We start from the raw sequence: 56,142 nt of genomic DNA, 5'->3' as shown, positions 1-56,142 counted from the left end.
GAGCAAAACTGGCGCCGGAGCTTTGGAATTCAGCCCGTTGCGGCGAAGCCCTATTTCGAAAGAATCGTAAAGCCTTGCCCGAGCAGGATCTTGGTCGCCGCTTGCGACGACAAATAAGCGAGGAACGCGGCCGCGTCGGGATTTTTCGACGTCGCGACCAGGGCCACCGGATAGACAATAGGGCTATGGCTCGCCTCGGGAAAAATGCCGACCACTTTCACTTTTGGATCGGCCTTGGCGTCGGTCGCATAAACGATGCCGAACCTTGCTTCTCCCCGCGAGACAAGTGTCAGCGCATTGCGGATATTGTCCGCTTGGGCGAGTTTTGGTTCGACATTGGCGAAGACGCCGAGACTTTCCAGCGCCTGCTTGGCGTAGATGCCGCCAGGGCAAGACGCAATGGTGCAAACCGCGATCTTGCCGTCGCCGGTCGCGCCCGCGAGATCGAAGTTGGGGGCGATCTTGAGATCCGTGCTGGCGTCCGCGGGCTGAATGAGAACGAGAGCGTTGCCAAGCAAATTGCGGCGGGTGCCGGGCTTGATGAGCTTCGCCTTGTCGAGATAGTCCATCCAGGTCAGGTCCGCGGAAATGAATATATCGGCGGGGGCGCCCTGCTCGATCTGCTTCGCCAGAACAGCGGAAGACGCATAGACGGCCGACGCGCTCTTGCCGGTATCCGCCTTCCAAGCCGCCGCGACGGCGTCGAGCGCGTTCTTCATGCTGGCGGCGGCGAAGACGACCGTGCCGGTTGATGCGGCCGGCGCCGCCGCAGGCGGGGCGGCGGTCTGCTCGGCGAGCCCCGGGCGCGGAAGCGCGGCGCCCGCCATGACAAGGGCTAGAGCAAGGGCTTGGAGCCGGCGGCGGGTAAATTCGATCATGCAACTCTCCTTCTTTGGCGCCAGCGCTTCGGCTTTGACTTCAACCGCGCAGCGGATTTTCGCTCTGCCCGATCCTACCCGCGAAGGACGCGTCGCTAGATCGATCGAGCCTCCGCCGAGGCTGCTGGAAGATCGCATTCTTATATTTTAGTTTATATAGGATTCGCAAGCTCCCCCAACCAATTTTGAGGGCGTCGATTTAATCTGCGAGCTCTTGCGGTTTGAACAAGCGCGCGAGCGCGAAGATAAAAAGGGCTTTGGTCGCGCGAAATCCAAGACGGCCTCGGGCAGGCTCTTAAGGCGCACACCCGTTTACCAAGTCGCCCAATCGATCGTTTTGTTCGCAATCAAATGCTCTATGCTCTTCGTGACCGGTTCGTCCGGACGAGACCCGACCTCCTCGTCTTGCAGCATTGTCGTTTGACCTGCCGCCAATCGGGCGCGCCAAGGAAATGTTCCAGCCTATGAGTTTGCCCCCGCGGCCTGCCCAGCGCCAAAAGACCACGCGCGGCCCATTGCTCGAGGCCGTCAAGGTCGGCTGCCGCGACCTCGTCAGCCGCCGCGGCGACGTCGCCTATTGCGTGATCGAAACGCGGACAACCGACGATAAGCGATCGACGCCGCGTCGCCGCACCCGCTTGCGTTCAGGCAAGATCCTCGATCCTCGCAATGCATTTCTGATCGAATGTCAAATTTACGATCGGTCTGAGAAGGGCGCGCGGCTTCGGCTCGTCGCAAATATTTCCATGCCGGGAAAGATCCGACTCTACGAGGATGCGCCGGAGCGGCTGACCGACGCCTTTGTCGTCTGGCGCAAGGATGGAGAGGTCGGAATCTGCTTTGCCTCATGCGTTCATTCGCGCAAGATCACGCCGGCGCAATTGGCTTGCCTCCGCGGACGATATTATGCCGCCGGGGGATGAGGGCGCCGCGCGCCTATGGCGCCTCTTCCGTAATGATTCCGCGCGCCGTCACGACGATCCATTTGTCCGCCCGCCGTTCGATCGCAAGGACTTTTCCTCCCCCCGGGAGAGTGGCGCCCGGGCTTACAACATAGGAGCCTTGGGCGCTCCGGATGATCGCCGCGCCATTTTGAACGAAGCTAAGGATATAGCCTTTGAGCTGCGCGCGGGTCGCATCGGCCTGGATCTTATCCGCGCTTGACTGCGCCGCCCCGCCGCGGCTTTCGCTAGGCTCGCCAAGTGGGACGCGGCGAATCGAACCCGTGGCGTTATAGTCGACCAACTGGTCCTCGCCGACGCCCGCGTCAATTTTCTTCTGAAGCGATCCGCCGCCGAGCGGCTGCGCGAAAAGCATCAGGTGTTCGGCGCCGCCAAAAGTCGGATGGCTATTGTCCCGCGCGATCATATATCCGGCGAAGATCGCGGAACTCATCGCCGCGGCAATGCCGGCCGCCACAAGCCCAATATCGGCGGTTGCGACGGATGCATTGGCGGGAGCGGCCAACAAGCCTTGCAACACAGTCCGTTTCGAAAGCAACTGCTTTTCCAGGCGGAAAAGAAAATTCGTCGGCTTGGGCGGCGTCGATCCACCGGATCGAAGCGATGACACCCCGGTCCCGCCAAATTTCGCGCTCCCTCTTCCGTTTGACATCATGTCCATGCGTCCTTCCCAATTTCCACTGGCGCCATTGACGCGACCTTAGAGCTCCCTTCACATGGACTCATGTGATCGAACGGGAATCGCTCAGCCTCCTCCAGCTCCCTGCAAATCACCCGGGCAACATGAGGCCGACATCAGGCAATGAACTCTTGTGCGTCCTGCAGCGAAGGGAAAAGGCGCCGGCCCAAGAGCGTTTCAACCTCGACGCTGCCATCCACGAAGAGGATATAGGCGCGGTCTTTGACCCAGCCGCGCTCTATGACTTTCCGCTGACGGCTAGCCGGCTGCGGGGCTGTTTTCGTTGAAGGTTGCGCGGTCCGCGCCAGCACCGCATCAAAAAACTTGTTCAGCGCGCCGAACCCAGTCTGCAGCGCTCCCAGAATCGCCATGCCGAATCCACTTAGGATCGTACATTCGGCGATGCCCGCCATGGGGAGAGAGCCGCCGCCCATCACTCGGCCGGATAGGCTCGCAACAAGATCGGTGAGTTGCACCGCGGACAACAACAGGGTCCAGCCAAGGGCCACAATCATGAGCCCAATCCAAGTTAGCCGGTCAAAAATCATGGGTTCGCTCCTTCTTAGCTCCAAGACAATGGCCTTCAAAAAATTCGTTTGCGCCAAGAACGTCCGCTTCCCAGCGGCGCCATCCTCAAGGGCCGGCGAATCGCGCCCTTGCCGGGAGACCCATTCTGATTTGAGCTCCTTGGAGACAGCTATCGGAGGGATCTGTCACTTCGAAATCTCATCCCTGGTGATATAGTTAAATTCCTCAACCAGCAGGTCTTTGATGATCTCTCCGCCGAGCCGTTGATTGACCTTCTTGATCAGGCCTGTTGTCAGCGCTGGGACATTGTATTTTTCGATATGATTGAAATCCAGCTGGTCGGAGTAAAGCGCTCGAAAGGTCTCGTCAGTGATGAAGGCGTCTGGCGGCACGGTTAATTGCTTCAAGTTCTCGGCGGCAATGAGATAGACGAATTGCGCCACGACATAGCCTTCGACATTGCCATTGGAGATCATGGGAACGTTGATTGGAGCCATTTTCTTATGTTGGAGCCCTTCCATGCGCTTATCCGTCGGTGCGGTAGAGGTCGGGCCAGCCAGCCAGTCGGCGCCGACATAGGTCGACGCCCCCATGACCGCGCAAATCCAGAGGCAGCTCACGACAAGCCGCATCATCGCCGATATCCGATGCCGTTCATTCCGGCAGAATAGGTTCCATCCGACTCATGATCTTGAATGGCGCGAGCGATGATCTCGGCAATCTCGCCCACCGCGTTCAAATGCATCTGAAGCATTGCGAGATTGCTTTCCAGCTTCACGCGCAGCCTCGCCAATGGCGCTCTTACGTCGAAGTCGACCGCGGGATCGTCGAGCGCGCGCAGGGCGTCCATCGTGCGGGTGAGTTCAAGAAGTCCATGGCTCTTCTTGTGATTAAAGTCGTGCAGAACGATCGGTCTATGTTGCTTGAGCATCTCGGTCTCGAGATCGAGGAGCCGTTCGATGCGTTCGATCGTTTTGACGAAAGCCTCCGACATGGCCGCCGACTGACCCTGTCTGGCAGGGCTATCCGGCTTGGCGAATGCGTCTTGCCGGGGGACCGACATGGAAATTTCGCGGCCGCTAGCGCTGGCGGCTGCAGCCTCGAGAGAATGGGCGGCGAATTCGCCGGGCATCGCGGTCAAGACCGAAGCCCAACGAGAGCATCGTTCGCATTAATCCCGCGCGCGCCGCCTTCGCCTTCCGGCGAGGGCGCGACGGCGCCGCCTCCGATTGATGCAGCCTTGACGAGGCCAAGATCGACATTCTTTCCTATCTGCGTCGCCAATTGCTCCGCCAGCATCGATCTCCAAATGTCGCCCGCCGCGCCATGCCCAAAAATTTCGCTAGCGTCTTTCGGAAGCATGTTTTCGACAAGACTTTGCAGGACGAGTTGTTCGAGGCCTTTATATGCTTTCGTCCGGGCGTCCATTGGAGCGAGCGTTCGTGGCGATGTCGCGCCCATCAGCGCGAGTTGATCGCGCAGTTCGGATGGCGCGCTTTCCACGGCTCCCTCAATCGCCGTAGCCTTGATCGCGGTAGCAAAGCCGCCACTCGAGCCTTGCTCCGCTGGTCCCAGACCAGCCAGCCTTTCCGTCGCTATGAGCGATTTGACTGGATCGGCCGCTCTGGCCACGTCGAGGACAATGTCCGAAACCGGTTTGATCGACACGCGCTGGTCACCTTTACGAGGAATGTCGCTACAAGGTGGGCCCTCTGGCTTGCCGGAGGCTTATGCAAGCCGATTGAGCGCGATTTCAATCGCCTCGACAAGTTGTCGCGCGTCGTCCACGCGCCGCGCTTCACATTCGACCGCCTTGACCATCCGCTCAACGCGCCGCAGTCGTCCTTGCTCCTCCAAACTCCGGGCCGCTTGCGCTTCCGTTCGGCCATTGAGGACCGCGCCCGATTCTTCGAGGCCATGCAAGCGGCGCATCATGGTCGCCGCAAACAGACCAGAAAACACCAGCTCGCCATCTAGAAAGCGAAGGAGGTCGCGGCGCTGATCCGTTAGGTCGGACGCCTGACGTTCGAGGTCGCTCAGCCGCCACTCCGCCAGCCGGCCGAGTTCCGCTTGCACGGCAAGCATGCGGTGGGCCTTGCGAAGCCGACGCCTCATGACCGCGCCAAATCAACGCGCCGCGGCCGCGTTCGAATCGCCGCGCCGCCATATCGGCGGCGGTCTAAGCTCCAGCGCGCTCGAAGTTGCGGCGAAAGCCAATCATTCAGCGAGATCATCAACTCATCCCGTCGCGAGCCACGTCGAAAAAGCTGCGAGAAACTGTTCAAGAAATTGCTTGCACGCAACATAAAGTAGAAACAAGCCTCCAGCGACAACTGCCGGCATGGAAATGAAATAAACGGGAATCTGCGGCGTCAACTTAGCGGCCAGCGCAATCGCCAGATTAACAATCAGCGAATAGATGACGAATGGGCTGCTGATTCGAAGCGCGATCAAGAATGACTTGGAGAGACACTCGCTCACTTGAATAAGACTAAATTGTGGATTGAAATATGCGGATACGGGCAGCGCGGCGTAGGATGCAACGAGCCCGCGCAACACTTCCCAATGAAGGTCCGTCAAAAAGAAAAGCGTCGTCGCCGCAAGGGCGACGAGGGACGCTACGGCGGGTGAAGGCTCGCTTTCATCCATTGGGCCTTTGAGCGGACTGGCCAGACCGATCGCCATTGCGATCATATTCGTCAAGGTTGCAAGAGCTTCAAAAAAGGCTCGCCCAAGGACTCCAATCAACGCCCCGATACCGATTTCAGAAACAAGGATCAGCATCAAGGCAATTGGCGCCGCCTCTGACGCGCTGGCTTCGATCGAGCCTGACAACAGCGGCGTCAATGCCAAAGTGATCGCAAATGCAAGGAACAATCTAATATTCACCGGGACGCGAGGATTTGAAAATCCTGGCATCACCATCAAGCATGCGCCGATGCGGCAGAACAGGACGAAGGTCGCGAGAACCACATGCGCCCCAATCGCCGTCACGATAGCGTCCCAAGCGACCTGATTTCGACGCCCCTGGCAATTTCAAGATGCGACAACACAGGCAATGTGGCGAAAAGACGCTCCACAACCATTCGAACATAAGGTCTCGCCTCGGGCGCTGCGACCAGCACAAAGTGGTGGTTCTGATCCATTCTTTCGCGGATCGCCGCCGACGCCTCCTTGCTGAATTCCTCGACCATCCCAGGATCGAGATCGAACTCCACGATGTCCCCTTTGCCATCCCTCTTCAAACTCTGATGAAAGGCCAAGTCCCAACGATTGCCAAGGCGCAGCACTTTGAGCACGCCGCCATCGGTCAGATCGCCGCAAATCTGTTGCGCCATCCGCATCCGCACATGCTCGGCGACCTGCTCCGCCCGCCGCGCGTGGGGCGCAATCTCGGCGATCGCCTCGAGAATGAGATGCAGATTGCGAATCGACACGCGCTCGGCCAGGAGAAGCTTCAAGACCGCCTGCAACCCAGAATAGGAAATCTGCGAGGGGCAGATGTCATCGATAAGGCGCTTATATTCGGGGCCAAGCCGATCGAACAGGGCGCGCATGTCTTTGTAAGAAAGCAACTGCGCCAGATTGTTGCGAATGACCTCGCTCAAATGCGTCAACAATACCGAAATGTTGTCGATCGGGGTAAATCCCTCCCGCTTCAATTCGTTTTTGAAGGCCTGAGAAATCCATAATGCCTTCATGCCAAACGCCGGTTCTCGACTTTCATCCCCAGGCAGGTCCGGTCTGCGTCCATCGCCGACGATGACGAGGAGTTCGCCTATCCTCAATTCATGCGCCGCAACTACTGTGCCATGAATCTTGATTTGATAGCCCTTGGACGGGATCGACAGACTATCGGAAAGCTTTATGTCCGGGACGACGAAGCCGAATTGCCGGGCAAACTTCCGCCGCGTCTTCGCGACCCTCCCCACCAGCTCATTGTGAGAGGCATGCAGCCTCGTCGCGAGTTGCTTTCCAAGGCAGAGCTCGATTTCCGCCGACCGTATCGATTCCCTAACGGAGTCCTTCGCCTCCTGTTGCGCCTGCTGCTCGGCCTCAAGCGTCTTGGTCCGCTCACTGGCCTGTTCCTTGGCGAGCCGCTTTGGAACCGCGTAGCCCGTAAACGCCAATAGCCCCCCCAACAAAGCGAAGGGAAAAAATGGCAGCCCCGGAACGATGGCCATGCCGAACATGAGGAGCGCGGCGACGAACAACGCCCGCGGATATTTGACGAGCTGGTTGAGAACCGCCTCTTCCGTCGCGCCCCTGGTGCCCCCCTTGGAAACAAGGAGCGCAGCCGAAAGCGAAATAATGAGCGCCGGTATTTGCGAAACAAGTCCATCGCCAACGGATAATTTGGTGAAGACATCCGCGGCCTCGCCGAGCGGCATATTGTGCCGCGTCGCGCCAATCACTATTCCGCCGAATATATTGACCGCCAGAATAATAAGCCCAGCTATAGCGTCCCCACGCACAAATTTCGACGCGCCATCCATTGAACCAAAGAACGAACTTTCCTCTTCGAGCTCGCGCCGACGGCGTTGCGCTTCTTTGTCGTCGATCAACCCCGCAGAAAGGTCCGCGTCGATCGCCATTTGTTTGCCTGGAATGGCGTCGAGAGTGAATCTCGCGCCCACTTCGGCGATGCGCGTGGCCCCTTTCGTGATAACCACAAAATTCACGGTGATCAGTATGGCGAAGACGATGAGGCCGATGACGAAATCGCCGCTCATGACCAGTTTCGAAAAGCCGCCGATAATGTAGCCTGCGGCCGTCAATCCTTCGGAGCCGTTAGACAGAATTAGCCTCGTCGTCGCAATATTCAGCGCCAGACGCAGAAGCGTCGCGACAAGAAGCACTGTCGGAAAGGCGGAAAAATCCAGCGGTCTCTGAATCCAAAGGGCGACCATCAAGATCAACACTGAAAGCGCAATCGAAAACGCGACGCCAATATCGATTAAGAACGCCGGAACGGGCAGGAAAAAAATCGAGAGAATCGCAACGATTCCCGCTGCGAAACCAATGTCCCGCGCGCTCTTGCGTTCGATTCCGGCGGCGGCGGGCAATAACAGATCGGCCATTCTCACTCCTCGGACCGCAACAGTCCCGTCGACTCTGTAGGCCCTACCTTGCATGAGCGTGATGATGCCAACGGCGCAGGCCAAGCCTCGCGCAGATCTCGCGATTGACCTCCGGCAGTCCGGCCACGGAAATAACTTCGGCGCATGGCAAAAGCTTCAAGTGCTCACGGACGCATCACCCGCGCTTCAAAAGCCCCTCTCGATCCGCGAATAGACCATTTCTGTAAACGCATGGATCTGGCCGCCGATGAAAGGCGCGCCAATGGTCAGCACGATGAAAATCACGACGATTTTTGGAACGAAGGTAAGAGTCATTTCCTGAATTTGAGTCAAAGCCTGCAATAGAGCGATGATCAACCCAACGATCATCGCGGCTCCGACCGCCGGGCCAGAACCAACGATGATGGTCCAAATCGCAGAGCGGATAAGCTCCAACGCGTCGGCTTCGTTCATGAGGAGCTGACGGTCACGCCGGAACCAATAGAAATAGTGCTGCCATCGCTTAACGTTGCCGTGGCCGCTCCGCCAGAGGATGTGTGGACGGCGACCACGGTTCCGCTTGTCGATCCGTCGGAGGATGTAACCGTCCTTCCGATGACGTTGATCGCCTGCATAGCGAACAATGCGTCAAGCGTCGCATTGGTTTGGACTTGTTGCTCCACTGCGGAAAACGAGGCCAACTGACTCATATATTGGGTCGGATCTGTAGGACTTGTCGGATCCTGATTCTTCAGTTCCGCGACCAGGAGACGCAAAAACTGATTATAGTCAACGGTCGCCGCCCCGGAAGCGGCGCTCGCAGTTGGACCGGACGCATTCGAGGTCGCCGCGGCTGATGCCGCGCTAATGCTGCTTGCGGACATGGATCCTCCTCTTCAACAGATTCGTCAGGCTGCTTGGGTTGGCGACGTCACTCTACCGCCCGCCAATATCTTCCCTTCGATCGGGAAAAGCATACGAATCGCTTTCAATGCCTCAAAGACCCGATTTGTATCGACGAGGTTTTTGACCGCTTTTAGACCCGCCAGCAGCGTCACGTTTTCGGCGACCTCTATGGTCCTCTGAATTGAATTCTGAAACATCTCATTCGCAGTCGCCGTGTCGGTCGGATTCATCAGCATGATCTGAACGATGAAATAAAGCTGCCGCAGCGGCGTGTTTGCATCCTCGACCTTCATGACATGCGCCTCCAAGAGAAAAGTGGCGTCGTTGAGCAGTTCGAGAGATACCTTCCGGTCAGCGCAAAGCACCGCCCCGTTGATGTAGATTTTCTCCCCGGCGCGAAGTGAAATATGCATCGGCGCCCCTCACTTCAATCCATCGCGAATCATAGCGCATATGTCGATTAGGCCCCGAAAACTTTCGGATTGCCCAGATCGAATCGAGCCCGCCTCTTTGATGATCCAGAACCCAACCGACAGCAAATCTGCGCGCAGCACATTGGGCAGCTCATTTTCAGAGTTGCCAAGATCATCGATCAAAGCACTCCACAAAGTGCAAAGAAATGAAAGAGCCTCCACCGTCTCAGGCGATCGAACCCCCGCCGCTTCCGCCTGTTGGAGAAGCGCGATTGCGTGCTCCATCGCTCTGCGCTCCCGATCGCGACAATTCGATGGATCCTCTTGTAGACTTTCAGCATAACTGAACTGATACATGATTACCTGTCGCGTTGCATGGCTGCTAGAGGGCCCGAATCAGAGAAATTTCACCAGGCTGAGTTGCTGAAGTTGCGACGTCAGCGAGTAAGAAATCTCGATCTGCGTTTGGAGGCTTGTCATGCGCGCTGAGACCTCATAGGTATTCACGCTTTCGAGATTGCTAACTTCCGCCGACAAAATATTCATCTGGAGAGACATTTGGTCGGTAGCGGTCATCACGCTGGATTGGGCCACGCCAACTCTCGCTTGGAGGTCAGCGATATTCTCAATTGCTGAGGTTAGAACGCTTCGGGCTGTGCTAACGACGGCTTGATAGGCGTCGGAGCTGAGATTTTGCGCGCCAAGATCAGCGACCATTGCATAGGCCTGGGCGAGCTGCTGAAAGCCGGGCTCATTGGCGCTCACCGACGTATTCTCCGTCAGCGTCGGTGAGACCCGATTGGTCAGCGTCTGATCGGAAGCAGATGACCAATCTGTCGTCCAATTGGCTCCCTGGAATAGCGGCGCAAATTCAGTGTCAAGGAAGCCCTGCATATCTGCGCCGCTGATGCTCGATACGCCAGGGTCCGCTTGGGAGACCCCGAAGGCCGCGGAAAAGGCAGCGTCGACGGCCAGTTTGTTCGCCATCGAGGCGCCGTAATAGTCTGTGATGGGGCGACTGCTCGTATTTGTTCCGGCGAAAAGATAATCGCCGTCGAGAGTGGAATTCAAATTCGAGATAAGCGCCTTAAAGTTGCTCACCCCGCTTGCCTGTATCGTGCTGGCATTCGTCGTTCCGTCGTTCGTTGCAAGCAATGCGTTGAGCAGATCCTGCGCCGAACTTTGCAAGTTTGTTAGAACATTTTGGGTCACGCTGAGACGCGTTTCGACTACCGCGTTGGCATCGGAGATAGTCTGAAGAAATGCGCCTTCGGCTTGAAGCGATAGGCTTTCTCCGGTTCTTCCGCCGAGCGCGAGACCGATGTCGGCATAATTGCCGGTGGCGAGCTCGGTTTGATTGGCGGCGAGTTCAGACTGCATCTTTAGGATGGATTGCCGCAGCGAAGACGTGATCGAGTGGGTGGAGATGTACGAGGTCATGCCGGGATGTTCCTAAATGGCGGTCAACAGGGCTTGAAACATGCCGTCGATCGTCGCTATCAATTTGGCGGAAGCTGAATAAGACTGCTCGAGATCAAGCATCTTCGACATTTCATCATCGAGATTTACCCCCGTCGCATTAGACAGAGCGGTCGTCGCTGTGCTCAGGAGCGCATCTTGATAGGCGCCTTGGGATGAGACGCGCGCGCGCGCCGCCTCGAGCCAGCTCGCGGAGCCAGACGCATAGTCGCTCAAGCTTACGTTCGTCGCGATTCCGCCTGCCGTCCCAAATGTCCGGGTCGCCGACAAGTTATCGAGGAGCTGGGATAGGCGTTCCCCATAGCTCGCGTCTCCGCTCGCGTTGAATAAATAATCCAAATTCCCTGGGTCGGAAATGCCGCCGTCCCGAAGCAGGTTGGCGTCCCCGCCCTGGTTCGGATCGACGCTTGCGTTCACCATGACTTGAGCGGCAAGTCCATTGATGTTCGCTGGCAACGAGGTCGCGCCTGCCGTTGTAAACAGGCCAGGCAGGCTTGGCCCTGAACCAACCTGATCGCTTTCTGTGAACACGTTGATCAGCGCCTCGGCCAAGGCATCCAGTTGGGCCTGATAGGTTACGCTGAGATCGTCCCGAAGCGCGGCAAAGCCGGCGAGCGCGCCCGTGGCAATTGGCATTGGAGCTGCGCCGCCGGTGACTGCAACGCCGTCGACGTAGACAGCGTTGCCAACGGCGGCCGCTGTATAGACGTTGGTCGCGGCAAATGTCACCGCTCTTGCGATGCCGCCCTGAAACAAGGTCACGCCGCTATCCGTGTAGATCGACATGTCACTGTTTGCGCCGACAGTCGTCGCTATTCCGACCTCCTGGGCAAGCTGCGTAAGGATATTGTCACGCTGATCCTGGGCGTCCGTCGTGTCGGCGCCGATCGCTGTTCCATAGACGATCGCGGTGTTGGCCGTCTTGAATTGGACGAGAAGCGAATTGATGGTCTGAATCGACGCAGCCATATCGGAATCGGCTTGCTCTCGAACATAGCTAATCGTCGCAGCGGCGCTGTTCAAGCCGCCTGCCAATGCCTTTGCGGCAGACACCGCTCCGCCAGCCAAAGTGGAATTGCCTGGAGATGCTTGATATAGCTGAAGCGCATTGGTGAATTGGCTCAACAAGGCTGCGGGCGAGCTTGCGCTTGATGTCGCGTCGGCATCGCTGGAGGCAACGTCGCCAATCGTCCGGTTCAGGGCATCAAGGCCAGCCGATATCGCATCCTGCGTCGCGAAGGCCGATGTCGCTGACAGAACATTTTCGAACACGGCGCGGCTGGAGGCGCGAGTTACCGAGGCCACCTGAGAACCGTGCAAGGTCGAAACGACGTTCGCGATCTTGCGGGAATAGATTGCTGTGTCGCCAGTGCCGGAAATATTCCGCGAGAGTGCGGATGTTTCCGCCGCGACTGCGTTCAGTCCTGATCGCGCGACGCTCGCAGCGCTGGAAAGACTCATGATGCATGACCTATCTGATCAGAAGACAGTCTATCACTTTAACATATTGTTGAGCTGAGCCAGGAGATCGGAGCCAGTCTGAAAGACCTTGGAATTGGCTTCATAGGACCGTTGCGCCACGATCATGTCGGTCAACTGCGTCGCCAAATCAACCGTCGACGATTCCAGCTTCGACGATTGGATGGAGCCGAGGCCCGCCAGCCCGGGATTGCCGACAACGATGCTTCCGGACCGCAGATTGGCCTCATACACGTCGCCAGCTTGCGGAGTCAGACTGTTGACGCTAGGAACGGTTGCGAGCGGGATCTTGTAGACCGGTCGCTCCGTGCCATTCGCATAAACCACTGAAAGCGTGCCGTCGCCCGAGACGTTAACGCCTTCGACCGCGCTCGGCGCATTTCCATCCATCGTTGCGGTCGAGACCGCAAAGGGGGAAGCCAATTGCGTCATGCCGGCAATGTCGAGGGTGACTGTCTGTCCGTTGGGGATCGCCAGTGACAGATTCGCCGGGCTAATCAAACTGCCGTCGGCCGCACTGAAATTCATCGTCTGCGTCGTCAATGCGGCGCTGGAGAAGGGAAAGCCGCCCCCCGTCGCTGCGTCCGCGGAATTGTAAACGGATACCTCCCAAGTGTTCACGCCGGTCTTGCTGAAATAGACGTCGAGCGTGACTGCATTTCCTAAATTATCATAGGCCACAAGCGACGATGACTTGGATGTATAGATCGAACCCGCCACATTGGCGCTTGGAAGGCTGCCCGCCGCAATCGATGCGTTCGAATTGAGGTTGGCGGTCAAAGTTCCGGAAGTGGAAGGCGTCGCCATTAATCCATCGCTCAGGACATTGACCACCTCCAGGGAGGTGACGCCATCCGCGGCGGTCGATCCAGAATCGACGCTATATCCCAGTAATTTGAAGCCAGAGGCGTTGACGAGGTTGCCCGCGGCATCCGGCGTGAAGGCCCCCGCGCGGGTCAGGAAAGTGGCGCCGCTCGCGTCTTGAACGAGGAAAAAGCCATTGCCTTGAATGGCGAGATCCGTCGTCGATGTCGTTCCCGCCAGATTTCCTTGTTGCAAGAGATTGTAGCGAACCAATGTTCCGACGCCTCCGGCGTTGTAAGTTGTGGTCCCGGTCTGGTTGACCAAATTCTGGAACTCGGTCGACGCTTGCTTGTAGCCGGTTGTATTCGAGTTCGCTATATTATCCGATACTGTGGAGAGCTTGTTGGCCTGCGCCGCCATTCCGGACACGCTGGCGTTCAAGGCGCTAAAAAGGCTCATCGACGATTCTCCGCGTTGGGTGAACTGAAGTAGATCGCCCAGAGCTTGTGTGGACCTTACTTCGCGCTTGGCGCGTTGAATGCGCGATGGCGTCTCCGGGAGAGCGCCACATTTCGGCTAACGGCGTTATGGCGGGCAGCGCAAATCAGAGTTACGCGCGACATCGCTTGGGCCGGCTGCGCCCGCTGGCGCCATTGCCGACCTGCTCGGTCAACCACGGGCAAGGCCCGTCGCGGGTTAGAAGCATGTTTCGAAAAAAGCCGAAGGACTTTTTCAATTCCCACATGCTCCGATCTTTGGTTTCGGAGCGATGCCTCGTCGCTTTGAGGATTTCGTCGGCTTAGACGCAGTCGTCCAAACGATAGCCGAGGTAGCGAACCGAATTGATCGGATCATAGCCGAGTTGACGGCGCAGTTTCTTGCGCAGCTTGCTGATGTGGCTTTCCACAACATTCTCTTCGACATTCTCGTCAAAAATTCCATAGATGGAATTGAAGATCTGAGCTTTGCTGACCCGTCTGCCGCGATTGTTGACGAGATATTCTAGGATTCTGCGTTCGCGCCGCGGCAATGGCAGAACAGCTCCCTTTAGCTCCGGGTCTCGGCCATCGAAAAAAACCCGCAAGTCCCCTACCGCCGCGGACTCCTGCTCATATTCACGCCGCCGCTTGATGGCGCCAACCCGTGCGAGAATTTCGCGAACATGGACCGGTTTGCGCACGACATCATCAACGCCGGCGGCGAAAAGATCCAGCGTCTGCTCGAGCGAGGGCGCGTCGTTCATGGCGATCACCGGAGCTCGAGAACGTTCCCTTATCAACTTCGGATAGACTTGGCGGTCCCTGCAATCGCCGAGCAGGAAGGCCTCGACGGCGTTGAGGTCGGCATCGGCGACAGTCGTCACCCATTCACGGAATTCCTCCGGACAAAACCCGGCGGAGGACACGCCTTCGCTGCCGAATCGGCAGGTGTAGCCGGATGTGACAATTTCGCGTTCATCAATGATTACCAGCACTGGAAGCCCCTAGGTAAGTTTTTCCTCAGCTGTTAAATGATATCAATCTATGGTTGTACGTCAAACATTTGTTAACTGAAAACGTGTATTTTACGCGTTTTGAGAGAATATTTGATCAAAATGGCGCAAGCGCTGGTCCCAGCGCGCGCTCCGAGCCGCCTCGGCGGCGCGGCAACGGCCGTCCCGCCGCACCAAAACGCGAATCATTGGCAGAAACTGCGCGCATTGACAGTCCATGCGCCGAATCCGCTGGCGACCATATTCGCGATGACTTGGCAGACATATTTCTTTTGCGCCGGGTTATTGTTCGGTCCGGCATGGTACCGCGCCGCAGCCAGCGTCCAGCTGCCCTCTCTGACCTTGAGCGCCTTGAGGAATTCAGCCGCGTATTCGACATTTTCGCGCGGGTCGAACATGGCCTCGAGAGAACGAAATCGACTTGAATGGAAATGATGATTGATTTGCATGCAGCCTATATCGATGAGCCTCGCGCCGCCTTTGCGCGCGGCCTCGAAACGGCGCAGGGCCTCGCTGAGATTGGCTGGGAAAAACGACGGGCCTTCGATATTGAGCGCATAGGGATGCAGCGAACCGCGCCGTCCCGTTTCTGTCAGGCCAACAGCATAGAGCACCGGCAAGGGAATCGCGTGTTTCGCTGCCGCGCGAGCCATCTCGCGCTCGCATAGATTGGCCTGCTCCGACGCCGCCGCTGATTCGGCGCTAGATAAATAGATCACCGCCAAGACTGTCCTGAACATCCTCAGCCGCTCGGGGTCGAGACGGCTCGCGATCTCTTGGCGCCGGCGACCGATCATTGGCGTTGCCCTCTCCATCCCGCAATCCAGCCTGCGAGGTTGCTTGAGCGCTTGCTTGAGTTGCGGATGGGTCATTCCCGCCCTGTGCGCCGCCTACGCCGCCTTGCGGTGACGCGGCCGACTGTTCGGCGGCCTTAACGACCAAGGACTCCATCGAATAGCCGCAGGCGCGCAATTTTTCGACGAGCAGATGCTTGTCGTCGCGAATCAGGCGAATCGTTTCGGGACGCTCCGCCTCTAGTTGCACATCGATCCTCGTCCCCGTCAGGCGCATCCTGATTGTCACAACGCCCAAGCTGTCGGGTTGGAGTTGCAGATTCAAGATCTTTAGGGCGGAGGCCGGGCCACGCGCGCCGGCAACCCCGCTTTCGCCGAGGATGCCAGGCGATTGCGCAATGACCGCCGGCTCGCCCGAAACGATGTCGGCCTGGCCTGTCGCGAGGGCGATCCAATTGGCAATCTGAAGACTTGGCGAAATTGTTGGAGCCGGCGGCAGATGGGTCTGCTGATCCAGCACTGCGGATTTGATTGGCGGCAGCGCCGCGAGACTCGATCCTGCGTCGGTCAGCGCGCTTGTTTGCCGCGCATAAGCAATTGCCGATTGACCCGCGCCGCTTGCCGATGCGACGGGAGACTCGGAGCCTCGCGGCGGAGGCATCTCCCCACCCTGCTCTGCGCCGTCGCCCCGTGCTTGCCCCAAACGATCCCCAAGATCAATGCGAGGCCCAGCCGCGACCCAAGAGGCAGCGGATGAAGCCAAGGCCGACGGCGCGACGGAGGAAGACGCTTCGATCGCGCCGCCGCGACCAGAAGAGCTCGTCGCTGACGAATTCATCTCCCGCCCGGATTGAGTGGGCGTGCCGCGCAGAGCGCCCGAAGCGACTGGCAACACAAGCGTCGACGCCAAGGCGGACGGGTATAAGGTAGGCTGGGCCAAGACGGACTGGACCAAGTCGTTCGAAGCAAGGATGGTTGCGCCGGAAGCGGAAGGCGCCGACGCGCGTTTTTCTGCGCCATCCCTCGACGTCTCGTCAGCGCTGACCGACGCCCCCCAAGCGTCAAGCATCTCGACGCCAAAAAGCCCGAAGGATCCGGCATCGCTATGGGGCAAGTCCGGCCCCGTTTCGTCGCTCCCGACCGCGTCAGTCGCTCCAGCAGGCGACGCGTCCGTTCCAGGATAGGCATCTTTTTTGATAATCTCTTTCGTCGCGGAGCTCGCTTCAGGCGCCTCCGCGAAAGAGGCAAGCTGGATCTCTCCAGACGAAATATTCGGGCCGCTCGACATCGCGCCGCCATCTCTCCCGGGGCCCGCCGCTGCCGACAAAATTTGCGCGCCTAAATCTTGCCCCCCCACACGGGGCTTCGCTGCGACTGCGGCCAACGGGTCGGGCATGGCGTCGGACAGATTGGCTTGACCGGGCTTGGAAATTTGCGGCGACGTCGCCCTCTTTGTCCCTGCCTCCGAGTCTCCTTGCAACGGATTCGAACGGATCGAGTCTGTCGGGGCGATCTCTGGAACTGCCTCCAAGGCGCCGCTCGGCGATCCGGCGTCGAACAGAAATGTCTGACGGATCAGCGTCTGCGCCGCAGGCATCGGCAGCGTCGATCGAGGCTCGGCTTCGCCTGTCCGACCCTGCCGCTTGGACACATCAGACAGGACCTCTGCAAAGCCGCCACCCCCGCCCGCCTCAGTTTGAAGGCCATCGCCTGAACCGGCCTTCAACTCCGCCGCACCGGCGGCCGCATCAAGAATCGGCGGCGGCTTTCTTGCAAAACCATCGACGGCGTTCAAGGCGCGCTCCTTCCCAAAATCTCGTCGGCTTGACGCAGGGCGCCCTGGGCGGACTCGATCAGCGCCGACGCTGCCGCGCTCACACCGGGTTCACGGCGAGCCGGCGCCGTTTCTTTGAGCGGCTCAGGCTCGTTCAAAGACAGGGACGCATCCGGCGCTTTGCGAATCTCTTTGGCGATGGCGCCAACGGCCGCCTTAAGTTCGGCGTCCCGCTTGGGCAGACGCGCGGACTCCACGCTGTCGAGTTCGACGAGGCCGGCGTCGAGAGAACGCGTCAAGATCAACGCCGCGGCCTCATAAAGCCTCGAACGCTCTCTCTCGGCGCCGCCATCTTTCGACAGACGAATGGCGCGCTCGGCGGCGAAACGAGCCGAAGCGATCTTGCCCTTGATGAGCCCCGATTGGGCGATTTTCAAATAGAGACCCAGCTGATCCTTGTCAGCGAACTCATTCAGCAGACTTTCCAATTTGGCGAATTGGCTGGCCTCGTTCGTCAAGCCGAAGCGGACGACGGCATCGGAGAATCCGCGCCGAAAGTTATCGGCATAGACAGAGCGGGAAAAGCGCCTGACATATTGGCTCGACAGGGAGGCGAATTTTTCAAGATTTCCCGTCTCGTCGGCAAGAAAAACCTCGCGCCGCAGAGCCGCTTCCTCGACCAATGTTCCCGGCGCGAGAATCCGGGCCTGATCTAACAATTCCATCGCTTTGCCAGGATCCATTTTCGCGATCAAAGCCGACTGGACCATCGCGATATGGCCTCCGACCGCCGGCGCCAATGCCTTGGCGTCAATCGGCAACAGTATTTGTTTGGCCTTGGCTTCGCGTCCCTCCACATAGGCAAGCGCTCCTTCCATCAGGAGCGTTTCTTGCTCAGGGCTCACTCCGAACTCCAGGACCTTTCTAACGACGCGGGGCTGGCCGCCGCTCAACGTGTAGATCGCCGCCGCCCGCGCATTTTTCGCTTCCCGCCAAACGCTCGAATCGGCTGCAAGCAAACGCTGCGCAATTTGCCCGATCAGCTTAGGCAACTTGCCTTGCGCGTCGGCATTGCCCAAAACAATCTGATCTTGAATGGCCTGCATCGAGCGAACGATTTCGAAAGGTTGCTTGCTCTTCGATTCAGGTTGAGCCTTAGCCTCCTCCTCGGCAAGCGCGCGGCCGGCGTAAGCGTAGATCAGGACCAAGCCAAGCATCAGTTTCACAACTCTCATCATGCCTTTTCCTTCCGCAGCAGGATTTCGATCCTCCGATTTCCAGCCGCCGCCGGATCGTTGGAAAATTTCAGACGCCGATCCGCGTAGCCTTCGATTTTCTCGAAGCGCTTGTCGTCCAAACCACCGCGCACCAGCATGTAATGAGCCATATGCGCCCTGGCGGCGGACAGCCGCCAGTTGTCGTAGGTCGCCGATTTGTAGGAGCGTCCGTCCGTGTGGCCGCGTATCACGAGCAGGCCGCCGCGCGTCTTTAGAAGCCGCCCAATCTTCTCCATAACCTCGATGGTCCGCGGTTGCGGTTCGGCCGAGCCGACCGCAAACATCGAATAATTCAAATCATCCGTCAGACTGATGAGAACGCCCTCATCCGTGCCCTGAACATCAAGGCGCGGAGCGTTCTGCGTTCGCGTCTCCATCCTCGCCGCATTGAAAATTTCCAATTTCAGCTTGGCCGCCTCGGCATCGTTCGCGCGCGAGGATTCAGCGCCGGCTTCATGCGGTGCCGCGGCGGCCGCCGGCGTCTTGGCGTCAGGCGCGGGCGTTGGCAAAGGGCCTGTCCGATCTCCAACCTCCAGCGCTGCGAGCCTTTCCGGCTGGACAAGATCCTGCGTCGCACCAGCGGCGCGCGGCCTCTTGCCATGCGCCGAAGCAGATGACGGCTGAGCCTTTGGCTCAGGCCCATGCGGAACGGTTGAAAAAGGATCCCGAAACGTCTCGGCGGCGTCATTGGACTCCGACGCGGGCGATGACCCGGCGCTTGATTCCGGCTTCGACGCCTCAGACTGCGCGTTGGCGACAATCTCGGCAAGGACGGCGTAAGGATCGCGAAAAAGCGCGGCCTCCGAATGCGTCGGCGGCCTCGCGCCGGCTGTCGAATGCACGCCCTTCACCGGCGCGAGTCTCGAAGGAGCCTCCACCTCCGACTCTGATTCCTTGACGCTCGGTCCTGCGCCCATTTCAGTGTCCTTGGGATCGCGAAACCCTTTCTTCAGCGTGGTCATGTCGACAAGCTTTACCGGATTAAAATATTGTGCCACAGTGTGCTTCGTCTTGTCGCTGGTCGAACTGATGAGCCACAGGACGAGGAACAACGCCATCATCGCGGTCATGAAATCCGCGAAGGCGATTTTCCAGGCGCCGCCATGATGTCCTTCCTCGGGACTGGCGCGGCGCCTGATGATCACGATTTCTTGCGGTTCCTTCTCCGACACAGGCTTACTCCGGCAATGCCTTGATTCTTTCGATCCACGCCTCAATCCGCGAATCGATGACCGTTTGATCGGCGACGACTTTGACATCGGTCGAGCGATCAGGCGCATAATCGATTGTGGCGGAGAAAGCCGACAGTTTGTCGCGAAGCGCGTTGATAAGATCCTCCGCGCCGCTGATCTTGATGATGGGATGCTCCTTGCCGTTGAGCAAAACCCCAACTTCGTGGGCGAGTTGCTCGACAACTTTTCGGCGCAAGGGTTCGCTGAGAAAGAACCGCAGGACTCGCGCTGCGCTGCGCGCGATATCCGCCTCGATTTCAGCGAGAGCCAAGTCGATCTTCTGGCTTAGCCTTGCAGATTCGTCTTGCGTCCATTTGGCGCGTTCATCCGAAAGTCGAGTCTCGAACAGGAGCCTCTCTCGCGCAAGCGCCGCCTCGTGTTCGGCGCAAGCCGCAGCGAGCGCCTCCGCAGCGCCCTCGGCATTGCCTTCCTCTCGCGCGAGTTCGATAGACAGCGCGCAATCGTCTGCCAAGATTGGCCCCGGCAAAGGCAAGCAGGGCGGTTCGTCAAGGGCCTCCTCCATAGGCTCGATTGGAGCGCGCAATCCGAAACGAACAAGAACCTCCGCCACAGGTCGCGCCATCACGCACGCTCTCCCTGATGCATCCATTGTTTGAGAACAGCGGCGGCCTGCTCCTCGTCAAACTCGACGATCTGCTCAAGACGTTTTTGCGGCGAACGCCGAGGACTATTGGTCAGATCCTCGATCAGGTTGACTTCTCCAGGCATAGACCAATTTTGAAGCTGCGCTCGGACCTCATCCCCCGACTCGAGCCCGCCAAGATTTTCGAGCGCAGCCAGTTCGGCGGGCGCCTCGACCATCGCAACCGGCGCCGCGAAGATGGCTTTCGCCGCCGGCCGCAATCCAAACCAAATCAAGAGCAGCGTAACGATCAGGATGGTCGCCGCATTCAAGACATTGCCAGATTGGCGAAGCAGCATTTCGCCGACCGCCGGCGGCGGCTGCGGCTCCAGATCATGCCCGGCGTCGATAAAATCCACGGCGGAAATCTTAATCGCATCGCCGCGCTCCTTATTCGCGCCCGCCGCTGAAGCGACCAATTGCTCCAGCTCGCGCAATTGCCTGTCGATCGCTTCGGGCGTCGCCTTCTCCCCTAGTCCAGCGGCGAGGCTCGCGCGGTTGACCAAGACCGCAACCGAAAGATTGTCTATCCCATAGCCGCCGCTAACGGTCGTGATCGTCTTCGAGGAGAGCTCATAATTGGTCAGCTCCTCGCGCTTCAGGCTCTCTTCATTCGATTGTTTGCCGTCATCGGCGCGGGTATTTTCCTGCGGCAAATTTCGCTCGACAGTGGTCGGGGCTTGGTTGGTGGAGTTTTGCAGGGTTTGGTTCTGCTTCGTGACCTTAACCGACCGTTCTACCCGCGATTCAGGATTGAAAATTGTCTCGTTCGTCTGCCTCTTGTCCGTGTTTAAGCGGGCGGCGACGCTGATCTGGAAATTGCGCAAGCCGAGATAAGGCGTCAGCGTCTTGCGAATATTGTCCAGAATTTCCCGCGAGACGGTCTTTTCCAGGGTCAGCATTCCCCCCGGAGCCGTATCGGCAAGATCGTTGCCCGAGGCCAGAAGGACTCCTTCCGTATTCAGAACCGTGACCTCCTCCATCGTCATCCCTGGCACGGCCGCCGCCACCAGATGACGGATGGCCTTGGCGGCGCCGACATCGTCGGCAATTTCGGTTCGGATGACCACCGAGGCGGACGGCGGCTGCCGCGTTCGCCGAAACGAGCCTTCATCCGGCATGACGACATGGACGCGCGCCGCCTTCACGCCGCGCATCAATTGGATCGTCCGCGCCAGCTCGCCTTCGAGCGCCCTGACCCTTGTGATTTCCTGCATGAAGGATGTCAGACCGAGCGACCCAAGTTTGTCGAAGAGCTCGTTGCCGGCATTCGGACTGTTCGGCAGCCCTTTTTCGGCAAGCAGCATCCGCGCGCGCGCCGTTTCGCCATAACGAACCAGCACCGTGTTGCCGTCGGAGTTCACGTCGAAAGAGATATCAGCTTCCTTGAGCGCGGCGCCGATTCGGCTGACATCCTGCCGATCAAGGCCGGCATAAAGCACTTCAAGCGCCGGACGGCTTAGAAAATAGCCTGCCAATCCGGTCATTGCGAAAACCGAAACGCCGATCATCGCAAGCGCGATGAGACGGCGCGAGCCGAGCTTTTGCAGACTAGCCCAGAGACGCTCGATCTGTTCTTGCCCTGTCATCCCCCGCCTCGATTGTGTGCGCCATTCGCGGTCACCAATCTAAGGGGGCAAGCTTGCCCGGGGGTTGCAAAATGAAACAGCCGCGTTCGACAATGAACGCGGCCTCCATTCTTGCGCTAACTTTTCGGGGAGCCGTTGTTCTTAGGGGAACAATTTCAGAATCAATTGAGTGTTCGAGTTGGAAATGCTCAAGGCTTGGATGCCGAGTTGCTGCTGCACCTGGAGCGCCGCAAGCTTGGTCGCGGCTTCGTTCATGTTGGCGTCGACAAGCGAACCGACGCCAGTGGTCAGCGAATCGGTCAGATTCGAGACAAAATTCTGTTGCGTCGTGATATTGACCGTTGTTGCGCCGAGCGTGCTCGCGGCCGTCGTCAGCGAACTGATGGCGGTCTCAACATCCTTCAACATATTGGCGAGATCGCCGGCCGTAGCGGCCGAGATGTCCAAAGACAGGACTGACGCTGTGGCAAAGTTCGCGCCATTCGCTCCGAGGATGCCTGTGGTCGGCGCCGTCGTGGAGTCAAACAGCGCGGTCTGGCTTGTGTCGACGCTGAGAAAGCTGACGCCATTCGTCGAATCGTAGGAGGCGACGAGGTCGACTGTCCCGCCGGTCGTTTCCAGAAAATTCTGCCCGCTGAAATTGGCGGACCCGCCGATGCTGAGCAGGAGGCTCTGCCGCGCGGCGATGTCGGTCTGGATTTTGCTGAGATCGGAGGCGGGATTTGAGGCGGTGACAAGATCGTTCTTGATCGCGTTGACGACGGAAATGCTGCTCTGCAGCGCCGAGGTCATCGTCGAGACCAAAGCCGAACTTTCGCTGAGCGCATCGGAGACGGCGCCAAGAGCGCCAACATTGGATTGCATCTTGGTGGCGATCGACCAATAGGAAGCATTATCGGCGGCGCTGGAAATGCGCAGTCCGGTCGAAACCTGGTTTTGAGTCGTGTTCAAATTTGCTTGTGTCTTGGTGAGGGCGGCGAGCGCCGTCATCGCGGACGTGTTGGTCAATAGGCTCGACATGGGATGTCCCTTGATGTGATTGAAAGAGCGGGGACATACCGGATTTTCGCCGGTACGGCAGGGCGGCCTGATGCCTTTGGATGCTTATAGCCGATCCAACCTGCCGTGTGTTCTTCTTAGCACCGCATCCTTGCGCAAAGCTTAATTGCGGCGCGTAGGCCGGCGGGATTGTTGATTATACGTAAGATCTTACAAGACTTCCGATCAACAAGCTCCAGCCGTCGATCAGGATAAAGAACAGGACCTTGAGAGGAAGCGCGATCACCGAAGGCGGCATCATCATCATTCCCATCGCCATGGTCAACGTCGACACGATCATGTCGATGACAAGAAAGGGCAGCGCAATCAGAAATCCGATCTCGAAACCGCGCCGCAGCTCCGAGATCATGAAGGCGGGAATCAAGACCCGGATCTCGCCTTTGGCCTGATCCTTGGTCCTGAAATTGTCCTTCGCGAGATCCTCAAATAGCTTAAGATCTTTATCGCGGACCTGCGCCAGCATGAATTCGCGAAATGGCTCGACGATTTTGCCGAACGCCTCCTGCTCGGACAAGCTGTTGTCCATCAGCGGCTTCACCCCGGTTTCCCAGGCGCGTTCGAAAGTCGGGGCCATGACGTAAAAGGTCATGAAAAGCGAAAGACTGATGAGGATCAGATTGGCCGGCGTGCTTTGCAAGCCGAGCCCCGAGCGCAGGAACGATAAAGCGACGGCGAAGCGGGTGAAACTGGTCACCATCACGAGCAGGCCCGGCGCGACTGACAGAACCGTCAGCAGGGCCACAAGCTGAATAATCCGGCCCGCCGCGGTCCCGCCTCCAGACGGAATCAGCGCGTTAAGATCTGGCGTTTGCGCGGACGCCGCCGCGGCGGACGCCAGAATGAAAATGAGTCCAACAAGCAATCTATTCACTGCACCACCAGGGCTTGAATGATCAGCTCCCGGACGCGTCCTTCGGAGCGAATCGCCGCGCGCTCATTCAAATCCTCGCGCAAATGCTGCAGCCCGCTGGCGCCGCCGATTTGCGCAATCGACAAAGTCCGCATGAAGCCAAGAATATCTTCGGCAATCTGCCCCGCGACCACCTCGGGCTTTAGGAGAGCCTTGGCGTCGAATACGATCGAGGCCTGCAATCTCACCCAGGCCTCGGCGGGCTCCGCGAGATTGGCGATGATCGGCGGCAAATCACGCAGCTGCGTGTCGCCCCCGTAGTTCGGCGCGCTCCGCGAAACGCGCTCTTGAGCACTATTTTCCATGCTTTTCTTGACAGTCCCAGCAACGTGAAGGCCCAAAGCGGAGCCCACTGCGATCGCTACAAGCGTCAATGTGACCATCGCGCCGAGCCAGACCGCAGTCGACCCACCTGGTGCCCGAATCGGACCTGTCAGCAGCGCTGTCTCATCACTTCTCGCCATCGTCCCGCAATCCAGACCTTCTCGAGTGGGATCTTAAGGAAGTTGGTCGGCCTTTTCGATTCCAACTTGCTTCAACTCTTTAAATCCGAACGTTTCATTTTCAATCAAATGAATCCATTCGATCCGGGAGCGCCTTAGAGCGGAAGCGGTTCGAGCCGAATCGATCGATCGCTCTCCTTTTCAGCATTGCCCTATAAAATGTCCGCAATTTTTTGGGATCGCTTTCTAAAGCGGCTTGAACCAATCATAGATTTGTTGACCGATCGCTGGTTGTTGGACTTCCATGATCCGACCTCGACCGCCATATGAGATGCGCGCCTCGGCGACCTTGTCGTAGGAGATCGTGTTGTCCTTGGAGATGTCTCGCGGACGCACGATTCCCGCGACGTTCAACAACCGCAACTCGAAGTTAACCCGCACTTCTTGCGAGCCGCTGACAATTAAATTTCCGTTCGGCAAGACGTCGGTGACAACCGCCGCCACCGACAATCGAATTTTTTCAGAACGATCGGTCGTCCCCTCGCCCTTGGTCGAGGACAGCGCGCTGGAGGTGAATTGAGGCTTCAATTCCGTCGTCTTATTATTGGCCGAAAGCTTGAAATCAAACCCAGCGTCGACTTGCGCGTCGAGTGATCGATCGGTCATATTGCCAAATGTCGCTCGATCATTGATGGCGATGTTCACCGTCACGACATCGCCTATCTTGGCCGCCCGCGGATCGCTGAAAATATCTGCGCGGCCGCCGTTCCAGATCGACTGCGGACTACCTCTTCCGGACGGCAGAAAGATCGCGCTTGCAGAAGGCTGCACGTCGGCTACGAGCCCGGTGCCGACCGGACTCATGAAGGGCTCCCGGCCAATTTCCCTTATGTCTCCAGCGCACCCGCCGAGGACGCTCATGAAGACCAGGAGAGCTACATGTCTCATCTACGATCTCTTTCGGTCGGGCGCGGCATCCGGCCCCGACATCGTGCGGGTTAGCCGCGCCGCGCGGCCCGCCTCCATTTCATTGAGGATCGCGCCTGCGTTTCGCGACGAGAGCTTGGCGAGAATCGCCGCCGCCGCCGCGTCATCCATCGCCGCGATCTGTAAAGCGGCGGCATCCGGCCGCATGCGCGCATAGATCGCAACAACGCTTTCGGCGGCCTGCCTCATCGCGTCCTCGCGCTTGCGCAGCCACTCTGCATATTCGGCCTTCTTCGCTTCAAGCTCCGCCAGGCGCTGACGAATTTGCTCTTCAAGCACAACCAGCCTGGAGGTCTGCCAACCGATCTTTGCGTCCCCCATGATCGCGGCGTTATTGGCGCAAAATTGCTGAATGTCGGTTGCCGGCGCTTTCGCCTCCGCCGGTTTGGGCGCCTCCACCTTCTTCTGCTCGAGGCAAATGCCCGACGCTAACAGAGACGGCGGAACGATCGCCGCGCTAGTAGTCAACCGGATAAGGAACGATGCTACACGAGCCATGACCGCAATATTCTCCTGCTCATGCTGTACAAACTGATCGAGCAAGCTTGCGCAAGACTGGCCGCGCTTTTCTAGACGCTCATTGGACAACAAGGTCGGCGTGAAGTGCGCCGGCCGCCTTGATCGCTTCAAGAATCGCGATGATCCCCATCGGCTTCAGGCCAATCAGATTCAAACCATTGATCAAACTGCGCAGACTGGCGCCCTTGATGACCGCGATCTGGCCGCCCGTTTCGCCGCCATCGATTTCGGTCTGCGGCGTTACGACGGTTCTGCCCCTATATGAAAAGGGCGCGGGCTGAGAAACCTGGGGCGTTTCGGTGACGCGGACGGTGAGATTGCCATGCGTCAGCGCGACCGTGGAAATCTGGACATCCTGACCGATGACGATGGTTCCGCTTCGCGCGTCGATGACTACGCGCGCGGGGATGTCCGGCTCGACTAAAAGATCGCCGATTTCCGCCATGAAGCGCGTGGTTCCGATACGCCGCGGCTTTGTCAATGAGACCGACCTTTGGTCTTGCTCATGCGCTAACCGTTCGCCAAATCTGCGAACGGCATAGGCGTTGATGGCGTCGGCAATTCGAACCGCGGTGTTGAAATCCGGATTTTTCAGAACCAGCATGAGAGGACCGATGTCCTTGAGTTGACCTGGAACCTCGCGTTCAATCAATGCGCCATTCGAGATGTGCCCGGCCGTCGCAACATTGACGGTGACGCTCTCCGCCTGTCCGGAGGCCGCAAAGCCGGAGACCGCGACTTGCCCTTGAGCGATCGCATAGGTCTGCCCGTCGACGCCCGAAAGACTTGTCAGGATCAAAGTCCCGCCAAACAGGGAAGTCGCGTCGCCGAGCGAGGACACAGTGACGTCGATCCTGGCTCCCGGCTGAACAAAAGGAGGCAGATCGGCGGTGACGAGAACGGCGGCGACGTTGCGGGTGCGCAAGGCGATGGCGCGGACATTGATCCCCATGCGGTCAAGCATGGATTGAAGCGCCTGCTCAGTGAAGGTCGAATTGCGCAAGGTATCGCCGGTGCTTTGCAGCCCGACGACAAGTCCATAGCCGACCAGCTGATTTTCGCGGACGCCCTGCAGACTTGCGATATCCTTGATCCGGACTGAAGCCGAGGCGGAACAGCCGAGCGCGCAGAGCAGAAGGACCAGCCAGATTCGCAACATCAGCCGCCGCTCACGCGGACGGAGCCGTCCGATTGCACGGTTCCAGAGACCGTCAGTCCGCTGTCCAAATTGCGGACAGAGACAATGTCTCCAACGCCGCCTGATTGAAGCGCCGCCCCATAGGCCGTTATGGCAAGGCCCGCCTCTTCGAAAACAATCCTGATCTTTGCGCCATTCGTAACAGCCTTCGGCTCCATGATCGCGTTCCAGGGAATCGGCGCTCCAGGAAGCAGAGTGCGCCGGGCGATCTTGCCGACGACAGCCTCTCGAGTCTCGATCACACCGCCCCTTGCGGACCTGGCGTTTTCAGGAAATTCGCGTTCGACCAGCCAATTGTTCTTGATCGCATCGCCCGGATAGATCGTGATGGTCGGCACCGGCAGGACATTAGACTCAACCGCGCCGAGCCGATCCTCGCAGCCGATTGCCGCGAGCGCGAATATTGCGACAGCCCTCGCGGCGGCCGAACGAAGGCTCAGCTTTGCGGCCATTATTGTCATCCTAGATTCTTCGATACGGTGCTGGCCATGTCGGAGGCGGCCTGGATCACCTTTGAGTTCATCTCATAGGCGCGTTGCGCGGAGATCAAATCGGTGATTTCCTTGACCGGATCCACATTCGAGCTTTCGAGATAGCCCTGGCTGATCGTCGCGAACCCTGGGTCGCCGGGAACGCCGGCGACGGGCGCGCCGGACGCCTCGGTCTGGCGGTAGAGATTATTTCCTAATGGCGTCAACCCGGCCTCGTTGGCGAAATTCGCGAGCGCGAATTGACCGATCTGCTGCGGCGTCGTTTGCCCGGCGACGATTGCGGCGACCTGCCCGGACTGGCTGATCGTCACGTCGAGCGCATTGTTCGGAATGATCATGGTCGGACTGACCATATATCCGTCCGTCGTCACGATCTGGCCTGTCGCATTGGTGTTGAAGGCGCCGGCGCGCGTATAGACCGTGTCCCCATTCGCATCGGTGACCTGAAACCAGCCGCGTCCGTTCAATGCGACGTCCAGCCGATTTCCGGTATTCGCCAAGGCGCCCTGAATATGCAAATTGCGGATCGCCGCGGTGCGAACCCCAAGGCCGAGCTGCGCCCCCTCAGGAATCGTGTTGTTCTGACCGCGGCTCGACACGCCTTGAAGCCGCTCGGCCTGATATAGCAAATCCGTGAATTCCGCGCGCGCACGTTTGAAGGCGGTGGTGTTGATGTTGGCGATGTTGTTGGCGATGACCTGAACATTCAAGTCCTGGGCCGCCATGCCTGTCGCGGCAATGGAAAGCGCTCTCATCTTGTTTCCTTATATCGCCATCTGACTGAGCGATTGATAAGCGGAGACGACCTTGTCGCGGATCGCGATCGCGGTCTGGAGCGAGCGCTGGGCCTCCATGATGGACTCAACCACATGCTGTACAGAGGCGTGGCCCTGCACCCCGGAAATCGAGGCCGCTTCGCCAGCTTTAAGGCTGTTGATCGCCTCGCCAACTTGGGCGAAAACCTGGCTGAAATCGGCGCCGGTGGCCGCTGGGCTGGCGATCGGCGCCGCAACCGAAGCCACCGCAGAAGCGGCTTCCGACCCCGCGGCGCCAAACGCCGAATTCACAAGAGCGAGCGAAGGGATCATGATGATGTCCTCAAGAGATCGAGATTAGCGGCGTTCAAATTGGTGGCCTGTTTGACGACCTGAAGATTGGCTTCATAGGATCGATTTGCCTCCCGCATGTCCGCCATTTCCATGAGGATGTTTACGTTGGGAAGCTTGACGAAGCCCTTTGAATCGGCCGCCGGGCTGCCAGGATCCTGTTCGACGCGGAAAGGCGAGCGATCCACGCCGACGGTCTTGATCCGCACGAGATCGGCGCCCAACGCTTGATCCATCTCGCTCTCGAACGTCACCGTCTTGCGCGCATAGGGATTGGCGCCCGGCGCCGCTCCGGTCGATTGCGCATTGGCCAGGTTTTCCGAGACGATGCGAAGCCGCGCCGATTGGACCTCGAGGCCGGAGCCCGCGATCTTGATCGCTGCATTGAGGGGATCGATCATGGCTATCCTTTCAAGCTCGCCATCAGCATTTGGTTGAACGCCTTCACAACGCCGCGATTCAAAGAATGCGCGCTGTTCACCTCTCCCGCTTTCATCAGCTCCTGTTCTAGGCTGACCGAATTGCCGGAATGCGTCACTTCCCAATTCGAACCATCTTTGACCGAGATCGAGTCCGGCGTCAGAGGATCGAGAGCGAGATGAAGCGGATTGGTTGCGGCCAAAGCCAAGCTGGCGTCATTAAAGACCGCCTCGAAGGGCGGAACATCCGCGGCCTTAAAGCCGGGCGTATTCGCATTGGCGATATTCCCGGCGACCGCCGTTTGCCGCGCGGACAGCCAAAGCGCCTGTTGCGAAGCAAGATCAAAAAGATAAACCGGTCCCACAATGAGCACTCCGATGCAGGCCTGCGTCGGATGTGAGATGTAGAGAAGCGAACTTGTCCGGGGCTGGCGCGCCGCTAGGGCGAGATCGTGGCCTTTAGCCTCCCACCGCAAGCGCCCTGATCGCCCGCGCTCGCCTAGGACGCGCGACCCTGTCCTAGAACATGATGCCGAAAAGTGGGAACCGGTTTTCAAACGACATCATGCTCTAACACTTTGAGGAGAGGCGGATTTAAGACTTTGGACGAGATCGCGTTGCGATTCCGTCCAAAATCATCCGGCTCTAGAGAAGCGAGGCATAGATCTCGATTGCGGATCCAGGCTGTCAATTGCAGCGGCTGCGCCAGATCGCCGCCGAGAGCAATGGAGCGTCGAAGATCACACGGCATCCAAAGCGAGGACGACCCGCACGCATAGGATCTCCATTGCCTTGCCTCAGGAGTTGGCATGATCATTTTCGATGGCCAGCATGACAACAAACGATTTTCTTTATGATTTTGGCTCCTGTAGATTTTTAGGAAGCTGAAGCCGCGATACGTGACGCTACATCTCGCGCTCGACTTCGGCGATCCATCAAAAAAACAAATGAGGCATGGGAGATGAGTTTAATTTCTGACACAACCACTGCCCGCGCGGAGGCTGGAGCCGCCTCCGCCGCGGCGAAGATATGGGATCCAGCGCCGATGTTCATCGGCGCTGGCGTGATGTGCGCCTTCTATCTCGGCGTGCGCATCTACGAGCAGAAATTCGGCTGGCTTTACGGGCTCGATTCCTTCGCCCCTGAATTCCAGACCTATTGGATGCGCATCCTCTACATCGAAGAGCCCGTCGAACTGATCTCCTTCCTCGCGATCGTCGGCTATCTCTGGAAGACCCGCGACAAGGACCTCGCCAATGTCGCCCCCCGCGAAGAACTGCGGCGCATCTTCTATCTTTTGAACTGGTTGATCATGTACGGCATCGCGATCTACTGGGGCGCTAGCTACTTCACCGAGCAGGACGGCACCTGGCACCAGACGGTCATTCGCGACACCGACTTCACGCCCAGCCACATCATCGAGTTCTATATGAGCTACCCGATGTATATCATCATGGGCGTCGGCGGCTTCATGTACGCAAGAACCAGGCTTCCGACCTTCGGCACCAAAGGCTACTCGATCGCCTATTTGATGCTGTTCGTCGGCCCGTTCATGATTTTCCCGAACGTCGCGCTCAATGAATGGGGCCATACGTTCTGGTTCATGGAAGAGCTGTTCGTTGCTCCCCTGCATTGGATGTTCGTCTTCTTCGGCTGGTTCATGCTCTCGGTATTCGGCGTCGTTCTGCTAATCCTCGGCCGGATCCAGGAGCTTTGCGCCGGCAATGAAGACGTCCTCGGCCTCGAGCCGGCGGAATAGCAAACAAGCGCCGGCGGCGGCGATCTCAACGATCCGAACCGCCAGCGTTCAGGCCGAGAGGCCGCACCTATATCTTGGGAATTGAGATCAACTCGAAATGCGCTCCGGTAATCCGGCGGCCTCAGTCCGGTGGAGCATCGACTTAACAAGGTGAAACGCGCGATTTTCCCCGCTGTTCACATGGCAGCGGCACGCGGGGGAAATCGTCGCCTGCGCCTAAGCAGGTGTCTTTTTCAAGCAAACTGCGCCTGCGTCCGAACCCTTGACCTCGAAGTCATCGCTTCGCCGTTCTCCCTATCAAAGGGGCGCCGAAAGACCCGTGACAGGATTATGGGTCGTTCGCGAGGGAGCAAGCCGGTCAGCCCTACGGGCGCGCATTCAATGCCGCGGCGCGGCGGACGCAAAGCCCGGCCATGAGCCGTCAAGATCAGCGGTGGGCGGCGCCGTAGCCTAGCGGGCGTTCATGCGTTAACAGTCACGCTCGGCGACCCGATGATGGCGGTCGGCCAAACCAGATATAGATTTCGCATGGAGCTCCACCAGATCAGACATTTCCTCGCCGTCGTGGAAACAGGCAGTTTCACGAAGGGAGCGCAGCGCGCAGCCGTTTCGCAGTCGGCAATCTCGCACAGCATCGCGAGGCTCGAGGCGGAGCTTGACGTCAAATTGCTCGACCGGCAGCGCACGCCCGTGGTCCCGACAGCCGCCGGGATGCGCGTGCTCGCGGCGGGCAAGACAATTCTATATGCCTGGAATACGGTGAAAGCCGAGCTGCAAACGATCGCCGCTCCGAAACTTCTGAAATTGGGAGTGCTGCAAACACTCTCCAGCGGCCAGGTGTCGAAGCTGCTCAGCGCGTTCCGGCGCGCCAACCCCGAGGTGGCGATCGAGGTGTCGGATGGAACGTCCGAACGACTGGTCAAATCTCTCCAAGAACAGAAGCTTGACACGATCCTTACGATTTTCGACAGCGACGCCGCCAAGTTTTCAGGGCGGGTTCTTTTCAAAGAACCCTACGTCTTGGCTGTTCCAGAACATCATCGCTTCGCGCTGCGATCGGCCGTGAAGCTCGCCGATCTTTTGAATGAACCTTTCATCGCGCGGACGCGCTGCGATAAGGACCACGAGCTGGGCAGCTTGCTTGTTTCGCACGGCATGAAGCTGCGCGTCGTCTATAAGACCGACCAGGATGATAGGGCGCTGGCGCTCGTCGCCGCGGGAATAGGCGTTGCGTTTGTTCCAGCCCATTTCTCGGCTCCGGCCGTCAGACAGGTGGCGGTGTCGGACATGGCGATCATGCGAACGATCGGTCTCCTCTGGTCGCCAGAACGAGAGGACAGCGATCTAGAAGAATTTATAAAATTCGCCGAGAGCCACGATTGGATGCTGTAACGGGGAATTGACGTCTTCGCGGATGTCGCGGCCGTAAATTCGTTCCAATCCATCGGCGCATTCACGCATATTGGTCATCCAATTTTCACAACAATTTGAAAACACAAAAACCTATGGCGGACGCGCTGCAAAGCCCGCTATATTTCAATTGCGCAACCGGTAACCTGCGGGCGCTTTTTTGCGCCGATTCGTGCTGAACTTTGTAGCGTCCGCTTTCGTTTGTCCCGCCCTGACGCAGTTCCGCCGCGGAGCTAAGGCATGACCCGGTCTTTCCCCAATCCCGTTTTCCGCTTCGCGCCTTCATCGAACGGCTATCTTCATCTGGGCCACGCCTATTCCGCCTTGATGAATTTCGACATGGCGCGGGCGAGCGGCGGGCGCTTGTTGCTGCGGATCGAGGATATCGACATCGAACGCTGCCGTCCCGAATTCGAACAGGCCATTTACGAGGACTTGCGCTGGCTAGGCCTGAGCTGGGAGGAGCCGGTTCGGCGTCAATCCGAGCATTTTTCCGATTATGCCGTCGCGCTCGACAGACTCACGGAGCGCCGGTTGACTTACCCCTGCTTTTGCACGCGAGGCGAGATCATTACCGCGGTCGCCGGGAAATCCGACTGGCCCCGCGATCCCGACGGCTCCCCGCTCTATCCAGGCGCGTGCAAACATCTCTCAAAAGAGGAGCGCCGGCGCCGGCTCGCGGCGGGCCAGCCTGCGGCGCGGCGGATCGACATGGACGCCGCGCTCGCCGCGGCGAAGCTCCAACTCGGCTGGCGCGAATTTGGCGCGGGCGCGCAAATGCGCGATGTCGCCGCCGAACCGGCGCGGTGGGGCGACGCGGTGCTCTCGCGCAAGGATGTGCAGACGAGCTATCACATCGCCGTGGTGGTCGACGATGCGCTGCAGGGCGTGACCGACGTCGTGCGCGGCGAGGATCTGTTCATGGCGACCAGCCTGCATCGCTTGTTGCAGGCGTTGCTCGACCTTCCAGCCCCGTCCTATCATCACCACATGCTCCTGCGCGATGCATCGGGGCAGAAGCTGTCCAAGAGCCTGCGGGCAAAATCCTTGCGGGCTCTGCGTCAGGAAGGGGTTTCTTCCGCCGCCGCACGCGAAAGCCTCACCCGCAATCTGACCCTAGCGACCGCGCGGTGACGCGTCGCCCAGCAAAGTTCGAGGCGCGCGACAGGAAAATGCGATATGCTCACTTGCGAATCCCACCGCGCCGAAGATGAAATGGCGCGGCGAATTTGCAGGGTCCAAACTGGCGCTTTCGCCGCGCAGCGTAACGCCCCCACACTCATGACGGTGACGATAATGAGATTTCTCGGCGGTGTCCTCGTTCTGCTCCCCTTTGCTTTTGCAACTTTGGCGGCCGGTTCGGCCTGCGCCGATCCCGCACCCCGCCCCGACGCTCCCCCTCGCGCAGACGCTCCCCCTCGCGCAGATGCTCCAGCTCGCGCAGATGCGCCCGCTCGCCCGACGGCTCCGGCCGCGCCCGTCAAAATCCATCAAGTTTTCGACATCGACCGGGAAGGCAACAAGATCGGCGCCACAACCATCGACATTGAGCGCCAGAACGATGCGACGACCGTCAAAACGGTCACGGATATTTCCGTCAAGGTGATGATGTTCGAGGCTTATCGCTTCGAACATACCGCAACCGAGACATGGAAGAACGGCCAATTGGTTGCGTTCAAATCGCGGACCAACGACAATGGAACCAAACATGCGATCGATGTCGGGCCCGGTCCGACGCCCGACAAACTAAAGCTGGACGTTGACGGCAAGCATAGCGAGGTCCCCAAGACGATCGCCCCGGCCAGCTTGTGGAGCAAGGACATCGTCAACCACCCTGACCTGTTCGAGCCTGCTAATGGCAAACGTCTGTCGATCAAGGCCAAGGATCTTGGCGAAGAAACCTTAATTCTACGCGGCGTCAAGCATCAGACCCGCCACTACAGAATTTCCGACAAAACGCCAGGTGAGTTCGACCGCGACTTGTGGTTCGACGGCGACCTTCTTGTTCGGATGAAGCTGCTCGGCACTGACCGTTCAACGATCATTTCGGATTTGCGCTAGGGCACGATGCCAAAGCCGGATAAAATCCTACATTAGAACAAAGAGATAGCGAGCCAAGGCGATTCCGCATATGCTTGGCGAAGGCCCCCTCTCCATTCCGGCCGACGAATCATTTGGGTAAAACTTAAGGAGAATCGGGCGGCGGCCCCGGACTGGATTTTCGCCGCCTGAAAACTTTGCTAAAATGCCTTTGCGCGGCGCCAGCCGCGATGATTCGCGGCGCCCCACTCAGTCAGCGGGAGGGACCATGCGTTTGTTCACCGGACTCGAGATCCCCTCCGATCTTGCGCTCGATCTCAGCATGATGCGCGGCGGAATCAGCGGCGCGCGCTGGATCGACGTTGAAAACTACCACATCACCTTGCGCTTCATCGGCGACATCGACGACGCCACCGCCTGCGATGTCCATTCGTCCCTCGAGCAAATCAGGCGGCGGCCTTTCACCGTCACCCTCGAAGGACTGAGCTCCTTCGGCGGCGACAAGCCCAGGGCGATCGTCGCCAAAGCCAAACCCGCTTCCGATCTGGTCGAACTCCAGGCGCAGCAGGAGCGGCTGCTTCGGCGGATCGGGATCGCGCCCGAACCGCGCAAGTTCACGCCGCATGTCACTCTGGCGCGGCTGCGGGCCGCCTCCTCCGCCGCTGTCGCGGATTACCTCTCGGTGCGCGGATATTTTCTCTCGCGCCGCTTCGAGGCGCAGCGCTTCGTCCTGTTCTCGTCGCGGGCGTCCACGGGCGGCGGCCCCTATGTCATCGAGGCCGCCTATCCGCTCGGCTGACCCCGATGGCGCAACATCATCGGCAGGCCATTTGCCGGCCGTAGGGTAATATGCTGCACCGGCGTCACGAGATGATTTTTCTTCAGATCGAGCCGGAACGACCGCATGATATGGGCGAGAAGGATCGCCGCCTCCTGCATCGCAAACGAGGCGCCGATGCAGACTCGCGGCCCCGCGCCGAACGGCAGATAGGCGAAGCGATCGATTTTTTCACGGGCGCCCGGCAAGAAGCGCCGCGGATCGAAGCTTTCCGGATCATCCCAGAGCAAGCGATGCCGGTGCAACACCCATTGCGACACCATGACCAAAGTATTCTTGCGGATGCGCTTGCCGGCGAGATCGTCGGGGCCGATCGCCTGCCGGCTCATAGTGGCGGCCGGCGGATAGAGACGCATCGCCTCCTCTATGACCGCCCTCGTCTCGATAAGCCTTTCGGCATAGGTCTCGACCGGGCCCGCAAGCACGGCGTCGGCCTCCGCCGCGAGGCGCTCCCGCCACTCGTTTGAAAGCGAAAGCAAAAACAGCGACCAGGTCAAGGCGTTGGCGGTGGTCTCGTGCCCGGCGCCGATGAAGGTCAACACGTTGGATTGAACCTGGGATTCGCTTAACCCGGCGCCGGTTTCGGGATCCTGGGCTTCGAGGAGCAAGGTCAGGATATCGCGCGGGGCGGCGGCCTTGTCCTTGGCCAGAAGCGATTTGCGCCTGTCAATGATCTCTTGGACCGCCTCATTGAAGAAATCGAGCGCGCTCTGGTTGCCGCGCTTGCTCCATCGGGAAACCCACTCCGGGAAATCCAGCATGTCGAACGGATCGAGTTGCCCCAGCGTCAGGAAATAGCGGGTGATCGCGGTCATGAACGTGTTGGCGTCGCGGCCAAGCCCGTCCGAAAAGATCGTCCGCCCAAGCACGTCGAGCGTCACCCGCCCCATCTCGGGCTGGATGTCGATGATCCGTCCCGCGCGCAGGCGCCGCCAGCGCGCGACGAGATCGCGCGCGGCGTCGTCCGTCGCGCGCGCGAAAGAGGCGACCGTTCGGGGCGTGAAGAGCGGCGCCAGGGTGCGCCTTTGCACGCGCCAATCGTCTCCTTCCGCCAAGAACACGCCCTCGCGGAGCCCCGACCCGAGAATGCGCTTTTGTAGATCATCCTTGCGGTAATTGGCGGAATTATCGAGAAAAACGCGGCGAATAGCGGCCGGATCGCTCACCACGGCGATGGGACCTAAAATGGTCGGGCCAACGACGATGGGCAGCTCGAAATGCGCCTTGGTCCAGGTTTCTATCGGATTTTTTCGCAGCGCCCACAATGTTCTTAAGGGGCCAAGCGGGGCGTCGAGAGGTCGGGGCGCGGGCGGACGCAGGCGATCTGAATGGTCGATTTCGAGCGATGTCATGCTTATTCCATCCTTCCGCATCCGCATTTGACGGAACGGCAGGCGGCGCGCGGCGGTTCCGAAATATATCGCGCTTGGACTTTGACTCGATCCGAGTTGTGCGAAGCGCTTGCGGCCGCGCCCGCCGCGATATAGAACCCGGATCGATTGCTTTAGGCTCCCTTCGTCTAGCGGTCTAGGACGTCGCCCTCTCACGGCGAAAACAGGGGTTCGATTCCCCTAGGGAGCGCCAAGTAAATCAAAGGCTTAGCCAAAGACCTATCCCGGGAATCCAGTATTTGTCCAATTGGCGTATAACGGGCTGCGCGAACCGGCATCCGCTTCGCCAAGAAATGCTCTCAAGGAAAGCGCGAATCAGCGCGGGTCCTGACGCGGGCTTTGTGCATGGAAGGTACACATGGGACGTCAAATGAGCGGATTCGAAAAAAGGATTTTGGCTGGATCGCTGGCCTCCGCCTTGCTCGCTGCTTCCTGCGTCCTGGCCGAGGCCGCCGATCTCAACCTTGTCTGCACGGGAAACAGCTACGGAAAGGACGGTCCCTTTCCGACCGTTGAAACGGTCTCCCTCACAATACCGGCTTCCAAGCCGGTCATGGTCGCTCTTCCAGGCGAGACCAAACCGGCTCAGGCGCGCACAATCGCCAATAACGACATCCAATTGAAGTTTTCGGTCGCAGGTCTTACCGGGGAATATTTTCACTTTACCGGCGATCTCTTCCTCATCCGGCCGGATGGAAAACTGACCAGGCTGGTTTGCAAACCTTCCTAAATTCCTTGGCCTGAGCCGAACCTTTCGCGTCGCCGCAACGCCGCTTCCAGCGATGGCTGTTTGCGTCTCGACGGAAAGCTTCAATCATTCCCGTTCGATGCGAATGACCTGCGGCTTGTCGGCCAAAAATCCGTCGGCGACGATCGCGTCCAGCGCCTGACGGATGGTTTTCTCGTGCGTTGCATAGGTGATCAGGATGACCGGCGCGACGCCGGGCGCGTCTCCATTCGCGCCGGGACGCCGACGCTGCACAATGCTTTCAAGTGAAATCTCGCGCTCGGCCATGCGGGTCGCGATCGCCGCCGCGGCGCCTGGGCGGTCGAACACCGACAGTCTGACGTAATAGCCGCCTTTATGCAGTTGCATTGGCGCATGCGGCGCTTTCACCAGAGAAGCTGCAGGCAGGCCGAAGGGCGCGGAGCGCACCCCGCGCGCAATATCGGCTATGTCGGCGACGATCGCCGACGCGGTCGCCTGGCCCCCGGCGCCGGGTCCAACGAGGGTGAGTTCATGCACGGCGTCGGCGTCGATCGTGACCGCATTGGTGACCCCCATGACTTGCGCGATCGCCGAAGACTTCGCGACCATGGTCGGATGCACGCGCTGCTCGATGCCGTCTGGCGTGCGCTGGGCGACCCCCAGGAGTTTGACGCGATAGCCCAATTCCGCCGCCGCCTCGAGGTCGGCGAGCGTGATCGAAGAAATGCCCTCGACCGCGATCGCTTCGGCGTCGATAACCGTTCCAAAGGCGAGCGAGGTGAGGATCGCGAGCTTATGCGCGGTATCGAAGCCGCCAATGTCAAAGGTCGGATCGGCCTCGGCGTAGCCCAGGCTTTGCGCCTCGCTCAAACATTTCGCGAAGGACAAGCCCTCCAACTCCATCCGCGTCAGGATGTAATTGCAGGTTCCGTTGAGGATCCCATAGACGCGCTCAATTGAATTGCCCGCGAGGCCCTCGCGCAATGTCTTGACGATCGGGATGCCGCCAGCCACCGAAGCCTCGAAGGCCAGCGCCACGCATTTTTCCTCGGCGAGATGGGCGAGCCTCATCCCGTGTCTGGCGAGCAGCGCCTTGTTCGCAGTGACGACGGATTTCCCTGCGCCAAGCGCCGCCTCGGCCGCGGCCAGGGCGACGCCCCCCTCGCCGCCAATGAGTTCGACAAAAAGGTCGATATCGCCGGACTTGGCCAGATCCACCGGGTCATCGAACCAGCCAAAGCGCGCAAGATCGATCCCGCGCTCCTTGCCGGCGTCGCGCGCGGACACGCCGGCGACCGAAACTTGGCGGCCAGTCCGGTTCGCCAGGGCGTCCGCCTGACGATCGAGCATTTTAATGACCGCGGCGCCGACGGTGCCAAGACCAGCAATGCCGATACGCAAGGGAGACAGCATGGATGACAACGCCAGACAGCTGGAGGAGAAATGGCCGGCCAGATTAGAGCAGGTATCGAAAAAGGCGACGTGCTTTTTCGAATCGGCCTTCTTTCGGCCAGCGCGAGCTCCAATTATTCCGCTTTCTGTCGGTGTGGAAGCGGCAAGCAAAGACAATGCGGGACCCGAATCGTCACAAAGTCAAAATCGGGTTCCCGGATGGGCGCGGTTTTGCCCTATTTGTCCCGGCCGATCAAGAAGCCGGCCGACTCCCGGCCGCTTTTGTCCGCATCCGGCGTCGCCTCTAGAGCGCCTTCAGTTTCGGCGGGATCAGAAAGCAGCTCTAGGTCTTTGTTTTGTCACATTTTCTTAACGCGAACCGGTATCCACTTCGCCTGAAAATGCTCTAGTTTGCATGGGCTTTGCATAAAGAGAGCTCGTTAGAGCGGCGGCGACGCGGGCGCCGGCGAAGCCTGAGCAAAGGATTGAAGACATGACGTTGGACCTGAAGGGGGAATGGTCGGAGGCGGATCTCGCCAAACTGATCGCCTCGGTGAATGACGACAGGGATTGGCGTCTGGAAGTCAGCAAGGACGGCGTCGCCTCGTTGCAAGACAAGACCGCCAATCCAACGGGCGCCGATTACGACGAGGGTTTGCATTGCTATCTCGAGACCTGGAGCCAGGGGACCGATTTCGTTGGGCCGTCGGCCGCGGGCGACAAGGAGCTCGTCGGCAAGATCGGCAAGGCCCTGCGGGAGAATTATCCAAATTTGAAGAAGGACAAATTCGTCTACGTGGCTCTGTGAGGTTTGCGCGAGGCGCGCCGAAGCGCGCCTTTGCCGTCCGGTTGGGCCAGCGCAATGGTTCAGGCGCCGGCATCCCAGCCTGAGCAACCTTGCTTCGGAGCGACAATAGCTTAAATTGAGGTCATACGGATAGGACCAATCGGCGAGCCGCCTCTGGGACGAGACCCATGACCTTTGTTGACGCTATTGAAGTTGCGGGCCGCAAGCCGGGCCATATCAAATTGCACGGCGAGGAGGCCTTCGCCGGAATGCGCCGCGCCGGGCTTCTCGCGGCGCAGGCGCTCGATCTCATGACCGAACATGTGCGCCCGGGCGTGACGACCGAGGCGCTCGATTCGCTGGTCTTCGATTTCGCGCTGGCGCATGGCGCCTACCCTGCGCCGCTCGACTATCGCGGCTACCGCAAATCGATCTGCACCTCGGTCAACCACGTCGTCTGCCATGGAATGCCTGACCGCAAGCCGCTCAAGGACGGCGACATCGTCAACATCGATGTGACCTTCATCCTGGACGGTTGGCATGGCGATTCCAGCCGGATGTATCTTGTCGGCGACGTCTCCCGCCGGGCGCAGCGCCTCATCGAGGTGACCTATGAAGCACTGATGCGCGGCATGGCGGTGGTGCGCCCCGGCGCCACGACGGGCGATATCGGCGCCGCGATCCAGGAATTCGCCGAATCCGAGCGCTGCTCCGTGGTGCGCGACTTCTGCGGCCATGGGCTCGGCCGCCTGTTTCACGACGAACCCAATATCCTCCATTACGGCCGGCGCGGCGAAGGCGTGATGCTCAAGGCCGGCATGTTCTTTACCATCGAGCCGATGATCAATCTTGGCCGACCACAAGTCAAAATCCTGTCCGATGGCTGGACCGCCGTCACGCGGGACCGCTCCCTGTCGGCGCAATTTGAGCATTCGATCGGCGTCACCGAAACCGGCTGCGAGATTTTCACGCTGTCGCCTAAGGGCCTGCATCACCCTCCCTACGAGACCCCAGCGGCCTAGCGCATGACGAAGGCGCAAGGCGGCCTTGCTCCCGCGAGCGATGCGCCGCATTATCTCGGCCATCGCGAGCGGCTGCGCGAACGCTTCCGCAAGGGCGGCGCCGACGCGCTCGCGGAATATGAACTGCTAGAACTGATCCTCTTTCGGGCCATGCCCCGGCGCGACGTCAAGCCGCTCGCCAAGGCGCTTCTCGCGCGTTTCGGATCCTTCGCCGAGGTTGTGTCGGCGCGGCCCGAACGATTGAGCGAAATCGACGGACTTGGCGACGCCGCCATCGGCGAACTGAAGATCATCGAGGCGGCCGCGCGGCGCCTCGCCAAATCCTCGATCGAGAACCGGCCCTCCCTGTCAAGTTTTTCCGCGGTGGTCGACTATTGCCGCACCGCGATGGCCTTCCTCGACCGGGAGGAATTCCGGATTCTCTTTCTCGACAAGAAGAATCATCTGATCGCCGACGAGGTTCAAGGCGTCGGCACGATCGACCACGCTCCCGTATACCCGCGCGAGATCATGCGCCGGGCGCTCGAACTCAGCGCCTCGGCGATCATCCTGGTGCACAATCACCCTTCAGGCGATCCGGAGCCTTCGACCGAGGACATTCACCTCACCCATCAGATCATCGCGGTGGGCAAGCCGCTCAAAGTCGCCGTCCATGATCACCTGATCATCGGCAAGCATGGCCACGCCAGCTTGAAGGGCTTGCGGCTGATTTAGAGCATTTTCGAGCGAAGTGGATGCCGATTCGCGTTAAGAAAATGCGATAAAACAAAGACCTAGAGCTGCTTTCTGAGTCCGCCGAAACTGAAAGCGCTCTAGGTCAGTGCAGCCGGAACTCGCCGTCGAGCGTTCTGATCTCCGCCGGCTTGATGAGCTTTGAATGCCCAACCCGCACGCTGTGGAGCGGGCCCTCCAGCTTTTCCGTCCAGAAAGTCAAGAATTTGATCAGGGTTGGGAAATCCGGCGCGATATCATAATCTTGCCAGACGTAAGTTTGCAGAAAGCGCGGATGATCGGGCAGTCGGTAGAGAATTTCCGCTGTCGCGAGGCCGTAACCGGCGAGTTGCTTGATAAAGTCTTCAGAGACTTTGTTGGTCTCGATTTTTTTCGGTTCGATCATTGCCTTTACCTCCGCACCCTGTAACGCACAGCGAGTGGATTTGGTGGCGCAGGGGTAAATCTCTCGGCCGCCAAACTCCGGCATGTCTCCATTCAGCGCCCGTCATCTTAATGTAACGTTGCGCTGAATATTCGCCAGCAAGCGCTGTGCCGCCACGGCCGGAAAGCTCGGGTTGAGTGTTGCGCGTCTTTTGGCTCCGCACGCGGCGCGCTCTGCGTCTCGCGAGCCCGCACAAGCCCACTCTTGCAGCGCCAAAGCAAAAAAATCATTGGCTGGGGCGGGAGGATTCGAACCTCCGGATGGCGGAATCAAAATCCGCTGCCTTACCACTTGGCTACGCCCCAAAAGCCGCTCGATTCAAAGGCTGTCGTCCGCGGCGGCTGGACCATAGTGCGACGGTCGGCTCGCCGCAACCGGTCTTCTGCGTAGAAATCTTGCAGATTTTGCGCGGCGCAAGCCTTAGAGGCGGAGCATGATGTCGTCCGAAAACCGGTTTCCACCTTTCGGCATCATGCTCTAAGTCAGTTCGGCGCCGAGTTGGCCTCATGGCCGGAGTTTCCGGCGATGAACCAAAAAACGGCGCCTGACACAATTCCCGTGAAGAAAAAAACAATGGCGAAGCGCAATTCGTCGGGGCTGGCGCTCGTCGCCCTTTGGGTGTGAAACGCCGCTCGGATGACCCAGGGCGCGCAAGCCGCGATAAAGCCTGTCGCGCCCGCATACCAAAGAAAAGATCGCACCCGGGCGATCTCGCCGATCAAGGCGGCGAAGACCACGGGCGCGACGCAGATCGCCATGACCGCCGCCCAGACAAAATGGAAAAGTCCCTCCTCCTCGCCCATGGACAGCCCATCGATCTGGGATCGGGTGAACGCAAAAAAGGTGAATTCGGCCAAGGCATAGCCCGCCTCCCGCGTCACCGGGTCAACAAGCGCCGCCATTGGAAAGACTATGAGTCCGGCCGCAATCGCGATCGCCGCGCCAAAAAGCAGGACAATCGCCCGGCGTAGCCCATTCATGGCAGGTCTCTGGCTCCGATCAACCGGCGCCGCGCGATCCCCTGTGTCGCATCTGACCGCGACGACCCCTGGCGCGCCCGAGCGCCGACGCAAAGGCCGCGCATCGGGGTAGGCCGAATCGGACTTGTTTGCACAGGAGCGCCCATTCATTAGCCTTCAACTTAAGAACGGCGCCCGCATCCATCTGTTCTCGCGCCAATAAACATAAGTAACGCATTTTTCAGCAAGTGGAGGCTGGCGCAATGGCCAATGCTGCGACAAAATAGACATGACGCCTGCTTTCCGGGTTCGATTCGCCGCAAGAAACGCCGCCAGGATCATTTTCTCGGCCGAGAATGCGGCGACTTGATCTATTTCCAGGATCGAAACCAAGGATCGACGCCAAGCCGCAATTGACGCAAGGCTACGGCCGGGCTCGCCCGCCGGTCCCTATTTTGCTTGCCTTTTGATGCTTGGAGGCATCGTGAACACGACGGGTCTTACGCTCTCGCCTGAAGCTGGCGTGGAAAGGCGCGACGGCCGTTTCGTCGCGACATCGACCGAACCCTGGCTTCGGATAGAGCCGCACGCCGCGCTCCAGCCAGGCAAAATCGTCAAATTCGTTTATCGCTTGAGCCTTTGGGACGAGCCGGCGCGGCCGGTTTTCCGGTTCTGGACCTCGGATGGCAATTGGCGCGATCAGATCGCGCCCGGACCCATCGCCGGAGCCGCGATCTGGACCGGACGCATCCCGACTGAAACGGTTCGGATCAGCGTCAGCCCGACCAATCGGCCGGGCCGATTCGATTTCGATCTCGAATCGGTCTCGCGAGTCTCCTTCGGCGCGCTGGCCGCCAAGGGGCTGCGGCGGCGCCCACGCGCAACGCTTCGGGCCGTCCTCGCCGGCCGCATCGGAACGCCGCTTGAATCGGACGTCCATCTCGAGCGGGCGATCGGGTTCACGCCGTTTGCATCCTATCAGGCCTGGCAGAGGGCGCGGGCGCGTCCGATCGACATTGCAGGGATCGACGCGCCCCGCTCCGACTGGACGATAGCGGCGAAAATCCATCTCGTGGTCGACGCCGCGACCGCCAATTTGGACGAGCTCGCGGCGACGATCGCGGCCTTGCGCGCTCAGGCCTATCCCCACTGGCGCCTGCATCTGGCCGGCGGCAATGATCTCGACGATCTTCCGGCGGATCCGCGCATTGGCCGCCTTCCGCGTGAAAGCGCCGCCGCGATGCTGCGTGCGCTGCCGGGCAATTCCTTCATTGGCGCGATCCAGGCCGGGGACGCGCCCTATCCCTACGCTCTGGCCGCCGTCGCCGAAGCCGCCGCGCGATCGCCGGAGACCCAGGTTTTTTACGGCGACGAAGACGTTCATGGCGCCGGACGAAAACGCGTTCCGGTGCTGAAGCCGGGTTGGAGTCCGCTCCTGCAAACCAATCGCCCCTATCTTGGCCACGCCGCCTTTCTGCGCCGGGAAATTCTGGTCGATTGGACCGACGCCGAGGCCGCCGCCTTCGTCGCAAGCGCCGAGATCCCGCGCAATGCCGCGGCGCGCTTCGCCCCGGACAAAGTGCATAGCCTTCGGCGCGTTCTGCTGACCCGCGCCGCGCCCTGGCCTGACGCCGGACCGCCGCCCCCGGAGCCATCGCCCGCCGCGATCGCTCTGGCCGGCAATCCCGCCGCCCTGATCATCATTCCAACGCGCGATCAGGCGCTCTTGCTCAGCCGCTGCCTCGCAAGCATTTTTTCCACAACCTCCTTCAACAATTTCTCGATCATCATCGTCGACAACGGCAGCGTCGAGCCGGAGGCGCAGCAATTGTTCAAGGCGTTCCGGGGCGATCGGATCGTCAGCGTTCTGCGCTGCCCCGGACCTTTCAATCACTCGTCTCTCTGCAATGCCGCGGCGGCGCGGCGCAAGGCGGATGTCCTGGTGTTCCTGAGTGAGGCCACGGAAATTCTCGCCCCGGATTGGCTTGACCGTCTCGTGGCGCACGCGCTCTCGCCCGACGCCGGCGCAGTCGGCGCTCTGATCCTCGATCGCGGCCGGCGGATTTTCGACGCGGGCCTCGCGCTCGGCATTGGCGGCGATGCGAGGCCTTTTGGCGCCGGCGCCGCGGCGGGGTCGCCTGGCTGGCTCTCCCGAAACGAGGCCGCGCACGAGGTTTCCGGCGTCTCCAAAGCCTGTCTCGCCGTGGCGCGACGAAAGTTCATGCTCGTCGGCGGCTTCGACGCAGAGCATCTACCGGTCGAGCACAATGACAGCGACCTTTGCCTGAAGCTCGCGGAAAGAGGGTGGACGGCGCGGATCGATCCCAAGGTCCGCCTTCTTCACGCCGGACCGGACCGGCGCGACGCGCTCCAGCATGGGAGGGCCGATTCGCCGCAGCGAGCCTGGTTCCAGGCGCGCTGGTTCGGAGCCCTGCGCGACGATCCTTTTTTCCATCCAGGCCTGTCGCTGTCTTCCCTCGACGCGGCTTTCGGCTGACTTCCGCCCTGGACGCAACCTCCCGCGAATTGCCGCCCAAGGCATATGCCCAGGAAAGCCCGGCGCAATCTTCGCCGCTCAATGGTGGCCGGGTCACGACAATGGCGAAATTGTCATCACTTACGGGCAAAAAAATGAGCGCACATGATCCTTTGCAACAACGGCTGGAGTTCATTGGCTTTGACGATCGCGCGCGATCGGCGCTGCTGGAGCTGAAGCCTCTCATCGGCAAGGCGATCGGCCCGGCGCTGGCGACGTTTTATGACAAGGTGCGCAAAACCCCGGAGACCCGCCGTTTCTTCCGCGATGAACAGCACATGTCCGGCGCCAAGAGCCGCCAGGAACAACATTGGGAGATCATCAGCTCCGCCGAGTTCGGCGACAGCTACGTCCGCGCCGTCCGGGGAATCGGCCAGGCCCACGCCCGCTTGGGGCTGGAGCCGCGCTGGCATATCGGCGGCTATGCCCTGATAACCGAGCAACTCATCCACGTTTTGGTCAAGGACCATTGGCCAAGCCTGCTGCAAAGATCGAAGGGCGGCGCGGAAGGCATGGCGGAGGCCCTGTCGGCGTTGTTGAAAGCAGTCATGCTGGACATTGACTACGCCCTCTCAATCTATCTCGAAACCATCGAGGAGCAGCGGCGGACCGCCGAAACGGCGCGGCAGGACGCCGAGCGCAAGACCGCCGAGGCGATCGAGATCATGGCGAGATCGCTCGAACGCCTCGCCTCCGGCGATCTCGTGTCTCGCATCGACGCCGCCCTGTCCCTGCCGCAACTCAAGACCGATTTCAACGCGGCGGTCGACAGATTGCAGCAAGCCATGGCCGCCGTAACGCAGGCGACGCAGGCCATCGCGACGGGAGCGGAAGAGCTCGCCCAGGGCTCCGATGATCTATCGCGGCGCACCGAACGGCAGGCGGCAAACCTCGAGCAGACCGCGGCGGCACTCGAGCAATTGACGGCCAGCGTGAAGCAGACCGCGCATGGGGCCGGGGAAGCCGCCACGGTCGTCGCGACCATGAAAGTTGACGCCCAGGAGTCCGGCGACGTCGTCAAGCAAGCCGTCTCGGCGATGGGCGAGATCGAAGCCTCCTCGCGGCAAATCTCGAAGATCATCGGCGTTATCGACGAGATCGCCTTTCAGACCAATCTGCTGGCGCTTAACGCCGGCGTCGAGGCCGCCCGCGCCGGCGACGCCGGGCGGGGTTTCGCCGTAGTTGCGCAGGAAGTCCGCGCGCTCGCGCAACGCTCGGCCGAGGCGGCCAGGGAAATCAAGACATTGATCGCCGCGAGCTCGGCCGAGGTCGGGGTCGGCGTCAATCTCGTCAGCCAGACCGGCGCATCGCTGCAACGGATCATCGATCGCGTCGGCGGCGTCGACCACTTGGTTGCTGAAATCGCAGCATCCGCCAAGGAGCAGTCCAGCAGCCTCTCCGAAGTGAATGTCGCGGTCAACCAGATGGATCAGTTGACCCAGCAAAACGCAGCTATGGTCGAACAGGCGACGGCGGCGATTCATTCCCTCCAAGCCGAGACCGGAGAATTGTCGCGACTGGTGACAAAATTCCGGATTAACGAGGCCTCGCCACGCCAAACCCAGCCCCTGGCGGCGCAGCGGGCGAAACTCGCCGCTTTCGCGAGCAGCGGCGCGTAGCGCATTTCCAAGCGAGCAGCGACTGGTTGCATCAATAGAAAGCGCAACAAGCCAGGGGCAGATCCGCCTGGCTTGTTCCTTGGCGCGACATGCATTCAAAAAACCCACTCTTGCGGGCGGTCGCCGCGTCCGTTCAATTTAAATAGAATCTGACGGGCTAGGGGCGGCTCCCGAAGGCTCAAAACGGAGCCCTTCACGACACAGAAAGCGGAGTCCCGTTCAATCACGCGCGGAATTAGCTGCGCGGCGTCCCGCGCTGGATCGCCCAAGGCCTTGCCAAGCGATGCATGATTGATCCCACGCTGGTTTGGAGCGCACGCAAGGTCAGCGTGAAGAGGATCCACGCGGTCCAATCCCATGACGAAAGTCTATGTCGAGGACAATCGCCGGAGGCCTGCGCCAGTCGCATTTGAGACGGCCGCTCAACCCTAGGACAGGGCCCCGGGCTCGAAGAACAGTTCAACCGTTGAATTGCCGAGATCCTGAATATCGGCGAATTGTCCCCCCATGAATATAGACGATTCAATCGGCGACGTCGCTCAGCCGCAATTCGGCCGCCACAACTTCGATGGCATCTCTCAGCGCTCGCGCCCGGCGTTCGGCATGATCGTCGCGCGGACCAGATAGCATGTGGACTCGCCATCACTTTATGGACGCTCGGCGAGAATTTTTTGCGTAAAGAAAGTGAATGAGCTCCGCCACCGCCTTATAAAACTCAGGCGGAATGGTTCGATCAACTTCCACGCTATCGTACATCGACCTTGCAAGAAGCTTGTCTTCTATGATCGGGATGGAATACTGCTCGGCGATCTCGCGTATCCTGAGCGCGATGAGGTCTTGCCCTTTGGACACGACCAAGGGCGCCCCGCCCTCCTCCTTCACGTAACGGAGCGCAATTGCATAGTGGGTCGGATTGGCGATCACCAGAGTGGCTTTGGGAACCGCGGCGATCATGCTTTTGCGCATGCGATCGAGGGCGAGCGAGCGAAGCCTGGCCTTTTTCAGGGGATCGCCTTCGTTCTGCTTCATCTCATCCTTGACCTCCTGCTTGCTCATGCGGAGATCGCGTCGCCAATGCGTCCTGGCCCAAAGCAGATCCGCGGCAAGCAGCAGGGCGGTCACAATGCAGACCACAGACAAGAGCCGCATTGCGATCGTCAAGATCAATTCCGGTATCGCCTCAGGCTCGACCGCCATCGCGTCCACCAATATGTTTTGTTGCGATTGGAGCACAGCCAGGATGACGGCGGTGATGGATGTGAGCTTGAAGACGCCTTTGAGGAATTCGGTGCGCCCCTGCGCGCCGAATATACGGCGCCAACCATTGATCAAAGATATACGTTGGAAATCCGGCTGGATTCGATCCAGCGCGAGGCGGGGCGCATTCTGCAGAAAAGAGGACAGCAGTCCCGCCGCCATCAAGACGACGAGCAGGGGAATCATCAGCTTGAACATATCCCAGGCGACGAGCTTGAACAGCGCCACCGCGTCGAAGCCGTTTTTAAGCAGCCATCCGCCAGGATCGCCGAACAATCTGGCGAGGGCGAGAGTCGTCGAACCAATGAAATCCTTAACCAAGAATGCAGCGATAATCAGCATGCCCGCAACAGTGGCGAAAATCGAGGCCTCGCGCGAGACCGGAACATTTCCCTTCTCAATCGCGTCGCGGATCTTCTTCTCGGTGGCCTCTTCTGTCCTGCTGTCCCTATCCGCCTGCTCCGCCATGGCCGTTCAACATTCGCCTATTCGTAAATCTCGTCTTCGTCTTCCGCGGAATTCAGGTCGATTTCGCCATTTCCCGCCAAGGCGAGCGCCGTATCGGCGATCATCCTGCGCGCCTTGAGGACATCGCGCTGCAAGGCGGGGCCGCCATTGGCGAGTTCGCTATCGACGATTCGCCGGGCTCGAGCCGCTAGCGACGACAAGATCGCGTCCCGGAACCCGGCGTCGGTTCCCTTCAGGGCGAGCACCACAAGTTCGGTCGGAATCTTGTCGAAAAGAACGCTGCGGGCCTTGGGTTGCAGCTTGATGATGTCGTCGAAGGTGAACATCAGGCCGCGCAGGACCTCGACCACTTTAGGCCGAGTCTCGGCCAGGCTCTGCATGACGTCCTCCATCTGATCGCGCTCCATCTTATTGATGATGTCGGCCATTCGCGCGTGTTGGTCGCTGCCCTTTCGTCCTGAAAGATTGAACAAGAGGTCTTCCTGCAATTGACCCTGAATGATCCGCACGGCCGGCTCGGTGACCGGCGCGATGCTCAGCATCCGCCGCATCATTTCATTGCGCAGATCGCGCGGCAATGTGCCCATGATCTTGGCGGCGCAGGCGGGACTGACCTTGGACAGAATGAGAGCCGCGGTTTGCGGATGCTCCTTTGAGAGATAGCCGCCGACAACTGCTTCGGGGACGCTGGAGAGACGCTCCCACATCGCATCATTGGAATGGCCTGTGACATCCGACATGACGTCGGCGATCTGCTCGGGCGACAGGACGCCATCGAGCATTTGCTCGACCTCCTCGGGAGAGCCGCGCAAATCGACGCCATTGGAAAACTGGCTTGCGAAATCCTCGACCAAGATCTCGAGCGTTGGGACCGGCACCGCGCCTAGCTCAGCCACGGATCGGGTGATCTGCTTCAACTCCTCGACGTCGAAATGCTTCAAGAGCCGCCCAGCCAAGGGCTTTCCCATGGCGAGCAGAAGGGCCGCGACCTTTTCGGGGCCCTTGAGCGCCCGGTGGCCTGCGCCGCTGTTGATGAGGACGGGAGCCGCCATGCTTATTCAACAGATCCGGTCGGTCCGACAATTTCGGTCAGCGACACGCCGAACCGGGAATTGTCATCCTCGACCACGACAATCTCTCCCCGCGCAATCACCCGACCATTCACGACGACATCGACCGGCTCGCCAACTCTGTGATCGAGCGGGATGACCGCGCCGCGCCCGAGTTTGAGCAGGTTTGAGACCGGCATCGTCGCCGAGCCGAGCACGACTTGGACGACGACAGGAATGCGCAAAATCGTATCGAGATTTCGATTGGCCTGAGGCTTTGCGAGCGTTTCCTGGGCTGCGCCTTCATGCTGATCTGGCGATCCATCTTCGTATTCGTTCATGGCGTCGGATGCTCCCATTTAGTTCATGTCGGCCAGGATCCTGGTCCTGGCGCCTGTGGCGCCCGCCGGCGTCGGCGCGCGCCCGGTCCGCCTAGAGCGCTTTCAGTTTCGGCGGAATCAGAAAGCAGCTCTAGGTCTTTGTTTTGTCGCGTTTTCTTAACGCGAACCGGTATCCACTTCGCTCGAAAATGCTCTAGCCGCCAAGTTATTCGGTTCGTCCTTGCGCGGAGCCGCCTGCCGGGGATCGAAGGCGATCGCGCGCGGCGGACAGCGCGTCAGCGCGGCAAGACGTCATTGATGAACTCCTGTTCCTGGTTCACGAATTCATCAAGGCGGAGCGTGTAGAATCCGTCCGCCTGGCCAAGGTTGCACCAGAACAAAGGCTCCGCATTGCACTCAAGTTTCACCCGCGTCTTGGCGGTGGCTTGCAGGGCGAGAATCTGGCCAACTCTCAAGCTGGCGATATCCGCCAACACGAATTGGCGCTCTTCGATAACGCCTCGAACCGCGACCTCGGTCCGACCTATTTCGCTCTCGATCTGCTTTGTCCAATCCGGGTCGCGCAGCGCCATGTCGTTGGAGAGATCGCGCCCCAATTGCTGGCGGATGGAATTGAGCGCCGCTTGCGGAATGAGAACGAACATCCCGCCATTGCGGCCCTGAATCCGAAGGTTGATGATCGCCGAAACGCCAAAAGTCGTTCTGGGCGCAATGACCGCGAAATCGAGCCTGGTCTCGACGCGCTCCACTTTGAAAACCGTCTCGCACACCGAGGCGAATGAGGCCCGCAGCGCCTTGCAGACCAGATCGAAGATCTTTTGCGCCAGCCGCACTTCAATCGCGGAAAGGTCGCGCTTTTCGGCGATCGGCGCCTCGCTGCCATCGCCTCCGAAAAGAACCTCCACCAGATTGAAAATGAAATTGCGATCGAGGCCGATCAGGATGCGCGAGTCCCAGGCCTGCACATAAGTTATTCCGACGATGGCGTTGCCTTCATAGGCGTCGAGCACATCTCCGATCCGCTCCGTGCCGACCTCGGCCACCGTCAGGAAGGCGGGAGTTGAAGACAATTGGCGCAAATATTCAGAACATTGCGCCGCCATGCGATCGAAGATGACATGCAGCATCGGCATGCGGTCGACCGCGACTCCTCCCATGTCGAGAAGCTTTTCCAGGCCATTGTTCACGATTGAGCCGCCAGCATGTGTCTCGTGCATTTCTCGTCAAGCCGCCTGCTGTTGAGCGGGCTTTCCCGCGCCGCCGGAAACCGTTTCGTTCTCGACCATGTCGATGGAGGGCCGGTCATGCGATGAAATTGTCTTGCGCCCATGCTCGAGAGCGATTTGCGGCATGGCGCCATTCATGAAGGCCAGCAGCGTTTGCTTGACGATGATGTAGAGACGGCAGCGTTGCGATCGCGTCACCTTGATCTTGTGCGCGATCGGCGCCACCAAACCGTAAGACATGAAAATGCCCGCGAAGGTGCCAACGAGCGCCGCTCCAATCAGCCCGCCAAGAAGCTCGGGGGATTGATCCAAGGCGCCCATCGCTTTGACCACGCCGAGCACCGCGGCGATGATGCCGATCGCGGGCAGGCCTTCGGCGACCGCCGTCAGCGCGTGATAGGGCTTCAGCTTGTCGTGGCTCAATGTTTGGATCTCTTCATCCATGAGCGCCTCGATTTCATGGGTCCGGGCATTGCCTATGATGATCAGCCGGCAGTAATCGCAAATGAACTGGGTTAGATCCATGTCGGCCAGGACTTTCGGAAAATTCTTGAAGATCGCCGACTCGCTCGGATTGTCGACGTGTTGCTCGACATCGCTGCGGGCCTTGCCGCGCAATTCGCGCATCAAAGCGTAGAGCACGCCAAGAATGTCGAGATAGTCGCGCTGCGTCGGCTTGCGCTCAAGGATCGCCTCCATGGCGGCGCGGCCGGTGTCCTTGATCGTGCCCAGCGAATTCGCCACAATGAATGTGCCGAGCGAAACGCCGCCGATAATGACAAATTCCCAGGGTTGCCAAATGACGGAGATATGGCCGCCCATTGCAGCGAACCCGCCGAGCATGCAGCCGACCGCGACGATCATGCCGATTAGAAATGCCAAGGTTCACCCCCACCGCCGACGACCTTCGGTAAGGGTTAACGGGCGGGGCTTGCGCCAAACTGAATTTGACGCCGCCGACCGCGGACCTGTCCTGCGCAACAAGGCGCTCTAATATCCCGCCGCAACAGGGCCTCGCTGGCGGGTGTCCGCGGCCCCAAGCAACAAGCCGCCGGCCCTGGCGATGCTCTGCGCCGAACCCCATGCGTCATGCGCGACGACCCTGTGTCCCATGGCTTCGAGCGGCCTGATCGTATCGACCGGAAGCCCTCGTTCAACCTGCAATTCGTCCGGCGACCCTTGATGATGGATGCGCACCGCCGCTGTCGCCTCGGCGATGTTCAGGCCAAAATCAACGAGGTCGAGGATAATCTCCGCGACGATCGTGATGATGCGCGATCCGCCCGGCGATCCGGTGACGAGTTCGAGTTCTCCATCGCGAAACGCCATCGTCGGCGCCATCGAGGAGAGCGGCCGCTTGCGCGGCGCCGGAGCGTTTGCGGCGCCGCCGGTGAGCCCATACGCATTGGGAGCGCCCGGCCGAGCCGCGAAATCGTCAAGCTCGTTGTTGAGAAGAATTCCGGTCCCTTCAGCGACAAGGCCGAGGCCATAGGAAAAATTCAACGTGTAGGTGTTGGCGACGGCATTGCCCTCATTGTCCACAATCGAGAAATGCGTCGTCTGATCGCTTTCGTAAGGCGCGGGATCGAGAGGCTCGATTTCGTTCGATGGCCGCGGCCGGTCCGTCGAGATCGTTTCGCGCAATCGCGCCGCATAGGCTTTCGAAATGAGCGCGTTGACCGGAATTGAGACCTGATCGGGATCGCCGAGATAGGCGGCGCGATCGGCGTAGGCGTGTTTCATCGCCTCGACCAAAAGGTGAACGGTCGCGGCTGAATTAGGCCCTAGTTCGGCGAGCGGAAAGCCTTCGAGCACGTTGAGCAGTTCGATGAGATGAACGCCGCCCGAGGATGGCGGCGGCATGGAGACGATCTCATGGCCGCGATAAAAGCCATGCAAGGGCATCCGCTCCAGCGCGCGATAGGATTTCATATCATCCAGCGTCATGCGGCCGCCCGCCGCGCGGACGCTCGCGACGATCTTTTCGGCGATCGGACCTTCATAGAAGGCGCGTTCGCCGTCGCGTCCGATCGCCTCCAGCGCGGCGGCCAGATCGGTTTGAACGAGCCGTTCGCCGCGCCCGAGCGGCGCTCCATCCGGGCGCAGGAAAATGCGCGCCGTCGCAGGCCAACGTCCCAGTCGCGCGGCCACTTGCGGCAGCGTATCGGCAAGATCCTCCTCGACGAGGATGCCGTCCCGGGCGAGAGCCACAGCCGGGGCCGCAAGCTCCGCGAAGGAGAATTTGCCGGAGCCATAGGCGCGCCAGGCGAGCGCAAGGCCGGCGATGGTCCCAGGAACGCCGACCGCGAGACCGGTGTTGCGCGATTTGGCGGGGCTGGCCTGCCCGGCCGCGTCGAGAAAAACATCGCGCGGCGTGTCGCTTGGGGCCGTTTCGCGATAATCGATGGCGACGGATTTTTTGGGTCCGGCAAGATAGACAAGCATGAAGCCGCCGCCGCCGAGATTGCCGGCCCGCGGCAAGGTCACCGCCAACGCGAGCCCGACCGCGACAGCCGCATCGACCGCATTGCCGCCGCGCTTGAGAATGCCGATCCCGATCCGCGCCGCCTTCCCCTCCTGCGCGACGACCATGCCATGGACCGCCGCGATCGGCAGAAATCGCGCGCCTTGCGACAGGATCGGCGGCGGCGCAGAATCGGCCTGAGCGGCAAAAGAGCCGAAGAGACAGAGCAAGGCCAGGGCGCCTGCGTAAAGCCTCCGGCGCGAATTCCGCCACTGCTTCTTTCGCCCAGAGAGGAGGCTCACGAACCTTCGTCCCGACTGACGATAAGGGCGAGAAAAGCCGCGCCATAGCGCTCGATCTTGGCGGGTCCGACTCCGTGAAGAAGCAGCAGCTCTTCACGCGTTCTTGGACGCTTGATCGCCATGTCGATCAAGACGCTGTCGTGGAAGATGACAAAGGCGGCCAGCTTCTGCGCCTTGGCGATTTCGAGACGCTTGGCCTTTAGGGCCGCCAAAAGGCTGTTCTGCGTTGCTGTCAGCGGCGGGGCGTTGGATTTATGCGCCGCCTCGGGTTCGAAAGCGGAGCGAGGGATGGCGAGATCCTCGTCCCGCGCCGCCTCCATGTCCTGCAAGGTGCGCCGGACATTGGCGGTTCGCCCGCTCGGCAAGGCAATTTCGCCGCGCAGCGTCAATTCCGCCTTGCCGGCGAGCACCGCGCGGCCGGCTTCGGTGAAGGTCCAGCGATCGCGATCCTCCGGGTCTTGCACGATCAGATCCGCCGCTTGAAGCTGGTAAAAAATGCTCTTCCATTCGCCGGGTTTGAACTCTTTGCCGACGCCAAAGGTGGGAAGCAAATCATGGCCGTGCCGTTTGATCGCCTCGGTCGCGTTGCCGACGAGAAGATTGGCGAGATGGCCCGAGAAAAATCGCCCGGAGGTGCGGTGGATCGCCGACATGACTTTTTGCGCCGCCTGGACGCCGTTGAAGAGCGGCCATTTGCCCTCGCAAATATCGCAATTGCCGCAAGGTTGCGAGGCCTCGCCAAAAGCCGCGAGCAATGTCTGGCGGCGGCATCGCGGCGTTTCGCACAAGGCGATCAGGCCATGCAGCTTGCGCCGCTCCAAACGCTTGCGCTCCTGCGACGCCTCGCCCTCGAAAATCTGACGCTCGCGCAAGGCGATGTCGCCATTGCTGAACAAGGTCAGCGCATTGGCCGGCAAACCGTCGCGCCCGGCGCGGCCGATTTCCTGATAATAGGCCTCGATGCTTTGCGGCAGATCGGCATGGCAGACGAAGCGGACATTGGCCTTGTCGATTCCCATGCCGAAGGCGATCGTCGCAACGATCACCACGCCATCGTGACGCAAGAACTCGTCCTGGTGCGCGGACCTGATGGCCGCATCGAGGCCGGCATGATAGGGCAGCGCCGGTATGCCGGTCGCGCTCAGCGTTTGGCTCAGCGTTTCGACGCCTTTGCGCGACGAGCAATAGATAATCCCGCTCTGGCCTCGGTGCCGCTGGACCATTGCTTCGATTTGGCGCGCGACATTGGCCTTGCGCGCCATTGCGAGGTGGATATTCGGCCGATCGAAGGAGCGGACGAATATTTGGGGCTCGGAAGAAAATAGTTTGCGGACGATCTCCGCTCTCGTCGGCGCGTCGGCGGTCGCGGTGACGGCGATGATTTGAAGATCGCCTATCGCCCGCGCCATTTGCGCGAGGTCGAGATACTCCGGCCTGAAATCATGCCCCCATTGCGATACGCAATGAGCTTCGTCGATGGCGAGCACATTGGCGCCGGCCTCGCGCAACAGCGCTATGGTGTCCGGCCGCACCAATCGCTCCGGCGCGACATAGACAAGCCGGTAGCGGCCTTGCCGCAGGCCCGACTCGATCGCCGAATTATCCGGGCCGCTGTTCGATGAATTCAAGGCGGCGGCGGCGACGCCATAGCGTTGCAATTGCTGCGCCTGATCGCGCATCAAGGCGATCAGCGGCGAGACGACGATGGTGAGGCCTTTGCGCACGATCGCTGGCAATTGGTAGAGCAATGATTTGCCCGAGCCCGTCGGCATGACCGCCAGAATGTCCCGCCCGGAGAACGTCGCTTCGAGGACTTCCCGCTGTCCGGGCCGAAATTCGGTAAAGCCGAAAACCCGCTCCAGCGCGGCTTTGGCTTCGATCATTTGCGCGTCCACGCCGCCCCCGTCCGCACTGTCGCGATCAGGCCTTTCTAATCGGTTGGGCGGCAAGATTCCAGCCGCGCGCGCCGGCGGTAGTGTCTCAGTTTGAATTTCGACTTTCGACCGAGGTCGTGTAAAAACGCGGTGTGTTCGCCGGCGATTATGACGGGCCGGACTTTCCGGTAATTGAAGGCAGACGGATTGAACCGAGCGATTACGCGCGCATCGCCTCAAGCAGCGGTCCGACGCCGAAGATCCGGATCATTCTTTTTATGTTATACGCCAGAATGTGAAAGCTCATCTCTGTTCGCACCTTTTCGAGGGTCTTGGTGAGGAAGTGCGCGCTTCCCATCCATGATTTCAGTGTGCCGAAGGGGTGCTCGACGGTCTGCCTGCGGATCAGCATGGCGTCTGGC

The 56,142-nt window shown here is 59.9% G+C and carries 59 protein-coding genes and 2 tRNA genes; 14 read left to right on the top strand and 47 right to left on the bottom strand.

What is annotated here, in order from left to right; translation table 11 throughout:
• Window positions 1-50 precede the first annotated feature (50 nt).
• Window positions 51-827, bottom strand: a complete 777-nt coding sequence (modA, locus tag DL86_RS11155; RefSeq protein ID WP_425348917.1) for a molybdate ABC transporter substrate-binding protein — start codon at window positions 825-827, stop codon at window positions 51-53.
• A 515-nt stretch (window positions 828-1,342) separates the two neighbouring features.
• On the opposite strand from modA, the gene DL86_RS18720 reads away from it, so the two are divergent.
• Window positions 1,343-1,801, top strand: a complete 459-nt coding sequence (locus tag DL86_RS18720; RefSeq protein ID WP_156964594.1) for a hypothetical protein — start codon at window positions 1,343-1,345, stop codon at window positions 1,799-1,801.
• Window positions 1,802-1,814: 13 nt separating this feature from the next.
• On the opposite strand, the gene DL86_RS11145 is transcribed toward DL86_RS18720, so the two are convergent.
• The 18 genes from DL86_RS11145 to fliK all read right to left on the bottom strand — a co-directional run bounded on the left by DL86_RS11145 (window position 1,815) and on the right by fliK (window position 16,135).
• Complete coding sequence (locus tag DL86_RS11145; RefSeq protein WP_156964593.1) at window positions 1,815-2,360, bottom strand: hypothetical protein; 546 nt, start codon at window positions 2,358-2,360, stop codon at window positions 1,815-1,817.
• 275 nt (window positions 2,361-2,635) lie between these two features.
• Entirely contained in the window at window positions 2,636-3,106 is a 471-nt protein-coding gene (locus DL86_RS11140) for a hypothetical protein (RefSeq protein ID WP_036261326.1), read from the bottom strand.
• Window positions 3,107-3,232: 126 nt separating this feature from the next.
• Window positions 3,233-3,682, bottom strand: coding sequence for a hypothetical protein (locus DL86_RS11135; protein WP_051953217.1), 450 nt, complete (start codon window positions 3,680-3,682; stop codon window positions 3,233-3,235).
• The gene (locus tag DL86_RS11130) at window positions 3,679-4,188 is read right to left on the bottom strand and encodes a hypothetical protein (protein WP_051953216.1); all 510 of its coding nucleotides are present in this window, start codon (window positions 4,186-4,188) and stop codon (window positions 3,679-3,681) included. Before DL86_RS11130 ends, DL86_RS11135 begins: the two co-directional genes overlap by 4 nt.
• Complete coding sequence (locus tag DL86_RS11125; RefSeq protein WP_051953215.1) at window positions 4,185-4,715, bottom strand: rod-binding protein; 531 nt, start codon at window positions 4,713-4,715, stop codon at window positions 4,185-4,187. The genes DL86_RS11130 and DL86_RS11125 overlap by 4 nt, the downstream gene beginning before the upstream one ends.
• 60 nt (window positions 4,716-4,775) lie before the next feature.
• Window positions 4,776-5,162 carry a hypothetical protein gene (locus DL86_RS11120; protein ID WP_036261324.1) on the bottom strand — a complete coding sequence of 129 codons (387 nt, stop codon included), beginning with the start codon at window positions 5,160-5,162 and terminating at the stop codon, window positions 4,776-4,778.
• 123 nt (window positions 5,163-5,285) lie between these two features.
• A complete protein-coding gene (fliR, locus tag DL86_RS11115) occupies window positions 5,286-6,020 on the bottom strand; it encodes a flagellar biosynthetic protein FliR (RefSeq protein ID WP_245276343.1) in 735 nt (244 codons plus the stop codon).
• A 17-nt stretch (window positions 6,021-6,037) separates the two neighbouring features.
• The gene (gene flhA, locus DL86_RS11110; RefSeq protein ID WP_051953211.1) at window positions 6,038-8,128 is read right to left on the bottom strand and encodes a flagellar biosynthesis protein FlhA; all 2,091 of its coding nucleotides are present in this window, start codon (window positions 8,126-8,128) and stop codon (window positions 6,038-6,040) included.
• A 186-nt stretch (window positions 8,129-8,314) separates the two neighbouring features.
• Window positions 8,315-8,581 carry a flagellar biosynthesis protein FliQ gene (gene fliQ, locus DL86_RS11105; RefSeq protein ID WP_036261320.1) on the bottom strand — a complete coding sequence of 89 codons (267 nt, stop codon included), beginning with the start codon at window positions 8,579-8,581 and terminating at the stop codon, window positions 8,315-8,317.
• Window positions 8,578-8,991 carry a flagellar hook assembly protein FlgD gene (flgD, locus tag DL86_RS11100; RefSeq protein ID WP_036261318.1) on the bottom strand — a complete coding sequence of 138 codons (414 nt, stop codon included), beginning with the start codon at window positions 8,989-8,991 and terminating at the stop codon, window positions 8,578-8,580. The genes fliQ and flgD overlap by 4 nt, the downstream gene beginning before the upstream one ends.
• Window positions 8,992-9,015: 24 nt before the next feature.
• Window positions 9,016-9,426: a flagellar biosynthesis repressor FlbT gene (gene flbT / locus DL86_RS11095; protein ID WP_036261316.1), complete on the bottom strand. Its 411-nt coding sequence runs from the start codon at window positions 9,424-9,426 to the stop codon at window positions 9,016-9,018.
• A 9-nt stretch (window positions 9,427-9,435) separates the two neighbouring features.
• Complete coding sequence (flaF, locus tag DL86_RS11090) at window positions 9,436-9,783, bottom strand: flagellar biosynthesis regulator FlaF (RefSeq protein ID WP_036261314.1); 348 nt, start codon at window positions 9,781-9,783, stop codon at window positions 9,436-9,438.
• A gap of 39 nt (window positions 9,784-9,822) precedes the next feature.
• Window positions 9,823-10,866, bottom strand: coding sequence for a flagellar hook-associated family protein (locus DL86_RS11085; RefSeq protein ID WP_036261312.1), 1,044 nt, complete (start codon window positions 10,864-10,866; stop codon window positions 9,823-9,825).
• Window positions 10,867-10,878: 12 nt separating this feature from the next.
• The gene (flgK, locus tag DL86_RS11080) at window positions 10,879-12,366 is read right to left on the bottom strand and encodes a flagellar hook-associated protein FlgK (protein WP_036261310.1); all 1,488 of its coding nucleotides are present in this window, start codon (window positions 12,364-12,366) and stop codon (window positions 10,879-10,881) included.
• 33 nt (window positions 12,367-12,399) lie between these two features.
• Window positions 12,400-13,647 carry a flagellar hook protein FlgE gene (locus DL86_RS11075; protein ID WP_036261308.1) on the bottom strand — a complete coding sequence of 416 codons (1,248 nt, stop codon included), beginning with the start codon at window positions 13,645-13,647 and terminating at the stop codon, window positions 12,400-12,402.
• 340 nt (window positions 13,648-13,987) lie between these two features.
• Entirely contained in the window at window positions 13,988-14,662 is a 675-nt protein-coding gene (locus tag DL86_RS11065) for a response regulator transcription factor (RefSeq protein WP_036261305.1), read from the bottom strand.
• A 203-nt stretch (window positions 14,663-14,865) separates the two neighbouring features.
• Window positions 14,866-15,420 (bottom strand): transglycosylase SLT domain-containing protein, encoded by a 555-nt coding sequence (locus tag DL86_RS11060; RefSeq protein ID WP_036261304.1) that lies wholly within the window; start codon window positions 15,418-15,420, stop codon window positions 14,866-14,868.
• Window positions 15,383-16,135, bottom strand: coding sequence for a flagellar hook-length control protein FliK (fliK, locus tag DL86_RS20115; RefSeq protein WP_162180425.1), 753 nt, complete (start codon window positions 16,133-16,135; stop codon window positions 15,383-15,385). Before fliK ends, DL86_RS11060 begins: the two co-directional genes overlap by 38 nt.
• A gap of 199 nt (window positions 16,136-16,334) precedes the next feature.
• On the opposite strand from fliK, the gene DL86_RS20110 reads away from it, so the two are divergent.
• Window positions 16,335-16,658, top strand: coding sequence for a hypothetical protein (locus DL86_RS20110; protein ID WP_162180424.1), 324 nt, complete (start codon window positions 16,335-16,337; stop codon window positions 16,656-16,658).
• A gap of 607 nt (window positions 16,659-17,265) precedes the next feature.
• On the opposite strand, the gene DL86_RS11050 is transcribed toward DL86_RS20110, so the two are convergent.
• The 15 genes from DL86_RS11050 to flgB form a co-directional block, all read right to left on the bottom strand.
• On the bottom strand, window positions 17,266-18,486 hold the full coding sequence (locus DL86_RS11050) for a hypothetical protein (RefSeq protein ID WP_051953209.1): 1,221 nt from the start codon (window positions 18,484-18,486) through the stop codon (window positions 17,266-17,268).
• A complete protein-coding gene (locus tag DL86_RS11045; RefSeq protein WP_036261301.1) occupies window positions 18,483-19,697 on the bottom strand; it encodes a MotB family protein in 1,215 nt (404 codons plus the stop codon). Before DL86_RS11045 ends, DL86_RS11050 begins: the two co-directional genes overlap by 4 nt.
• 4 nt (window positions 19,698-19,701) lie before the next feature.
• Complete coding sequence (locus tag DL86_RS11040; RefSeq protein WP_036261299.1) at window positions 19,702-20,340, bottom strand: hypothetical protein; 639 nt, start codon at window positions 20,338-20,340, stop codon at window positions 19,702-19,704.
• The gene (gene fliF, locus DL86_RS11035) at window positions 20,340-21,989 is read right to left on the bottom strand and encodes a flagellar basal-body MS-ring/collar protein FliF (RefSeq protein WP_036261297.1); all 1,650 of its coding nucleotides are present in this window, start codon (window positions 21,987-21,989) and stop codon (window positions 20,340-20,342) included. Before fliF ends, DL86_RS11040 begins: the two co-directional genes overlap by 1 nt.
• A gap of 141 nt (window positions 21,990-22,130) precedes the next feature.
• Window positions 22,131-23,009 (bottom strand): flagellin N-terminal helical domain-containing protein, encoded by an 879-nt coding sequence (locus DL86_RS11030; RefSeq protein WP_036261295.1) that lies wholly within the window; start codon window positions 23,007-23,009, stop codon window positions 22,131-22,133.
• 175 nt (window positions 23,010-23,184) lie between these two features.
• The gene (fliP, locus tag DL86_RS11025) at window positions 23,185-23,919 is read right to left on the bottom strand and encodes a flagellar type III secretion system pore protein FliP (protein WP_036261293.1); all 735 of its coding nucleotides are present in this window, start codon (window positions 23,917-23,919) and stop codon (window positions 23,185-23,187) included.
• Complete coding sequence (locus DL86_RS11020) at window positions 23,916-24,422, bottom strand: flagellar basal body-associated FliL family protein (RefSeq protein WP_084572855.1); 507 nt, start codon at window positions 24,420-24,422, stop codon at window positions 23,916-23,918. The genes fliP and DL86_RS11020 overlap by 4 nt, the downstream gene beginning before the upstream one ends.
• Before the next feature lie 225 nt (window positions 24,423-24,647).
• Window positions 24,648-25,349, bottom strand: coding sequence for a flagellar basal body L-ring protein FlgH (gene flgH / locus DL86_RS11015; protein WP_036261291.1), 702 nt, complete (start codon window positions 25,347-25,349; stop codon window positions 24,648-24,650).
• Entirely contained in the window at window positions 25,350-25,886 is a 537-nt protein-coding gene (locus DL86_RS11010) for a MotE family protein (protein ID WP_156964592.1), read from the bottom strand.
• A gap of 79 nt (window positions 25,887-25,965) precedes the next feature.
• Window positions 25,966-27,066 carry a flagellar basal body P-ring protein FlgI gene (gene flgI, locus DL86_RS11005; RefSeq protein ID WP_036261288.1) on the bottom strand — a complete coding sequence of 367 codons (1,101 nt, stop codon included), beginning with the start codon at window positions 27,064-27,066 and terminating at the stop codon, window positions 25,966-25,968.
• Window positions 27,066-27,557 (bottom strand): flagellar basal body P-ring formation chaperone FlgA, encoded by a 492-nt coding sequence (gene flgA / locus DL86_RS11000; protein WP_084572854.1) that lies wholly within the window; start codon window positions 27,555-27,557, stop codon window positions 27,066-27,068. The genes flgI and flgA overlap by 1 nt, the downstream gene beginning before the upstream one ends.
• A 5-nt stretch (window positions 27,558-27,562) precedes the next feature.
• Window positions 27,563-28,351: a flagellar basal-body rod protein FlgG gene (flgG, locus tag DL86_RS10995; protein ID WP_036261285.1), complete on the bottom strand. Its 789-nt coding sequence runs from the start codon at window positions 28,349-28,351 to the stop codon at window positions 27,563-27,565.
• A 9-nt stretch (window positions 28,352-28,360) separates the two neighbouring features.
• The gene (gene fliE, locus DL86_RS10990; protein ID WP_036261282.1) at window positions 28,361-28,684 is read right to left on the bottom strand and encodes a flagellar hook-basal body complex protein FliE; all 324 of its coding nucleotides are present in this window, start codon (window positions 28,682-28,684) and stop codon (window positions 28,361-28,363) included.
• Window positions 28,681-29,100 (bottom strand): flagellar basal body rod protein FlgC, encoded by a 420-nt coding sequence (gene flgC / locus DL86_RS10985; RefSeq protein WP_036261404.1) that lies wholly within the window; start codon window positions 29,098-29,100, stop codon window positions 28,681-28,683. The genes fliE and flgC overlap by 4 nt, the downstream gene beginning before the upstream one ends.
• A 5-nt stretch (window positions 29,101-29,105) precedes the next feature.
• The gene (gene flgB / locus DL86_RS10980) at window positions 29,106-29,597 is read right to left on the bottom strand and encodes a flagellar basal body rod protein FlgB (RefSeq protein ID WP_342585866.1); all 492 of its coding nucleotides are present in this window, start codon (window positions 29,595-29,597) and stop codon (window positions 29,106-29,108) included.
• 485 nt (window positions 29,598-30,082) lie between these two features.
• Between flgB and amoC the strand changes: the two genes are divergently transcribed.
• The 5 genes from amoC to thpR all read left to right on the top strand — a co-directional run bounded on the left by amoC (window position 30,083) and on the right by thpR (window position 35,129).
• The gene (amoC, locus tag DL86_RS10970; protein ID WP_084572853.1) at window positions 30,083-30,880 is read left to right on the top strand and encodes a bacterial ammonia monooxygenase, subunit AmoC; all 798 of its coding nucleotides are present in this window, start codon (window positions 30,083-30,085) and stop codon (window positions 30,878-30,880) included.
• Window positions 30,881-31,408: 528 nt separating this feature from the next.
• The gene (locus DL86_RS10965; protein ID WP_036261276.1) at window positions 31,409-32,272 is read left to right on the top strand and encodes a LysR family transcriptional regulator; all 864 of its coding nucleotides are present in this window, start codon (window positions 31,409-31,411) and stop codon (window positions 32,270-32,272) included.
• 258 nt (window positions 32,273-32,530) lie between these two features.
• Entirely contained in the window at window positions 32,531-33,424 is an 894-nt protein-coding gene (gluQRS, locus tag DL86_RS10960; protein WP_036261273.1) for a tRNA glutamyl-Q(34) synthetase GluQRS, read from the top strand.
• A 162-nt stretch (window positions 33,425-33,586) separates the two neighbouring features.
• The gene (locus tag DL86_RS10955) at window positions 33,587-34,351 is read left to right on the top strand and encodes a DUF6134 family protein (RefSeq protein WP_036261401.1); all 765 of its coding nucleotides are present in this window, start codon (window positions 33,587-33,589) and stop codon (window positions 34,349-34,351) included.
• Window positions 34,352-34,598: 247 nt separating this feature from the next.
• Entirely contained in the window at window positions 34,599-35,129 is a 531-nt protein-coding gene (gene thpR / locus DL86_RS10950) for an RNA 2',3'-cyclic phosphodiesterase (protein ID WP_036261400.1), read from the top strand.
• Here the strand turns inward: thpR and DL86_RS10945 are convergent.
• Window positions 35,114-36,520 carry a cytochrome P450 gene (locus DL86_RS10945; RefSeq protein ID WP_051953242.1) on the bottom strand — a complete coding sequence of 469 codons (1,407 nt, stop codon included), beginning with the start codon at window positions 36,518-36,520 and terminating at the stop codon, window positions 35,114-35,116. The two genes, thpR and DL86_RS10945, sit on opposite strands and share 16 nt — an antisense overlap.
• A 156-nt stretch (window positions 36,521-36,676) precedes the next feature.
• Between DL86_RS10945 and DL86_RS10940 the strand changes: the two genes are divergently transcribed.
• Both DL86_RS10940 and DL86_RS10935 read left to right on the top strand, forming a co-directional pair.
• Window positions 36,677-36,752: transfer RNA gene (locus tag DL86_RS10940), tRNA-Glu, on the top strand.
• A gap of 177 nt (window positions 36,753-36,929) precedes the next feature.
• Window positions 36,930-37,289, top strand: coding sequence for a hypothetical protein (locus DL86_RS10935; RefSeq protein WP_036261270.1), 360 nt, complete (start codon window positions 36,930-36,932; stop codon window positions 37,287-37,289).
• An 84-nt stretch (window positions 37,290-37,373) separates the two neighbouring features.
• On the opposite strand, the gene DL86_RS10930 is transcribed toward DL86_RS10935, so the two are convergent.
• Window positions 37,374-38,681 carry a homoserine dehydrogenase gene (locus DL86_RS10930; RefSeq protein ID WP_036261267.1) on the bottom strand — a complete coding sequence of 436 codons (1,308 nt, stop codon included), beginning with the start codon at window positions 38,679-38,681 and terminating at the stop codon, window positions 37,374-37,376.
• A gap of 472 nt (window positions 38,682-39,153) precedes the next feature.
• Here DL86_RS10930 and DL86_RS10920 point away from each other — a divergent pair, with 472 nt between their 5' ends.
• The 3 genes from DL86_RS10920 (at window position 39,154) to radC (ending at window position 41,183) form a co-directional block, all read left to right on the top strand.
• The gene (locus DL86_RS10920; protein ID WP_036261261.1) at window positions 39,154-39,468 is read left to right on the top strand and encodes a hypothetical protein; all 315 of its coding nucleotides are present in this window, start codon (window positions 39,154-39,156) and stop codon (window positions 39,466-39,468) included.
• A gap of 167 nt (window positions 39,469-39,635) precedes the next feature.
• Complete coding sequence (gene map, locus DL86_RS10915) at window positions 39,636-40,469, top strand: type I methionyl aminopeptidase (protein WP_036261259.1); 834 nt, start codon at window positions 39,636-39,638, stop codon at window positions 40,467-40,469.
• A 3-nt stretch (window positions 40,470-40,472) separates the two neighbouring features.
• Window positions 40,473-41,183, top strand: coding sequence for a RadC family protein (radC, locus tag DL86_RS10910; protein WP_036261256.1), 711 nt, complete (start codon window positions 40,473-40,475; stop codon window positions 41,181-41,183).
• A gap of 103 nt (window positions 41,184-41,286) precedes the next feature.
• Here radC and DL86_RS10905 read toward each other — a convergent pair whose 3' ends face one another.
• From DL86_RS10905 to DL86_RS10895, 3 genes are all read right to left on the bottom strand, one after another.
• On the bottom strand, window positions 41,287-41,586 hold the full coding sequence (locus tag DL86_RS10905; protein ID WP_036261253.1) for an usg protein: 300 nt from the start codon (window positions 41,584-41,586) through the stop codon (window positions 41,287-41,289).
• A 269-nt stretch (window positions 41,587-41,855) separates the two neighbouring features.
• Window positions 41,856-41,930 (bottom strand) — tRNA-Gln (locus tag DL86_RS10900).
• A 177-nt stretch (window positions 41,931-42,107) separates the two neighbouring features.
• Window positions 42,108-42,605, bottom strand: coding sequence for a hypothetical protein (locus DL86_RS10895; RefSeq protein WP_051953205.1), 498 nt, complete (start codon window positions 42,603-42,605; stop codon window positions 42,108-42,110).
• Between the two features lie 463 nt (window positions 42,606-43,068).
• On the opposite strand from DL86_RS10895, the gene DL86_RS10890 reads away from it, so the two are divergent.
• Together DL86_RS10890 and DL86_RS10885 are read left to right on the top strand one after the other, a co-directional pair.
• Complete coding sequence (locus tag DL86_RS10890; protein ID WP_162180423.1) at window positions 43,069-45,081, top strand: glycosyltransferase; 2,013 nt, start codon at window positions 43,069-43,071, stop codon at window positions 45,079-45,081.
• 134 nt (window positions 45,082-45,215) lie between these two features.
• The gene (locus tag DL86_RS10885) at window positions 45,216-46,739 is read left to right on the top strand and encodes a globin-coupled sensor protein (protein WP_036261247.1); all 1,524 of its coding nucleotides are present in this window, start codon (window positions 45,216-45,218) and stop codon (window positions 46,737-46,739) included.
• A 642-nt stretch (window positions 46,740-47,381) separates the two neighbouring features.
• Here DL86_RS10885 and DL86_RS10875 read toward each other — a convergent pair.
• The 8 genes from DL86_RS10875 to DL86_RS10840 all read right to left on the bottom strand — a co-directional run.
• A complete protein-coding gene (locus tag DL86_RS10875) occupies window positions 47,382-48,464 on the bottom strand; it encodes an EscU/YscU/HrcU family type III secretion system export apparatus switch protein (RefSeq protein ID WP_036261241.1) in 1,083 nt (360 codons plus the stop codon).
• 17 nt (window positions 48,465-48,481) lie between these two features.
• Window positions 48,482-49,516, bottom strand: a complete 1,035-nt coding sequence (locus DL86_RS10870; RefSeq protein ID WP_051953203.1) for a flagellar motor switch protein FliG — start codon at window positions 49,514-49,516, stop codon at window positions 48,482-48,484.
• Between the two features lie 2 nt (window positions 49,517-49,518).
• Window positions 49,519-49,854, bottom strand: coding sequence for a flagellar motor switch protein FliN (gene fliN / locus DL86_RS10865; protein WP_245276342.1), 336 nt, complete (start codon window positions 49,852-49,854; stop codon window positions 49,519-49,521).
• Window positions 49,855-50,129: 275 nt separating this feature from the next.
• A complete protein-coding gene (locus DL86_RS10860) occupies window positions 50,130-51,071 on the bottom strand; it encodes a flagellar motor switch protein FliM (protein WP_036261235.1) in 942 nt (313 codons plus the stop codon).
• 6 nt (window positions 51,072-51,077) lie between these two features.
• A complete protein-coding gene (motA, locus tag DL86_RS10855; RefSeq protein WP_036261233.1) occupies window positions 51,078-51,944 on the bottom strand; it encodes a flagellar motor stator protein MotA in 867 nt (288 codons plus the stop codon).
• A 126-nt stretch (window positions 51,945-52,070) separates the two neighbouring features.
• Window positions 52,071-53,846, bottom strand: a complete 1,776-nt coding sequence (gene ggt, locus DL86_RS10850) for a gamma-glutamyltransferase (protein WP_051953202.1) — start codon at window positions 53,844-53,846, stop codon at window positions 52,071-52,073.
• Window positions 53,843-55,729, bottom strand: coding sequence for a DNA helicase RecQ (recQ, locus tag DL86_RS10845; RefSeq protein ID WP_051953200.1), 1,887 nt, complete (start codon window positions 55,727-55,729; stop codon window positions 53,843-53,845). Before recQ ends, ggt begins: the two co-directional genes overlap by 4 nt.
• A 211-nt stretch (window positions 55,730-55,940) precedes the next feature.
• Window positions 55,941-56,142: transposase (locus tag DL86_RS10840; protein ID WP_036261227.1), on the bottom strand; the 202-nt coding region annotated here is incomplete at its 5' end.

Source organism: Methylocapsa aurea (assembly GCF_000746085.1).
GTDB classification, from domain to species: domain Bacteria; phylum Pseudomonadota; class Alphaproteobacteria; order Rhizobiales; family Beijerinckiaceae; genus Methylocapsa; species Methylocapsa aurea.
The sequence above is the reverse complement of the archived record's forward strand: the minus strand, read 5'-3'. Positions and strand labels throughout refer to the sequence as shown.

Coding starts and splice junctions, on each gene's coding strand:
- DL86_RS11135 (WP_051953217.1), bottom strand. CDS start 3,682: ATGATGCGGCTTGTCGTGAGCTGCCTCTGGATTTGCGCGGTCATGGGG.
- fliK (WP_162180425.1), bottom strand. CDS start 16,135: ATGCCTCCGCCGCGAGGCTCCGAGTCTCCCGTCGCATCGGCAAGCGGC.
- flgI (WP_036261288.1), bottom strand. CDS start 27,066: ATGTTGCGAATCTGGCTGGTCCTTCTGCTCTGCGCGCTCGGCTGTTCC.
- DL86_RS10965 (WP_036261276.1), top strand. CDS start 31,409: ATGGAGCTCCACCAGATCAGACATTTCCTCGCCGTCGTGGAAACAGGC.
- DL86_RS11075 (WP_036261308.1), bottom strand. CDS start 13,647: ATGAGCCTTTTTAGCGCCTTGAACGCCAGCGTGTCCGGAATGGCGGCG.
- flgD (WP_036261318.1), bottom strand. CDS start 8,991: ATGTCCGCAAGCAGCATTAGCGCGGCATCAGCCGCGGCGACCTCGAAT.
- DL86_RS10935 (WP_036261270.1), top strand. CDS start 36,930: ATGAGCGGATTCGAAAAAAGGATTTTGGCTGGATCGCTGGCCTCCGCC.
- DL86_RS10955 (WP_036261401.1), top strand. CDS start 33,587: ATGAGATTTCTCGGCGGTGTCCTCGTTCTGCTCCCCTTTGCTTTTGCA.
- recQ (WP_051953200.1), bottom strand. CDS start 55,729: ATGATCGAAGCCAAAGCCGCGCTGGAGCGGGTTTTCGGCTTTACCGAA.
- DL86_RS10930 (WP_036261267.1), bottom strand. CDS start 38,681: ATGCTGTCTCCCTTGCGTATCGGCATTGCTGGTCTTGGCACCGTCGGC.
- flgH (WP_036261291.1), bottom strand. CDS start 25,349: ATGAGACATGTAGCTCTCCTGGTCTTCATGAGCGTCCTCGGCGGGTGC.
- flgK (WP_036261310.1), bottom strand. CDS start 12,366: ATGAGTCTTTCCAGCGCTGCGAGCGTCGCGCGATCAGGACTGAACGCA.
- amoC (WP_084572853.1), top strand. CDS start 30,083: ATGAGTTTAATTTCTGACACAACCACTGCCCGCGCGGAGGCTGGAGCC.
- DL86_RS11060 (WP_036261304.1), bottom strand. CDS start 15,420: ATGTTCAGGACAGTCTTGGCGGTGATCTATTTATCTAGCGCCGAATCA.
- fliQ (WP_036261320.1), bottom strand. CDS start 8,581: ATGAACGAAGCCGACGCGTTGGAGCTTATCCGCTCTGCGATTTGGACC.
- DL86_RS10870 (WP_051953203.1), bottom strand. CDS start 49,516: ATGGCGGCTCCCGTCCTCATCAACAGCGGCGCAGGCCACCGGGCGCTC.
- DL86_RS10875 (WP_036261241.1), bottom strand. CDS start 48,464: ATGGCGGAGCAGGCGGATAGGGACAGCAGGACAGAAGAGGCCACCGAG.
- fliN (WP_245276342.1), bottom strand. CDS start 49,854: ATGAACGAATACGAAGATGGATCGCCAGATCAGCATGAAGGCGCAGCC.
- DL86_RS10905 (WP_036261253.1), bottom strand. CDS start 41,586: ATGATCGAACCGAAAAAAATCGAGACCAACAAAGTCTCTGAAGACTTT.
- motA (WP_036261233.1), bottom strand. CDS start 51,944: ATGATCGTCGCGGTCGGCTGCATGCTCGGCGGGTTCGCTGCAATGGGC.
- radC (WP_036261256.1), top strand. CDS start 40,473: ATGACGAAGGCGCAAGGCGGCCTTGCTCCCGCGAGCGATGCGCCGCAT.
- DL86_RS10920 (WP_036261261.1), top strand. CDS start 39,154: ATGACGTTGGACCTGAAGGGGGAATGGTCGGAGGCGGATCTCGCCAAA.
- fliF (WP_036261297.1), bottom strand. CDS start 21,989: ATGACAGGGCAAGAACAGATCGAGCGTCTCTGGGCTAGTCTGCAAAAG.
- flbT (WP_036261316.1), bottom strand. CDS start 9,426: ATGCATATTTCACTTCGCGCCGGGGAGAAAATCTACATCAACGGGGCG.
- DL86_RS11120 (WP_036261324.1), bottom strand. CDS start 5,162: ATGAGGCGTCGGCTTCGCAAGGCCCACCGCATGCTTGCCGTGCAAGCG.
- DL86_RS11020 (WP_084572855.1), bottom strand. CDS start 24,422: ATGGCGAGAAGTGATGAGACAGCGCTGCTGACAGGTCCGATTCGGGCA.
- DL86_RS11030 (WP_036261295.1), bottom strand. CDS start 23,009: ATGTCGAGCCTATTGACCAACACGTCCGCGATGACGGCGCTCGCCGCC.
- DL86_RS11040 (WP_036261299.1), bottom strand. CDS start 20,340: ATGGCGCGACCTGTGGCGGAGGTTCTTGTTCGTTTCGGATTGCGCGCT.
- gluQRS (WP_036261273.1), top strand. CDS start 32,531: ATGACCCGGTCTTTCCCCAATCCCGTTTTCCGCTTCGCGCCTTCATCG.
- DL86_RS10895 (WP_051953205.1), bottom strand. CDS start 42,605: ATGAATGGGCTACGCCGGGCGATTGTCCTGCTTTTTGGCGCGGCGATC.
- DL86_RS11050 (WP_051953209.1), bottom strand. CDS start 18,486: ATGATGAGAGTTGTGAAACTGATGCTTGGCTTGGTCCTGATCTACGCT.
- flaF (WP_036261314.1), bottom strand. CDS start 9,783: ATGTATCAGTTCAGTTATGCTGAAAGTCTACAAGAGGATCCATCGAAT.
- flgG (WP_036261285.1), bottom strand. CDS start 28,351: ATGAGAGCGCTTTCCATTGCCGCGACAGGCATGGCGGCCCAGGACTTG.
- DL86_RS10860 (WP_036261235.1), bottom strand. CDS start 51,071: ATGCACGAGACACATGCTGGCGGCTCAATCGTGAACAATGGCCTGGAA.
- DL86_RS18720 (WP_156964594.1), top strand. CDS start 1,343: ATGAGTTTGCCCCCGCGGCCTGCCCAGCGCCAAAAGACCACGCGCGGC.
- flgA (WP_084572854.1), bottom strand. CDS start 27,557: ATGGCCGCAAAGCTGAGCCTTCGTTCGGCCGCCGCGAGGGCTGTCGCA.
- DL86_RS10945 (WP_051953242.1), bottom strand. CDS start 36,520: ATGACATCGCTCGAAATCGACCATTCAGATCGCCTGCGTCCGCCCGCG.
- DL86_RS11010 (WP_156964592.1), bottom strand. CDS start 25,886: ATGGCTCGTGTAGCATCGTTCCTTATCCGGTTGACTACTAGCGCGGCG.
- modA (WP_425348917.1), bottom strand. CDS start 827: ATGGCGGGCGCCGCGCTTCCGCGCCCGGGGCTCGCCGAGCAGACCGCC.
- DL86_RS11085 (WP_036261312.1), bottom strand. CDS start 10,866: ATGACCTCGTACATCTCCACCCACTCGATCACGTCTTCGCTGCGGCAA.
- DL86_RS10885 (WP_036261247.1), top strand. CDS start 45,216: ATGAGCGCACATGATCCTTTGCAACAACGGCTGGAGTTCATTGGCTTT.
- map (WP_036261259.1), top strand. CDS start 39,636: ATGACCTTTGTTGACGCTATTGAAGTTGCGGGCCGCAAGCCGGGCCAT.
- flhA (WP_051953211.1), bottom strand. CDS start 8,128: ATGGCCGATCTGTTATTGCCCGCCGCCGCCGGAATCGAACGCAAGAGC.
- fliE (WP_036261282.1), bottom strand. CDS start 28,684: ATGATCCCTTCGCTCGCTCTTGTGAATTCGGCGTTTGGCGCCGCGGGG.
- thpR (WP_036261400.1), top strand. CDS start 34,599: ATGCGTTTGTTCACCGGACTCGAGATCCCCTCCGATCTTGCGCTCGAT.